Annotated in this window: 50 protein-coding genes and 1 pseudogene; 26 read left to right on the top strand and 25 right to left on the bottom strand. The window is 43.2% G+C overall.

The window, feature by feature from the left end; all coding sequences use genetic code 11:
* The first annotated feature begins 104 nt into the window (after positions 1-104).
* On the top strand, positions 105-2,336 hold the full coding sequence (locus RRG12_RS22240) for a family 2 encapsulin nanocompartment cargo protein terpene cyclase (RefSeq protein WP_420760732.1): 2,232 nt from the start codon (positions 105-107) through the stop codon (positions 2,334-2,336).
* A gap of 119 nt (positions 2,337-2,455) precedes the next feature.
* Positions 2,456-3,859 (top strand): family 2B encapsulin nanocompartment shell protein, encoded by a 1,404-nt coding sequence (locus RRG12_RS22235; protein ID WP_420760731.1) that lies wholly within the window; start codon positions 2,456-2,458, stop codon positions 3,857-3,859.
* Positions 3,860-3,884: 25 nt separating this feature from the next.
* On the opposite strand, the gene RRG12_RS22230 is transcribed toward RRG12_RS22235, so the two are convergent.
* On the bottom strand, positions 3,885-4,028 hold the full coding sequence (locus tag RRG12_RS22230) for a hypothetical protein (RefSeq protein WP_420760730.1): 144 nt from the start codon (positions 4,026-4,028) through the stop codon (positions 3,885-3,887).
* Positions 4,029-4,151: 123 nt separating this feature from the next.
* Between RRG12_RS22230 and RRG12_RS22225 the strand changes: the two genes are divergently transcribed.
* Complete coding sequence (locus RRG12_RS22225) at positions 4,152-5,558, top strand: family 2B encapsulin nanocompartment shell protein (RefSeq protein ID WP_420760729.1); 1,407 nt, start codon at positions 4,152-4,154, stop codon at positions 5,556-5,558.
* A gap of 295 nt (positions 5,559-5,853) precedes the next feature.
* Here the strand turns inward: RRG12_RS22225 and RRG12_RS22220 are convergent, their stop codons facing one another.
* Positions 5,854-6,516 (bottom strand): class I SAM-dependent methyltransferase, encoded by a 663-nt coding sequence (locus RRG12_RS22220; RefSeq protein WP_420760728.1) that lies wholly within the window; start codon positions 6,514-6,516, stop codon positions 5,854-5,856.
* Positions 6,517-6,614: 98 nt separating this feature from the next.
* On the opposite strand from RRG12_RS22220, the gene RRG12_RS22215 reads away from it, so the two are divergent.
* Complete coding sequence (locus RRG12_RS22215; protein WP_420760727.1) at positions 6,615-6,749, top strand: hypothetical protein; 135 nt, start codon at positions 6,615-6,617, stop codon at positions 6,747-6,749.
* Positions 6,750-6,768: 19 nt separating this feature from the next.
* Positions 6,769-8,613 (top strand): tetratricopeptide repeat protein, encoded by a 1,845-nt coding sequence (locus tag RRG12_RS22210; RefSeq protein WP_420760726.1) that lies wholly within the window; start codon positions 6,769-6,771, stop codon positions 8,611-8,613.
* Positions 8,614-8,801: 188 nt separating this feature from the next.
* Here RRG12_RS22210 and RRG12_RS22205 read toward each other — a convergent pair whose 3' ends face one another.
* Positions 8,802-11,384 (bottom strand): BsuBI/PstI family type II restriction endonuclease, encoded by a 2,583-nt coding sequence (locus tag RRG12_RS22205; protein WP_420760725.1) that lies wholly within the window; start codon positions 11,382-11,384, stop codon positions 8,802-8,804.
* A 99-nt stretch (positions 11,385-11,483) separates the two neighbouring features.
* The gene (locus RRG12_RS22200) at positions 11,484-12,836 is read right to left on the bottom strand and encodes an N-acetylmuramoyl-L-alanine amidase (protein ID WP_420760724.1); all 1,353 of its coding nucleotides are present in this window, start codon (positions 12,834-12,836) and stop codon (positions 11,484-11,486) included.
* A gap of 165 nt (positions 12,837-13,001) precedes the next feature.
* On the opposite strand from RRG12_RS22200, the gene dnaG reads away from it, so the two are divergent.
* Positions 13,002-14,987 (top strand): DNA primase, encoded by a 1,986-nt coding sequence (gene dnaG, locus RRG12_RS22195; protein ID WP_420760737.1) that lies wholly within the window; start codon positions 13,002-13,004, stop codon positions 14,985-14,987.
* Positions 14,988-15,044: 57 nt separating this feature from the next.
* On the opposite strand, the gene RRG12_RS22190 is transcribed toward dnaG, so the two are convergent.
* A complete protein-coding gene (locus RRG12_RS22190; protein WP_420760723.1) occupies positions 15,045-15,650 on the bottom strand; it encodes a YdcF family protein in 606 nt (201 codons plus the stop codon).
* A 215-nt stretch (positions 15,651-15,865) separates the two neighbouring features.
* Positions 15,866-17,206 (bottom strand): DEAD/DEAH box helicase, encoded by a 1,341-nt coding sequence (locus RRG12_RS22185; protein WP_069072171.1) that lies wholly within the window; start codon positions 17,204-17,206, stop codon positions 15,866-15,868.
* A 237-nt stretch (positions 17,207-17,443) separates the two neighbouring features.
* Here RRG12_RS22185 and infC point away from each other — a divergent pair, with 237 nt between their 5' ends.
* The gene (gene infC, locus RRG12_RS22180; RefSeq protein ID WP_084227231.1) at positions 17,444-17,935 is read left to right on the top strand and encodes a translation initiation factor IF-3; all 492 of its coding nucleotides are present in this window, start codon (positions 17,444-17,446) and stop codon (positions 17,933-17,935) included.
* A gap of 396 nt (positions 17,936-18,331) precedes the next feature.
* Here infC and RRG12_RS22175 read toward each other — a convergent pair whose 3' ends face one another.
* Positions 18,332-18,946 carry a TetR/AcrR family transcriptional regulator gene (locus RRG12_RS22175; protein ID WP_069072169.1) on the bottom strand — a complete coding sequence of 205 codons (615 nt, stop codon included), beginning with the start codon at positions 18,944-18,946 and terminating at the stop codon, positions 18,332-18,334.
* Between the two features lie 219 nt (positions 18,947-19,165).
* On the opposite strand from RRG12_RS22175, the gene RRG12_RS22170 reads away from it, so the two are divergent.
* The 9 genes from RRG12_RS22170 (at position 19,166) to RRG12_RS22130 (ending at position 29,962) form a co-directional block, all read left to right on the top strand.
* Positions 19,166-20,473 (top strand): HlyD family efflux transporter periplasmic adaptor subunit, encoded by a 1,308-nt coding sequence (locus RRG12_RS22170; RefSeq protein ID WP_069072168.1) that lies wholly within the window; start codon positions 19,166-19,168, stop codon positions 20,471-20,473.
* The gene (gene devC / locus RRG12_RS22165; protein WP_420760722.1) at positions 20,470-21,645 is read left to right on the top strand and encodes an ABC transporter permease DevC; all 1,176 of its coding nucleotides are present in this window, start codon (positions 20,470-20,472) and stop codon (positions 21,643-21,645) included. Before RRG12_RS22170 ends, devC (RRG12_RS22165) begins: the two co-directional genes overlap by 4 nt.
* 183 nt (positions 21,646-21,828) lie before the next feature.
* On the top strand, positions 21,829-22,533 hold the full coding sequence (locus RRG12_RS22160; protein ID WP_420760721.1) for a DevA family ABC transporter ATP-binding protein: 705 nt from the start codon (positions 21,829-21,831) through the stop codon (positions 22,531-22,533).
* Positions 22,534-23,258: 725 nt separating this feature from the next.
* Positions 23,259-24,455, top strand: coding sequence for an ABC exporter membrane fusion protein (locus RRG12_RS22155; protein ID WP_420760736.1), 1,197 nt, complete (start codon positions 23,259-23,261; stop codon positions 24,453-24,455).
* A gap of 192 nt (positions 24,456-24,647) precedes the next feature.
* Positions 24,648-25,859, top strand: coding sequence for an endonuclease (locus RRG12_RS22150; RefSeq protein ID WP_420758009.1), 1,212 nt, complete (start codon positions 24,648-24,650; stop codon positions 25,857-25,859).
* An 84-nt stretch (positions 25,860-25,943) separates the two neighbouring features.
* Positions 25,944-27,116, top strand: a complete 1,173-nt coding sequence (gene devC, locus RRG12_RS22145; protein WP_420760720.1) for an ABC transporter permease DevC — start codon at positions 25,944-25,946, stop codon at positions 27,114-27,116.
* A 75-nt stretch (positions 27,117-27,191) separates the two neighbouring features.
* A complete protein-coding gene (locus RRG12_RS22140) occupies positions 27,192-27,890 on the top strand; it encodes a DevA family ABC transporter ATP-binding protein (protein WP_069072165.1) in 699 nt (232 codons plus the stop codon).
* Positions 27,891-28,365: 475 nt separating this feature from the next.
* Entirely contained in the window at positions 28,366-29,301 is a 936-nt protein-coding gene (locus RRG12_RS22135; RefSeq protein ID WP_420760719.1) for a M23 family metallopeptidase, read from the top strand.
* Positions 29,302-29,422: 121 nt separating this feature from the next.
* On the top strand, positions 29,423-29,962 hold the full coding sequence (locus RRG12_RS22130; RefSeq protein ID WP_069072163.1) for a late competence development ComFB family protein: 540 nt from the start codon (positions 29,423-29,425) through the stop codon (positions 29,960-29,962).
* A gap of 143 nt (positions 29,963-30,105) precedes the next feature.
* Here RRG12_RS22130 and RRG12_RS22125 read toward each other — a convergent pair whose 3' ends face one another.
* Positions 30,106-30,738: a L,D-transpeptidase gene (locus RRG12_RS22125; protein WP_420760735.1), complete on the bottom strand. Its 633-nt coding sequence runs from the start codon at positions 30,736-30,738 to the stop codon at positions 30,106-30,108.
* 696 nt (positions 30,739-31,434) lie between these two features.
* Here RRG12_RS22125 and RRG12_RS22120 point away from each other — a divergent pair.
* The 3 genes from RRG12_RS22120 (at position 31,435) to RRG12_RS22110 (ending at position 33,383) form a co-directional block, all read left to right on the top strand.
* Complete coding sequence (locus tag RRG12_RS22120) at positions 31,435-31,587, top strand: hypothetical protein (protein WP_176727076.1); 153 nt, start codon at positions 31,435-31,437, stop codon at positions 31,585-31,587.
* 367 nt (positions 31,588-31,954) lie between these two features.
* Complete coding sequence (locus RRG12_RS22115) at positions 31,955-32,611, top strand: sigma-70 family RNA polymerase sigma factor (protein WP_069072160.1); 657 nt, start codon at positions 31,955-31,957, stop codon at positions 32,609-32,611.
* 157 nt (positions 32,612-32,768) lie between these two features.
* Positions 32,769-33,383: an anti-sigma factor family protein gene (locus RRG12_RS22110; RefSeq protein ID WP_069072159.1), complete on the top strand. Its 615-nt coding sequence runs from the start codon at positions 32,769-32,771 to the stop codon at positions 33,381-33,383.
* Positions 33,384-33,399: 16 nt separating this feature from the next.
* Here the strand turns inward: RRG12_RS22110 and RRG12_RS22105 are convergent, their stop codons facing one another.
* A complete protein-coding gene (locus RRG12_RS22105) occupies positions 33,400-33,855 on the bottom strand; it encodes a gamma-glutamylcyclotransferase family protein (protein ID WP_420760718.1) in 456 nt (151 codons plus the stop codon).
* Positions 33,856-34,011: 156 nt separating this feature from the next.
* Here RRG12_RS22105 and leuS point away from each other — a divergent pair, with 156 nt between their 5' ends.
* A complete protein-coding gene (gene leuS / locus RRG12_RS22100; protein ID WP_420760734.1) occupies positions 34,012-36,633 on the top strand; it encodes a leucine--tRNA ligase in 2,622 nt (873 codons plus the stop codon).
* A gap of 749 nt (positions 36,634-37,382) precedes the next feature.
* Here leuS and RRG12_RS22095 read toward each other — a convergent pair.
* On the bottom strand, positions 37,383-37,526 hold the full coding sequence (locus tag RRG12_RS22095) for a hypothetical protein (protein WP_176727075.1): 144 nt from the start codon (positions 37,524-37,526) through the stop codon (positions 37,383-37,385).
* Between the two features lie 593 nt (positions 37,527-38,119).
* Here RRG12_RS22095 and RRG12_RS22090 point away from each other — a divergent pair.
* A complete protein-coding gene (locus RRG12_RS22090; RefSeq protein WP_420760717.1) occupies positions 38,120-39,271 on the top strand; it encodes a pyridoxal-phosphate-dependent aminotransferase family protein in 1,152 nt (383 codons plus the stop codon).
* A gap of 360 nt (positions 39,272-39,631) precedes the next feature.
* On the opposite strand, the gene RRG12_RS22085 is transcribed toward RRG12_RS22090, so the two are convergent.
* The 6 genes from RRG12_RS22085 to RRG12_RS22060 form a co-directional block, all read right to left on the bottom strand.
* Entirely contained in the window at positions 39,632-39,859 is a 228-nt protein-coding gene (locus RRG12_RS22085) for a DUF2949 domain-containing protein (RefSeq protein WP_069072155.1), read from the bottom strand.
* 514 nt (positions 39,860-40,373) lie between these two features.
* Positions 40,374-40,880 (bottom strand): DUF192 domain-containing protein, encoded by a 507-nt coding sequence (locus tag RRG12_RS22080; RefSeq protein WP_069072154.1) that lies wholly within the window; start codon positions 40,878-40,880, stop codon positions 40,374-40,376.
* Between the two features lie 159 nt (positions 40,881-41,039).
* Positions 41,040-41,726, bottom strand: a complete 687-nt coding sequence (gene nblR, locus RRG12_RS22075; RefSeq protein ID WP_069072197.1) for a response regulator transcription factor NblR — start codon at positions 41,724-41,726, stop codon at positions 41,040-41,042.
* Between the two features lie 371 nt (positions 41,727-42,097).
* A complete protein-coding gene (locus RRG12_RS22070) occupies positions 42,098-43,015 on the bottom strand; it encodes an NAD(+) kinase (protein WP_069072153.1) in 918 nt (305 codons plus the stop codon).
* 567 nt (positions 43,016-43,582) lie between these two features.
* Positions 43,583-44,581, bottom strand: a complete 999-nt coding sequence (locus RRG12_RS22065) for an SDR family oxidoreductase (RefSeq protein ID WP_420760716.1) — start codon at positions 44,579-44,581, stop codon at positions 43,583-43,585.
* A 226-nt stretch (positions 44,582-44,807) separates the two neighbouring features.
* The gene (locus tag RRG12_RS22060) at positions 44,808-44,912 is read right to left on the bottom strand and encodes a PetM family cytochrome b6-f complex subunit 7 (protein WP_069072151.1); all 105 of its coding nucleotides are present in this window, start codon (positions 44,910-44,912) and stop codon (positions 44,808-44,810) included.
* Positions 44,913-45,118: 206 nt separating this feature from the next.
* Here RRG12_RS22060 and pdxA point away from each other — a divergent pair, with 206 nt between their 5' ends.
* From pdxA to RRG12_RS22045, 3 genes are read left to right on the top strand one after another with little or no spacing between them, the layout of a single operon-like run.
* The gene (gene pdxA, locus RRG12_RS22055) at positions 45,119-46,210 is read left to right on the top strand and encodes a 4-hydroxythreonine-4-phosphate dehydrogenase PdxA (RefSeq protein ID WP_420760715.1); all 1,092 of its coding nucleotides are present in this window, start codon (positions 45,119-45,121) and stop codon (positions 46,208-46,210) included.
* A gap of 39 nt (positions 46,211-46,249) precedes the next feature.
* The gene (locus tag RRG12_RS22050; protein WP_069072149.1) at positions 46,250-46,480 is read left to right on the top strand and encodes a hypothetical protein; all 231 of its coding nucleotides are present in this window, start codon (positions 46,250-46,252) and stop codon (positions 46,478-46,480) included.
* 8 nt (positions 46,481-46,488) lie between these two features.
* Positions 46,489-46,722 carry a hypothetical protein gene (locus RRG12_RS22045; RefSeq protein ID WP_069072148.1) on the top strand — a complete coding sequence of 78 codons (234 nt, stop codon included), beginning with the start codon at positions 46,489-46,491 and terminating at the stop codon, positions 46,720-46,722.
* Here RRG12_RS22045 and RRG12_RS22040 read toward each other — a convergent pair.
* The 3 genes from RRG12_RS22040 to RRG12_RS22030 all read right to left on the bottom strand — a co-directional run bounded on the left by RRG12_RS22040 (position 46,719) and on the right by RRG12_RS22030 (position 48,096).
* Complete coding sequence (locus RRG12_RS22040) at positions 46,719-46,880, bottom strand: hypothetical protein (protein ID WP_420760714.1); 162 nt, start codon at positions 46,878-46,880, stop codon at positions 46,719-46,721. The two genes, RRG12_RS22045 and RRG12_RS22040, sit on opposite strands and share 4 nt — an antisense overlap.
* A gap of 69 nt (positions 46,881-46,949) precedes the next feature.
* Entirely contained in the window at positions 46,950-47,228 is a 279-nt protein-coding gene (locus RRG12_RS22035; RefSeq protein WP_069072147.1) for a protein rep, read from the bottom strand.
* A gap of 148 nt (positions 47,229-47,376) precedes the next feature.
* Complete coding sequence (locus RRG12_RS22030; protein WP_069072196.1) at positions 47,377-48,096, bottom strand: response regulator transcription factor; 720 nt, start codon at positions 48,094-48,096, stop codon at positions 47,377-47,379.
* Positions 48,097-48,793: 697 nt separating this feature from the next.
* Between RRG12_RS22030 and RRG12_RS22025 the strand changes: the two genes are divergently transcribed.
* Both RRG12_RS22025 and RRG12_RS22020 read left to right on the top strand, forming a co-directional pair.
* Positions 48,794-51,151, top strand: a complete 2,358-nt coding sequence (locus tag RRG12_RS22025; protein WP_420760713.1) for an NACHT domain-containing protein — start codon at positions 48,794-48,796, stop codon at positions 51,149-51,151.
* Positions 51,152-51,484: 333 nt separating this feature from the next.
* Positions 51,485-51,931, top strand: a pseudogene (locus RRG12_RS22020) (rhodanese-like domain-containing protein); the annotation flags it as partial.
* Between the two features lie 403 nt (positions 51,932-52,334).
* On the opposite strand, the gene RRG12_RS22015 reads toward RRG12_RS22020, so the two are convergent.
* From RRG12_RS22015 to trpB, 6 genes are all read right to left on the bottom strand, one after another.
* Complete coding sequence (locus RRG12_RS22015; RefSeq protein ID WP_420760712.1) at positions 52,335-52,964, bottom strand: ribonuclease H-like domain-containing protein; 630 nt, start codon at positions 52,962-52,964, stop codon at positions 52,335-52,337.
* An 89-nt stretch (positions 52,965-53,053) separates the two neighbouring features.
* Positions 53,054-53,602 carry a CAP domain-containing protein gene (locus RRG12_RS22010; protein ID WP_069072144.1) on the bottom strand — a complete coding sequence of 183 codons (549 nt, stop codon included), beginning with the start codon at positions 53,600-53,602 and terminating at the stop codon, positions 53,054-53,056.
* A gap of 333 nt (positions 53,603-53,935) precedes the next feature.
* Positions 53,936-54,472, bottom strand: coding sequence for a CAP domain-containing protein (locus RRG12_RS22005; RefSeq protein WP_069072195.1), 537 nt, complete (start codon positions 54,470-54,472; stop codon positions 53,936-53,938).
* Between the two features lie 232 nt (positions 54,473-54,704).
* On the bottom strand, positions 54,705-54,992 hold the full coding sequence (locus RRG12_RS22000) for a hypothetical protein (protein WP_069072143.1): 288 nt from the start codon (positions 54,990-54,992) through the stop codon (positions 54,705-54,707).
* Positions 54,993-55,090: 98 nt separating this feature from the next.
* Positions 55,091-56,230, bottom strand: a complete 1,140-nt coding sequence (locus RRG12_RS21995) for a class I SAM-dependent methyltransferase (protein WP_420760711.1) — start codon at positions 56,228-56,230, stop codon at positions 55,091-55,093.
* Positions 56,231-56,258: 28 nt separating this feature from the next.
* Entirely contained in the window at positions 56,259-57,494 is a 1,236-nt protein-coding gene (gene trpB, locus RRG12_RS21990; RefSeq protein WP_069072141.1) for a tryptophan synthase subunit beta, read from the bottom strand.
* Between the last annotated feature and the right edge of the window lie 177 nt (positions 57,495-57,671).

Raw genomic sequence — 57,671 nt, 5'->3', positions numbered from 1 at the left:
AGACTTAATCCGATTGGCGAGGATATTCATGAACTGCAACGGTACTCAAATCAGCCACGAAATAAAGACAGCAAGAAGACCCAAGAGGAGATTACGCGCAGATCATGCAACCCTTTGAACTGCCAGAATTTTACACGCCTTGGCCCGCACGGCTAAACCCAAATCTGGAAGCGGCACGAGTGCATTCCAAAGCGTGGGCCTACGAGATGGGGATACTTGGCTCAGAAGAGGAAGCGCAAAGCTCGGTTATCTGGGATGAACATACATTTGACTCCCACGACTACGCCTTGCTTTGCTCCTATACCCATCCAGATGCGCCGGGAGCGGAGCTTGATCTAGTAACCGACTGGTATGTTTGGGTGTTCTTCTTCGACGATCACTTTCTGGAAATCTATAAGCGCACTCAAGACATGGCTGGGGCAAAGCAGTATCTTGACCGATTGCCAGCGTTTATGCCAGTGCATCCCACTGATACCCCTTCGGTTCCGACCAACCCTGTAGAGCGCGGCTTGGCTGATCTGTGGTCTCGCACTGCCTTTACTAAATCTGTAGACTGGCGACTTCGGTTCTTCGAGAGTACCAAGAACCTCTTAGAAGAGTCTCTGTGGGAACTCGCCAATATCAACCAAGATCGAGTCGCCAACCCCATCGAATACATTGAGATGCGCCGCAAAGTTGGTGGCGCTCCGTGGTCAGCGGATCTCGTCGAACACGCCGTGTTTATAGAGATTCCGGCCCAAATCGCCTCGACTCGGCCAATGCGTATCCTCAAAGACACATTTGCCGATGGAGTGCATCTTCGCAACGACCTATTCTCCTACCAAAGAGAAGTAGAGGATGAAGGTGAGAACGCCAACTGCGTGTTGGTCTTGGAGCGCTTTTTAAATGTGAGTACTCAGGAAGCGGCTAACCTTACCAACGAACTGCTAACCTCGCGGTTATACCAGTTTGATAACACTGCCGTCACCGAGTTGCCCCCCCTCTTTGAAGAGTACGGACTAGACCCAGTGGCTCGTGTGAACGTTCTCCTTTACATCAAAGGACTCCAGGACTGGCAATCGGGCGGTCACGAGTGGCACATGCGATCGAGCCGTTATATGAACAAGGGAGGAGACAATTCTTCGACATCCACACTTCTGGGAGGCCCTACAGGGCTAGGCACATCGGCTGCGCGGATTGAATCGCTATACGCCGCCTTGGGTTTGGGAAGGTTCAAGAGCTTTACTCACGTTCCATACCAGGCTGTCGGGCCAGTAACACTGCCGAAGTTTTACATGCCCTTCACTACAAGCTTGAATCCTCATCTGGATTCTGCGCGGAAGCATTCCAAGGAATGGGCGCGTGAGATGGGGATGCTGGAATCATTACCTGGGATTCCTGATGCCGTCATCTGGGATGACCACAAGTTTGATGTTGCTGATGTAGCCCTATGCGGTGCCTTGATCCATCCAAATGGATCTGGCCCTGAACTGAATCTGACAGCGTGCTGGCTTGTTTGGGGAACATACGCCGACGATTACTTCCCGGCACTCTACGGGAATAACCGCAACATGGCTGGTGCAAAAGTGTTCAATGCCCGACTGTCGGCGTTTATGCCTCTGGATGACTCCACCCCCAACGAGGTTCCAACTAATCCAGTGGAAGCCGGCTTGGCAGATATTTGGTCTCGCACAGCTGGGCCAATGTCTGCCAACGCGCGGACTCAGTTCCGTCGCGCAATCCAGGATATGACTGACAGCTGGGTGTGGGAACTCGCCAACCAGATCCAAAATCGAATTCCCGACCCGATAGATTATATTGAGATGCGCCGTAAGACTTTTGGCTCGGATCTGACCATGAGCCTGTCCCGACTGGCTCAGGGCAACGAGATCCCGCAGGAGATTTACCGTACCCGAACGATGCGATCGCTCGATAATTCCGCCGCCGACTTCGCCTGTTTTACCAACGATATCTTCTCCTATCAGAAAGAAATCGAATTCGAGGGTGAAATCCATAACTGCGTGCTGGTCGTTCAGAATTTCCTCAACTGCGGTAAATCACAGGCTGTTGAGGTTGTCAATAATCTGATGACCGCTAGGGCGCTCCAGTTTCAACACATCGTTGCCACCGAACTACCAGCCCTTTTTGATGATTTCGACCTGGATGCAAGTACTCGCGAGAAACTGCTTGGATACGTCAAGAAACTAGAGCAGTGGATGTGCGGCGTTCTCAAGTGGCATATAACGGTAGACCGCTATAAGGAATTTGAATTGCGTAATTCGTTAGCAGGGCGGCTACTTAGTGGGCCTAGAGGGCTGGGTACTTCAGCTAGGCGTATTGGATCAGTGAGGGTTTAAGGTCATTACTCGGTCAATGAAGTCAGGTTTTTTTGTCGGTGAATAGAGTTTTCAAGGTCAGTATGCGATCGCATCAGATCGGTTTTTTTTAGTAACTAATTAAAGTGGAGGATTAAGTTGTGACGTATTCTAACGATCCCAATTTGGAAGATCAGCAGCCTCAGTTAACCTTGAGTACAGCAGCGGCGCGTAATTTGGCGACAACGACCAAATCTGCACCGCAGACTCAGGAAATTACATCGAGGTGGTTGTTGAAGTTGTTACCGTGGGTGCAGACAAAAGGTGGCGCTTATCGAGTCAACCGTCGGTTGAGTTATTCCGTGGGTGATGGACGGGTGAGTTTCACCAACACCGGAGCAACGGTGCAGGTGATTCCCCTGGAACTTACTGAGTTGCCCTTGCTGCGAGGGTTTAACAACGTCGAGGTATTGACCGGGTTGGCAAACCAGTTTGTTCAGCAGGAGTATGCCCCAGATGATGTAATCGTTGAACTTGGCCAGCCTGCCGATCGCGTCATTCTGATTGCTCGTGGCAAGGTAAACAAGATTGGTGTTGGCAAGTATGGCGAGCAGATTGTGTTCGATGTGCTAGCTGACGGCGACCACTTCGGCGATGAAACCGTGGTGCAGTCCGAAGATACTTGGCAGTACACCCTCAAAGCGATTACCAGAACCATCGTTTTGTCGCTACCCCAAGCGGCGTTTGAAAGGGCGATCGCTCAGTCTGAGGAATTGGGAACCCATGTTGAACAGTTCCGCACCCGCCTGAACCAGCCACAAACTGCCCAAGGTGAAGCGGCCATTGAACTGGCAGCCGATCATCCCCAAGAGGCTGAGTTGCCGGGAACCTTCGCCGATTACGAACTCACACCCAGAGAATATGAGTTGAGCATTGCTCAAACGGTGTTGCGAGTAAGTACGCGGGTAGCCGATCTGTACAATGAACCGTACAACCAGACAGAAGAACAACTGCGGCTGACTATCGAGGCATTGCGGGAACGTCAAGAACACGAGTTGCTCAACAACCGCGAATTCGGGTTGCTGCACAACGCCGACCTCAAACAGCGTATTTACAGTAGTAGCGGCGCACCGACCCCCGATGACTTGGACGAACTGTTAGCGACAGTATGGAAGGAGCCGGGATTCTTCCTGGCTCACCCCCGGACGATCGCTGCCTTCGGTCGTGAGGCCAACCGCCTTGGTCTTTATCCACAAAGCGTAGATGTCAACGGTGTTCAGGTCACATCTTGGCGCGGCGTACCTATCTTTCCTTCCAACAAGATCCCCATCACCAATAACCGCACCAGTTCTATCCTTTTGCTCCGCACTGGTGTAGAAAAACAAGGAGTAATCGGCTTACATCAAACTGGTATCCCCGATGAATACCAACCCAGCTTGTCTGTTCGATTCATGGGCATCAGCGAAAAGGCGATCATCTCCTACCTCGTCACCGCCTACTACTCCGCAGCCGTCCTTACTCCTGACGCACTTGGCATTCTCGAAGATGTTGAAATTGGGCGCTGAGGGATTGAATTTTAGATTTTAGATTTTAAATTTTGGATTTTGGTGAAGCAGCGCGGTCTTCTCCCAAGGGGAGACGCCAAGGGCGATGGGGGTTTCCCCCATGAGCGACTGCTGTTAGCGCAGCGTTAGCGACGTTAGGAGCGTCACCCGAAGGGATTGAAAGATTCAAAATTCAAAATTTCAACACGTCTGTGATTTATACTCGCTCCGCAACAAGCAAGCTACGTGGAACAAATCTAAAATCTAAAATCTAAAATCTAAAATCCAAAATTGTTAACTAGAGGATCGGCTGATGACGGATTTTATTGAATCAAATTTAAATGTTGAGAGTGGACAACCTCAACTGAGTTTGAGTAAAAATGCTGCGCGTAATTTGTCCACCACCACCAAATCTGCACCACAGACGCAGGAAATTACCTCGCGGTGGTTATTAAAGATGTTGCCGTGGGTGCAGACGAAGGGTGGCACTTATCGGCTGAACCGTCGGTTGACCTATACCGTGGGTGATGGGCGGTTGAGTTTCTCCAACACTGGAGCCGAGGTGCAGGTGATTCCCCAGGAACTTGGTGAGTTGCCCTTGCTGCGAGGATTTGACGATATCGAGGTGCTGAGGGCGTTAGCAAGTCGGTTTGTTCAGCAGGAGTTCGCACCTGGTGATATCATAGTCCAGTCAGGTCAGCCAGCCAATCAGCTTTTCTTAATCGCACATGGCAAAGCAAACAAGATTGGTATTGGCAAGTATGACGAGCAGCCTTTTTTGGATACGCTAGCTGACGGTGATTATTTTGGCGATCGCGTGTTGGTGGATTCAGAAAGCAATTGGAAGTTCACAGTCAAAGCTGTGACCCGCTGCACTGTATTAGCACTACCACAACAGGCATTTCGAGAACTGCTCAACCAGTCGCAAGCGTTGCAAGCCCAAGTTGATCAGTTTAGAACTCGCGCCGAACTTCCACAAAACAAGTATGGTGAAGCTGCGATCGCGTTGTCAACTAGTCATAGTACAGAGACGACGTTACCCGGAACATTTGTTGACTACGAACTCTCACCCCGCGAATATCAGTTAAGCATTGCTCAGACTATGTTGCGAGTGAATACTCGCGTTGCGGATCTGTACAATCAACCATATAACCAGACGGAAGAACAATTGCGGCTGACGATTGAGGCATTGCGGGAACGTCAAGAATACGAGTTGATCAACAACCGCGAATTTGGATTGTTGCACAACGCCGACCTCAAACAGCGCATCTACACCCGCAGCGGCCCCCCAACTCCCGATGACCTTGATGAACTAGTCACCCGTCGGCGGAAGTCGAGGTTCTTCCTGGCTCATCCCCGCACCATTGCAGCCTTCGGTCGCCAGTGCAACCGTCGAGGTATCTATCCAGACACCATCGATATGGACGGGAGCAAAATAATCACGTGGCGCAATGTACCGATTTTTCCCTGTAACAAGATTCCGATTACCAAGAATCAGACCAGTTCTATCCTTATACTCCGCACTGGTGAGAAAGATCAGGGCGTGATTGGCTTACATCAAACTGGTATCCCGGACGAATACCAACCCAGCTTGTCTGTCCGATTTATGGGCATCAGCGAAAAGGCGATCATTTCTTACCTCGTTACAGCCTACTATTCCGCAGCCGTCCTCGTCCCCGACGCACTTGGCATCCTCGAAGATGTCGAAATCGGTCGCTGAGGGTAGGGTTAGTGCATCTGAAATATCTGTAGCGATTTGCCAAGATCGGGATATGGCTTAAGGAGGCAGGAGGATGAAGGCAGGAGGCAGGAGGCAGGAGGTAATCCCCATAAATAAATTTAGGGGATTTATGATGGACGCTGTATTTTTTGCGCTGCGCGTCTCAAAATACATTTTTAACCTTTATTCATAAATAAATTTAGTTGCTCTCAAACCCGTTTGGCAGAGGGCAAAAAATATATTTTCTGCCTCCTGCCTTCTGCCTCCTGCCCTCTGCCTTTCTTCGGTAAAGACATTACTTCTTTAGTGCCAGAGTTAAGCCATCTGCGATCGCTACTAAACTAAGACTAACTCGCTGGTCTTGATGCAGTTTTTGATTAAAGGCACGAATTCTTTTAGTTCTATTATCTTGCACTTGGGGGTCGGCAACCCTACCTGACCAAAGGACATTATCGATCGCAATCAGTCCCCCCGGCCGCACTAATTGCAGCGATCGCTCATAATAGCCATCATAATTGCTCTTATCTGCATCAATGAAGGCAAAATCAAAACTTTCCGCTTCTCCTGTTGCGAGTAGCCGATCCAAAGTCTCCAAAGCTGGGGCAATGTGCAGTTGAATTTTATCCGCCACTCCGGCTTGCTGCCAATAACGCCGAGCGATCGTTGTAAATTCCTCACTGATATCACAGGCTACCACCTTACCGTCGCTCGGTAACGCCAATGCCACCACCAGGGAACTATAACCTGTAAATACCCCAACTTCCAAAGTTTTCTTTGCTCCCAACAGTTGCACCAGTAACGCCAAAAACTGCCCCTGTTCGGGAGCAATTTGCATTTTACCTATGGGATATTGGGCTGTTTCCTGTCTCAGTTGGGTTAAAATTTCCGGTTCTCGGAGAGATATTGATAGTAAATAGTCATAGAGATTTTGTTCGAGTCCTAGTGTTTGAGTTGTCATAACGTGCGTTACTGCTGGATAAATCCTAGATAATTTAGACTTTTACAAAGAAAGGCAGGAGGAAGGGGACAGGGGACAGGGGACAGGAGGAAAGAAGTATGAATGAAAACTTTAGTTCTGGGCCAATGCCCAATTCCCAATTCCCAATGCCCAATGCCCAATGCCCAATGCCCAATCCCCAATCCCCAATTCCCCAACTTTTGCTGCCAAGATTAGAATTAGAATTGACGTGACATTCTCCTAATAGCCAAAGTGCCAGACTCTCTGCCATTAAGCGATCGCTATCTTGCCTTAATCGATGAAATTGTCGAAACCACCCTCAAGGGCAAAATAAGCTCTGTAGAACAGGTGTATCAAATGCTGCTTAAAGGAATCACTTCCGGGACAGGGGAAGTTTTTGAGCTAGCTTTGAGCGATCGCCTGAATTCTCTCCAAAGTCAAGTAGATAGCCAAAAAGACGAACTCAAGAAAGCCAAGGCTACTCGAAGTTTGAGAGCCATTAAGACTATTCAAAGTCAATGGCAACGCTGGCAAGAGCAAAATAAAGCCACAGAAGCGATCGCCTCGGCAGTTACAGAAATTACCACAGCCCCCGCTGACGAGCGTCTGGCGGTATTTATCCGGGTTACTGACCCCAATCAGAAGTATCCCCTAAATTTGCAACAGCTACAGCAGTTATCAAAATCATTACAGCAATTTGCTCAGGTAGATTCTGATTTAGAACAATTGTCTGAAGGGATCACCCGTGGTTTAGCTTCTTGGCAGCGATTGCAAGACAACTTGCTCAGTTGGATGTACGAGCAAAAAGAATCTCTGGGATTTGGCGGCGTACCGGGAGAACGTGGCCCTTGGGCAAGTTGGGCGAAACAACTCAATAGTGAGTTCCCCCAAGCACTTCTTCGCACCTTGGCTAGGGAAGAATCGGTAATAGAGTTTACCGAGCGACAACGAGGAATCACCCTCAGAGATTGGGTGGAAATGGCATTGATTTTACAGTACTTGCAACGGGGACTAATTAACTGGTTTGACCAACAAGCTTACGATGTGAAAGCGGGGCCAAAGTTGTCCATTTCCACTTTTTTGACCTTTGCAGTGATTTGGAGTCAGTTAGCAAGTGGTTTTGGCAGCATTGGGAAAGTGTACGGCGATGCCTGTTCTCAAATCATGCTCCAGATTTTACGAACCTTTGCCCAGCGTCCATATTTTCCCTTTTACGGCGGCATTTTTGCCTCTTTTACTGGCACTTATTTGCGAGATGCCCTCGATTATTTAGATGAACCGCTGCGAAAAGGCGAAGGAACCCAAGAGAAATCGCGAATTTTGACCCTTTTAGGCTATTCTCAGCGTGCTTTGGGACAATACCAGCGCTCTATTGACTTTCATCAGCAGGCGCTAGAGATCGCTAGGAATGCAGGCGATCGCGCTTGTGAAATTGCCAATCTTAACCACCTCAGCCGCACATACGTGCAACAGCAAAATTATGCTGAGGCAATTAACTACAGTCAACGAGGATTAATACTGAGTCGGCAAGCAGGCGATCGCACAGGAGAAGCAAACGCGCTGGTAAATTTAGGTTACAGCGAAGTCATGCAAGCTCAAGAATTGGAAAACTTAGAACCAGAAACTTATGAAGCCGCAATTAATTATTTAGAACAAGGTTTAAAATTATCAGAAAAATTAGGCGATCTTCAAAGTAAAGCCTTATGTGTCAGCAGTTTAGGAATTGCCTATCTAGTAATTGGACAACACCAAACCGCAATTAAATATCTCGAAGATGGCTTTAAAACAGCGCAAGTTTCCGGTGATTTGTATCTACAGGGGCGGAACTTAGCTTATTTGGCAGAAGCTTATTATCATCTGCAAAATTTGGAAAAGACTGTTTACACAGGCTGCTTGGGAATGTATCTTTTAGAGCAAATTGCTTCTAGTGAGTGGCGACAACCAGCAGGGTTACTGACAATTTTGCAAGGACAAATAGGAGCAGAAGCTTTCCAAAAGTTTTTACAGCAACATCGCCCGAAAATTATTGCGATTATCGGTGTAGATGGGTACGATCACATTCCGCAATTGTTAGAAGAATACAAGCAAGATATGTAATACCAATTTGAAAAAAGAATGCGACCAATAGACCATCTTGTAGAGACGCGATTCATCGCGTCTTTACCCAAGGATATGTTGTAATCATTAATTGAATTGGTATAAGAAAGTATTGACAAAGAGTTAAATCTTAACCCAAGCGTATTGCGCTATAAATGTTACACAGACACCTGAATTTTGCTGTAGATTTAGGAAGTTTGCTTCTTTTCTATTTGGTAAGCCTGCAATAGATATTCACCATTGAAATGAATCAGGTGAGTAGAATCTTCAGCAACCCAAACATCTGTTTCCCAAGCCATCTCTGCCAGATAAGCCACCATTGCCTTACGACTGAGAAATGTTGTTACCATCACCAGAGGTATTTCGGCAGTTCTAAATAGAACTTCAAGTTCCTTCTTTCGTTTAGGATTAATTGGCCCATGTGAGGTTACAGCTTCAATCAGCACCAACCAGTTATTTGTGGTGAAGTGAATAATCACATCTGGCATTTTGCCGTGGGAATCAATGTTAACGCCTAAATCTGCCAATGCTGCTTCATCGAAGTGGGCGAACTTTTCATCTGTATCGCCAATATAGATAAGCTTTCCACTAGGAGTAAAACGAGGGGCAAAATCATTAATAATTTTTTCAATCAGAATATTCTGACCACCTGGTGATAAAGTTTTGATTTCTCCGTTAATTACTATCGGAATACGGGACATTTCACGCTCTTGAGCATATTGCTTTTTCAGAGTTTCAACTGAAGCAAGGTAAGTGCGAATGTTCTTTTCCCATTCGTCAGTACCGTAAGTTCTTAATAGTTCTAACGCACTATTTTCAATCTGATATACAGTTTTGGGACTGTTGATAGGGCGGCTTAAATCATCTGGATTAGCAACTATCAAACCTGCATCCAGAAATTGATGCACTGTCTGGCGGCGAACTGTTTCCCGTGTGTTCGGCTTATAGGTTTTGCCATAATGTTGAGCCATAAAGCCCATCATCGGCGTAATTCCAATCAAAGGAGAAGTTGCTAATTGCCAAGAGTCTATCGGTTTTAAATCAAGCAATGCCAGGAGGGTTAAAGCTGACCGTTCATTAAGCTGTGCTCGTGGAAAGCCCAATTGTGTCAAGATTTGCAACGCTTCATCAATTCGAGATTTAGTTGCAATTGGATTATTCTCTGACAGATTTGACATACTCAATAGCTGATTTTCTATAAGTTCATCAATTTCCTGTAAAGAAGGAAATTCTTCTTTAAACCCCGTCCCTAACAACAATAGCTGTGACAAACTAGGGTACTTTAATTTTCGCAAATCTGTTGCATTGACCTGAGTATGTCCATTGAACAACCGAAAGAAAGCATCAACTAGGGTTGAATTGAGATAAACAGCAAGCCCACGAGCCAAGAAAAGGCTAACTCCACGTCCATCTTTGTGAAAGTAATTCAAGTGATTTTCAAAGCCGACATATTCATAATTAAATTGGTTTGCATCATAAACCACCGCAACAACACGCTTTTTCTCTTCTTTCGATGAGAATCTTTTGGATAGAACATAATGCTCATTTGGTATCAAAAGATTCGCTGTTTCTTCTATATGAACTATTGCTTGGGGCTTTTTAGTTATTTTTGGGTACTCTACATATCCATTCGATAAATTCACTGGATATATTAAAGGAACGGTATCGTTTTCTATATTTTCTCTTAGGTAATCTTTAGCTCTAAAATCTACTACTCGTCCAGTTGAAACTGTTAGCCCTAAATCTTTCAAGGTACAGGTAAAAAGTTCTATTCTCTGAACAATTTGCTGGCTAATGTTATCTGGAATAATATGAATAAACTGCTCTAAATCATCGAGGTGAACCAAGTCTAAATATGGTACAGAGTGTGACATAAGCAAGTCATCATTAGCACCAAAGCTGGTATTTATGATTACGCTGCTAAACTTTTGCCTTTGTTTTGTAGCTTTGATGATGATAGTTTCCTGTAAAACATCATCATCACTAAATGCTTCTTGCCGCGACTCAAAAAGATGTATTTGTTGTAAAGCCATCATTTCTAAAAACATCTTGCGGAAGTCACGAAAATAGGGCCCATTACAAAAACTGCGCGGGGTAATCGCTACAAACTCCCCACTTGGTTTTAAAAGTTGCGCTGTAGCTGCCATAAAACCAGTATAAAGATTGCTAGTCTCCAAACCGATCGAACGCAGCAATTCGCGCACCTTGGAATGAGCATTGATTTTCAAATAAGGCGGGTTGAGAATAGCATGGGTAAATTCTGTTGCGTTTGCACTATTCAATAAACCCATCTGAAGTAGCCTGACTGCATCTTCGATAAAATCAGTCTCACGAATTTCGTAATTGAAGGAAATACCCACACGTTGACATTCCCTCTCACATAGCTCTAGAGTCTGATGCAAATATCTAATTAGAAAAGGGTCAATTTCATAAGCTACAACGCGCAAACTTGAGGTTTGTTGTCGATGCTGGCATACTTTTTCCACAAAAGCGGCTAGTAATGAACCGATTCCTGCTCCAGCATCAAGCAAGGATATTTCAGGCAAATCTAGCCTATTAAACATCTCAACCATCAATTGGGCTACTGAAGCGGGAGTCAAAAATTGACCCATTGATGCTTTTTTATCTTGCCTTAGCTTTAAACTTGCTACAGCCCGGTGAAGATCCACTTCTGCAAGCAAGTTTCCACTTGATAGTTTTGCGAGGCTGGTAAACTCTAAATTACTGTTATGACTTGCTACGAAAGCTCTAATGCTTGATGGGACGATCACGGTCTGTCTTCTTAATTGCTATCAAGTTTACAACAACTTTACGGCATCTTGATGCTGAAGCAGACCAAGTTTGCGATCGCATCGTGCAGAACCTTAGACTCACAGAAGTCCTGCTGATTCATATAATCGTTTGACCATTGCTGAAATCCTTGCACCATAATCCAAATCTGCTGACCAGCGCCCTGATAGCTGATCAATTAATGGCGCAATCCCGCGTGTGACAAAGCGAAACCTAGGATCTACTACTTCCTGTACCAAAGGTTCTAAACTGGCGTAAGCTTTCAAATGTTGGATGTGCGCCCTGACTCCAATTCTGGCACTTGCAAAAGATGCAGCCTCCGAGCCACCACCAATTGCACCTAAGCCTGCAAAGTTATTTTGCTCAGGTCTAATATCGCTACCAAACCGTAAAAATCCAGTTTCTACACACATTTGGCAAAAGGCAATATCATAGTTCACTCCCTCTATTCCTGCTTCTTCCCGATAAAGTTTTGGGATATCAGGGAACTTTACTAAAGCATTTTCATTATTGTTTCTCAGAAATAATTGTAACTGTACTTCTGAAGTATTCCCGTTTGACATCACCCGCTCAAATTGACCAGAGCAAACCATCAAATTCGAGCGCAAGCTAACAGTACGCGTTGCAGCATCCCAACTAACTGCAACATTAAAATCTCGCAGTTCAATCGCTTTAACATAAACTACTTTGCGATAGGTAATTCGATTGACATTAGCTGCTTTTGAAAGGTCAATCCGCAGACGGTCTACTAAATCAATGGGGATGTAAGCATTTCCATTAACTAAAACTCCTTGCTCCGAGTAATTTTGCCCATTAATATTGATATTAATCGGCGGATAATTTGCATCGGCTGGAGTTCCAGGAGTCGGGTCAATTACACGACTCCAAGTGACTAATCCATCGGCAATTCCTAAAGCAAAATCGCGGCGACGAGTTTGCAGCAAAGCCCGATCCTCTGGATTGCTGAGAAACCCCACTTGCATCACCAAAGCTGGAAGGGTTGTCTGGCGACAGAATGCTAAACTACCCAAGCCGCTATTTGTATCTGCCTTGACTCCCCGATTCGGTAATTGCGGTACACGGCGTAATAACCCCACTAGTAACTGTTCAGCATTGCTTTTGCGATCGCTATTATTAGCAATATAAAAGACGCTAGCCCCCCGCACAGAAGGGCTGCTAGCTGCGTCAGATTCAATTTCTAGGGCGACATCACCCCGGCGACCACGGGAATTGATCCAGGTGATAGTTTGGGCGGCGCTCAAGTCATCAGGAACCGCCAAAATTTCCAAACTCCGCGCTCTCAGTTCCGTGACAATCAAATCCCGCAGCAGAATCATTTCTTTTGCTTCAGTTGTACCACCTGCGATCGCACCTGGATCGATTCCTCCCGCTTCTTTGCCTCCATGAGCCGCTGATATAAAAATACGTCCCATTTTCAGTATTTCCTCTGAGAGATTTTAGTGTAAGCAATTCTACAAATCATTTTTGGTCTAGCAACAAGAATATAATAGCTATCAGAAGTCTAAAGTCATTTGTCCTTTGGTATTTCTCCAAAGTTCATGACCAATGACCAATGACCAATGACTAATGACAAAGCCATGCAAATCCCCCGCTTGCACCCAGACACAATTGAGGAAGTGAAATTACGGGCTGATATTGTAGATGTCGTCTCGGAATACGTAGTTTTACGCAAACGTGGAAAAGATTTTGTCGGTTTGTGCCCTTTCCACGATGAGAAATCTCCCAGTTTCACTGTCAGTCAGACCAAGCAAATGTATTATTGCTTCGGCTGTCAAGCTGGGGGAAATGCCATTAAGTTTGTGATGGAGTTGGGAAAGCGTTCTTTTGCTGATGTGGTGCTGGATTTAGCACGGCGTTACCAAGTCCCTGTGCAAACTCTCGAACCCGAACAACGCCAAGAATTACAGCGTCAGCTATCTTTGCGTGAGCAGTTGTATGAAGTTCTGGCTTCGTCAGCACAGTTTTATCAACACGCACTCAGACAATCACAAGGGCAAAAGGCACTTAAATATTTACAATCTAACCGCCAACTCAAAGAAGAAACTATACAGCAATTTGGTTTAGGTTACGCCCCCGCAGGTTGGGAAACCCTTCATCGCTATCTAGTGGAAGACAAACATTACCCAGCGCAAATATTAGAAAAAGCGGGATTGATTAAGCCACGCAAGGAAGGCGGTGGTTATTATGATGTATTTCGCGATCGCCTGATGATTCCCATCCGTGATGTTCAAGGGCGCGTCATTGCCTTTGGTGGGAGAACTTTGACTGATGAACAGCCTAAATATTTGAATTCACCAGAAACCGAACTTTTTAGTAAAGGTAAAACCTTATTTGCCCTCGATCAAGCCAAAGATGGGATTTCTCGACTCGATCAAGCGGTGGTGGTAGAGGGATATTTTGATGCGATCGCTCTCCACGCTGCTGGTATTAATAACGCCGTCGCCTCCCTCGGTACAGCTTTAAGCTTAGAACAAGTCCGGTTAATATTACGCTACACCGAATCGAAACAATTAGTACTCAACTTTGATGCTGATAAAGCCGGAACTAATGCCGCAGAACGGGCGATCGGTGAAATTGCTGAATTAGCATACAAAGGCGAAGTTCAGCTAAAAATTCTCAATTTACCCGATGGTAAAGATGCTGATGAATATTTGCATAGTCACACCCCAGAAGATTATGGAGAACTGCTAACAAATGCGCCACTTTGGCTAGACTGGCAGATTCAGCAAATTATTCAAGACCGCAACTTAAAACAAGCTACTGATTTTCAGCAAGTAACTCAGCAATTAGTCAAATTACTTAAAAATATAGCTAACAGCGATACACGCAACTATTACGTTTCCTACTGTGCAGAAATACTCAGTTTGGGAGATACCAGACTTATACCCCTACGAGTCGAAAATCTGCTCACTCAAATTGCTCCGGCTGCGGCTACATACTCTAAGCCTGTGTCAGCGAAGAAAGCATGGGGAAGTAGCAAATCCCCATTCCCCACTCCCCATTACCCCTTATCCCCAGAGGGGGCCCCACCTTCCCCACTCCCCACAGAACGCAGCCTTTTAGAACACGCAGAAGCCTTGTTATTGCGAATCTACTTACATTGTCCTGAACAGCGTCAAGCGATTATTGCCGAACTAGAGGAGCGAGATTTGCAATTTAGTCTTTCCCACCACCGATTTTTATGGCAACAGATTTTAGAAATTTCATCGGGTGATGGAGAAACGAGAAATTTTGCGTCTCTACCAGATTTAATTTCCCGCCTGCAAGACCGATTCTTAGAATTTGGCAGCGAGATGGAGTTAATTTCCCATTTATTTCATGTGGATGAAAAAAACCAAAAAGAAATACTTCGGACTCCGCAAGTGGTTCAAGCTGCGATCGCTTGCATGGATTTGGTGATGCTTGAAAAACGTTATCGCCACTTTTTGGAATTATGGCAGCAAACCGATCCCGAAGCTGAACCAGAGCGCTATCAATCGTATTATCAGGCTTTCTACGCTGAAAAAATCAAGCTTCAGCAAATAGACCGACAACGGTTATTTTCGATCACAGACTTGTTGTAGTTTCGGTTTCCGCAGTCAAAAGTTCTTGCTTTAAGGCTACTGAGTAATCACTTATAGCTAGATTTTAAACACTAAGTAGACAAAGTAAAAATAAGTTTCTCGGCTTAAAAACTCTATCTGACTCTGAAAACTGCGATAGCGGGTAGTCGGTGTGGGAGACGAATGTGCATCCATTCCTAAGCCTCGTGCCATCAATATGGCTCGCTTCATATGCAATGGATCGCTAACAATAAGAAACTTGGTTAATTGGTGAGTATTCGCTACTTCCAAAGCATTTTTGAGGTTCTGGTGAGTTGTGCGAGATTCAGTTTCAGTGAAAATGTCAGCAGCTTTTACCTGTTGCGCGATTGCATAATTTTTTCCAACTATAGCTTCAGCTAGTTCATTACTTTCGCCCACTCCACCAGTAAAAATGATCGTTTTAACAGATCCATTTTTATATAAGTTAATGGCGTGCTTGATTCGCTCTCTGAAAACAGGAGATGGTTCTTGTCCCCAAACTGCCGCTCCTAAAACAATTGCTGCATCTGCCTTGATATTATTAGTACTGTTGCCATATAAGTAAATACTTGAGGCAGAAGATGCGATCGCCAGCAACAAGGCAGATATCAAAGTCACTGTAACCCAAATTAACCATTTTTTGGGAATTTTGTAATTGAGCATGGGGCGTTGTTGAAAGAGTAATCCTTAACCCTGTTTTGTCACTCTCGAAAAACAATAATCTCAGCGAGATTCTGAAATTTTGATTTAATCAAGCTTTGAGCTTTTATTTTCTAACACTAACTAAAATTTCTAGCTTTAAAGTGGAAAATAAAGCCCCGAAAGGCTTTCAGCGATTGGGTTATCCCAAACTGACAAAAGAGGGTTAAGAACGAAGATCAGCGATCGCGTTTCGCAGAACGGCGCGATGCGGAGGAACGAGCACCAGGCTTATCACCATTTGTCGCGGGCGGCGCTGCCTTACGTTTAGCTGATGTCTGTGGTAACGGTTTAGGAGTACGAGCCGGACGCTTATCACCTCCAGGCTTGCCTCTGTGTTGGCGTACATTTGGGATTGGTTCGGGGTTAGCATCGGGGTTGGGCGCAAAACCAGCAACTACTTCCTTTGGCAAGCGCTGTTCAATCAGTTTTTCGATATCTGTCAATAAATGCTGTTCATCAACGCACACCAGCGATACCGCTTCACCTGATGCGCCAGCGCGACCGGTGCGCCCAATGCGATGAACATAATCTTCTGGTACATTGGGCAAATCGAAGTTAACTACATGGGGCAGTTCGCTGATATCAAGACCCCTAGCAGCAATGTCCGTCGCCACCAATACTTGTAATGTGCCATTCTTGAACTTTGCCAGAGCATTGGTACGCACAGGCTGACTCTTGTTACCGTGGATTGCCAATGCTTGAATCCGGTCTTCACCCAACTGCTTCACTAAACGGTCAGCACCATATTTAGTACGAGTGAACACTAGCACTTGATACCAATTATCTCTCCGAATCAAGTGAGCAAGTAATTGACGTTTCTTGTCACGGTCTACCTGATAAACTTTTTGGGCGATCGTTTCGGCGGTAACGTTGCGGCGTGCTACCTCAATCATCTTCGGGTTATTGAGCAGTCCGGCGGCTAATGCCTTAATTTTGTCTGAGAAAGTAGCGAAAAATAGCAAATTTTGTCGCTGTTTGGGCAGAAGTGAAAGGATGCGGCGGATATCATGAATAAAGCCCATGTCCAGCATCCGATCTGCTTCATCCAGAACCAAAACCTCAATATGCGATAGGTTCAGCGTCCCCTGCTGTACGTGGTCTAGTAGTCGCCCTGGAGTAGCGACCAGAATATCCACTCGACCCCTCAAACGCTGTTTTTGCAGATTAATACCGACTCCGCCAAACATCACCATCGAGTTGAGATTTAAGTACTTGCCGTACTCGCGCACGCTTTCTTCCACTTGTGCCGCGAGTTCGCGAGTCGGGGTGAGAATCAGCGCCCGAATTGGTGGGTATCCATTAGACGTACCTTTGCTCTTGTTGGACGACAAACGATGCAAAAGCGGTAGGGTAAAACTAGCGGTCTTGCCAGTGCCAGTTTGTGCCCCAGCTAACAAATCGCTACCCGACAATACAGCGGGAATCGCCTGCATCTGAATTGGGGTGGGTTCCGTGTATCCTCGTTCGGTAACGGCACGGATAATTTCATTGGACAAGCCGAGATGAGAAAAAGACATAAGACTCCAAAAATAGCATCGGCCTGTCGCCAATGATGGCGTCAGTCTTAGGCGGACGAATAAAAAATTATTGAAAGGCTGGATGGGCAGTAGCGCCAAGACTGAGAGCGAGTGCCGCAGTAGTTAATCTTAACAGATTGCCGTCTATTGTGTTGTTAAAGTTGCTCTGATTCAGTGTTGTGTTAAATTGGCATTACCTGCTTGTAAAGCAAAGTATTGAACAAATAGGAGAAATTCATTATCGCAATCCAAAAGCAACTGATTAATTCACAAATCAAGTCACCTAGTGTCTTCTTGATTGACCATGAGAATAACAATCGTGGTCTGATTGACACCAATGAGGCGCTACAGCTAGCCGAAAGCTTAGAGCTTGACTTAGTTGTAGTCTCCCAAGGTAAAGACGCTCCGATCGCGAAGATTCTCAACTATGGGAAGCTTCAGTATCAAAAGAAAAAACGTCAGAGCCAGAGTGCTAGACCCACGGTAAAGGAAGTTAGATTCGGTCTAAACGTGGGTGTCGCTGATTACAATTTACGTATTGAGAAAGCAGTTCAGTGGTTGAGTAAAGGCGATTCAGTCAAGTTTGCCATCCGTTTACGAGGCCGAGAACATCAATATCGTGACCAAGCAGGAGAACTGCTAGACCGAATTGCCAATGATCTCAGTCAAGTAGGTAAAATTCAGTCCTTGGATAAACGCGCACTAATTGTTCAAGTCATTCCTGCCTAGTTATCTTGCGATCGCTGGAGGATGTATTTGTGGCAGCTTGGAAGAAACCAAAAAAGCCGGAGACAGTACTGTAACTTCTATAGAAAAAATAATGAAGATTGCTCAGTGCTAAGTTAAAGACCGTCCATAATAGTCGGGGTATTTACCAAACAATTCGCAATTCGCAATTTGCAATTCGCAATTTGATTAGGGCGAAAAAACGAATTGATTAATTGCCTAAAAGTGGGTACAAGCCCCCACCATACGTAGGTTAGTGGTCTTAAATCAGTGGTGGGTACAAGCTCCCACTGATTTAGTTGCGTTAGCAAAGCGGGGCGTTAGCCCATTGCGAATTTACAATTGCGAATTGGGTTGACCTTCTGACCAAACAAGCGCCACGCGCCGGGATCTAACCAATCAATCGGCGCGTTTAGTGATTAAGTGTGTCAAGGCATCAATCAAGCGATCACTTTCCATTGGTATAATGTCTCTCCCATGCATCACATCCTGAGTAATATGAAAATGCACTAACGCTCCTAAGAGAATTCTTGCTGTTGCCTCTGGGTCAGGTATATTTAGCTCAGGAGCAGCCAAGTATTGAGTGAGAGTTTCCGCCACTGGCTTAATCATCGCCCGAACACATATTTGAGCTAACTCAGGAAAACGACCAGATTCCCCTATTAATACTCGCATAAATGCAGTATGTTCTTGGTCGCTATTCATCAAATCTAATGCTTTGGTTCCTATGTGATGCAGTACGGCTGCTGGTTCTCCGGCAATCGGTTCTGTGCCAAAAATGGAGTTATTCTTTTTGCTCGCCAGTTGCTCTAACAGTACTTTAAAAAGTCCTTCTTTGTCTTGAAAGTGGCTGTAGACTGTCGCTTTAGAAACACCTGCTGCTACTGCTACTCGATCCATACTTGTACCAGCATAACCATTTTGGAGAAACTCTTGCATTGCCCCTTGCAGAATTTGCTCCACTTTATCAACGGAATTATCGCGATCAACTTCGTCAGATTTAATGCGTACCATTTATTAATCTTCCTCTCTTATAAACAATTTTAATAGATGCGGCAATTTACCCTACGTCATTAATCCCAGTCCTGACAAGCATTCTGGTTTATAACTCAAGGCAAGCTGATTAAATTGAGAATTCTACCTTTGTGCTATTGACTAAACTAATCCGTTTAGTTTAGCATGAATTGAACTGAACAGTTTAGTACAAGTTGCTAATGGGGAAAAGTGAACACTATGGTGCAGAACTGGAAACGAGAGGATTTAAAGTCTCCCCAAAATCTTTTGCGATCGCCAACTACATTAGCAATAATTACATCTCTATTAATAGGTGGAGCTAGTGTTTACACGGTACTAAAGTTTCAGGCTACCGCTAATGAGAAGCAAATAGCGCCAGTAGCTATTCAGCCAGTGGTAAAAACAGTCACAGCATTGGGACGTTTAGAACCAAATGGAGAAGTTATAAAACTGTCTGCAACTTCTTCTACTGAGGGGAGTCTGGTTCAGAAGTTATTAGTAAAAGAAGGCGCTCGCGTCCAGGCTGGACAGGTAATTGCCATTATGGATAGTCGCGATCGCTTGCAAGCAAGTTTAGTTGAAGCCCAAAAACAAGTTCAAGTTGCCAAATCTAACCTTGACCAGGTAAAAGCGGGAGCAAAACAGGGAGAAATTGGTGCAAAACAAGCTGCTGTCAGCCGTCTGCAAGTCGAATTAGAGGGAAATGTCAAAACTCAGCAAGCCACAATTGATCGCCTAGAAGCAGACTTGCAAGGACAACGAGAGAGTTTACAAGCAACGGTGGATCGTGTTGCAGCTGAAAAGCGGAACGCTCAAGTAGATGTGCAACGCTACGAAGCTTTATACAAAGCAGGGGCAATTTCTAGTCAGCAAGCCGATCAAAAACGCTTGAGTGCAGAAACTTCTACTCAGCAGGTAATTGAAAACCAAGCCAATAAGACAAGAACTGTCGCTACTTTAGAACAGCAAATTAAAGAAGCCAAAGCGAACCGCAACCAAACCCTCGCTAGCTTGCAACAGCAGATTAACGAAGCCAAAGCCACCCTTAACCAAACAGCTGAAATCCGTCCGACAGATATTGCTAACGCCCAAGCAGAGGTAGACAGCGCTCAAGCGACTGTGGCAAAAATTAGAGCGCAACTCGATCAGGCTTATGTCCGCGCACCGGAAGCGGGACAAATTTTGAAGATTAATACAAGGGCTGGAGAAACCGTTTCTAATGACGGGATTGTAGAATTAGGTCGAACCGACCAGATGTATGCAGTTGCAGAAGTTTACCAAAGTGATATTAACAAAGTGCGATCGGGGCAACGGGTCAAGGTAATCAGCGATTCCCTCCCCGGAGAATTACAGGGAACCGTCGATTGGATGGGGATGCAGGTACAGCGGCAAAATCTCGTCAACAGTGACCCCTCTAGCAATATTGACGCCAGAGTAGTGGAAGTACATGTGCGACTAGATGAAGTATCTAGCGTCAAAGCTGCAAAGTTTACCAACCTACAAGTAAAGGCGGTAATTGAACTGTGATTGGATTTATTCAACAACTGCGGCAGCGAACCCCCCTGGGATGGTTGCAACTGAGTCATGAAAAAAGCCGTCTATTGGTGGCATTGGGAGGCATTGCTTTCGCTGATGTTCTTATGTTCATGCAGCTAGGGTTTCAGACCGCCTTATTTGAAAGTAATACTAAACTGCACAATAGTATCCAGGCTGATATTTTTCTAGTTAGTCCTCAAGCCCGTAACGTGTTAAATGCCTCCACCTTTACGCGGCGGCGACTGTATCAGGCAATGGATATACAAGGGGTGAAATCCGCAGAACCAATGTATGTCAACATTGTCGATTGGAAGAATCCTAAAACACGCCAAAAGACATCTGTGCTAGTTATCGGGATCAATCCTGAAAAGCCAGCCTTTGACTTAGCGGATGTGAACAGCCAGATAGATCGGGTGAAGCTACCAGACACCCTGCTGTTCGATCGCGCCTCTAGAGGAGATTATCAAGAAGCGATCGCTCAAGTTGATCAAGGGAAACCTGTGACAACTGAAATTGACCGCCGAACAATTACCATTAGCGGCTTATTTTCAATCGGCGCTTCCTTTGCGGCTGATGGCAACCTGATTACCAGCGACCAGAATTTCTTGCGACTATTTCCTAAACGAGAAGCAAGTAGCGTCAGTATAGGTTTGGTTCAACTAGAACCAGGTTATGACGCAAAACAGGTGAAAGCAGCTTTAGAATCTCATTTAGATGATGATGTTAAAGTTTTAACCAAAGCAGAATTTATCGAATTTGAAACAGATTATTGGAAAAAAAATACAGCCATTGGGTTTATCTTCAGCCTGGGTGTAGCAATGGGATTTATGGTAGGCGTGATTATCGTCTATCAAGTACTTTCTACAGATGTGAATTCCCATATCAAAGAATACGCCACTTTCAAAGCAATGGGCTATAACAATCTCTATTTATTAGGCGTGGTGTTTGAAGAGGCGATAATTTTGGCAATCTTGGGCTTTATTCCGGGAGCGATCGCACCTTTAGGACTTTATGCTTTAACTCGCAATGCCACCAATTTACCACTTTACATGACCGTAGCACGAGCCACCACAGTGCTAATGTTAACAATGATTATGTGTATTATTTCTGGTGCGATCGCTACTCGGAAATTACAATCTGCTGACCCCGCAGATATGTTTTAAAAACTGTCATTAGTCATTAGTCAGTAGTCATTAGTCCTTTGTAATTAGGACTTACGGAGACTCTAGTAATTATTCTCTACGACAGCGAAATTAGCAATTTTGGCCTAAGTCTTGGTAATAACAAATGACTAAAGACAAATGACAAATGACAAATGACAATCATCAGGAATAATCGAGCTATTTATGACTAGTCAATCCGTTATCTCTGTTAAAAATCTCGACCACTATTTTGGTAATGGTCAACTCCGTAAGCAAGTTCTTTTTGATATCAATCTGGATATTAACGCCGGTGAAATTATTATTATGACTGGGCCTTCTGGTTCTGGTAAAACGACACTTCTCACCTTAGCAGGCGGCTTGCGTTCTGCCCAATCTGGTAGTTTGCAGATATTGGGACAAGAACTTTGTGGCGCTAGTACAGGACAACTTACCCAAGTGCGACGCAATAACGGTTATATATTCCAAGCGCACAACTTGCACGGTAGCCTGACAGTACTCCAGAACGTCAGAATGGGCTTGGAAGTGCATAATAATATTTCACCGGACGAAATGAAAACCCGGTCAGCCCAAATGTTAGAGGAGGTAGGATTAGGGCATCGCCTCAATTATTATCCTGATGATTTATCTGGGGGACAAAAACAAAGAGTTGCGATCGCTCGTGCGTTGGTTGGTCGTCCTAAAATTGTCTTAGCGGATGAACCCACAGCCGCCCTTGACAGTAAATCGGGACGAGATGTGGTCAACCTCATGCAAAAACTAGCTAAAGAACAAGACTGTACCATTCTCTTGGTTACTCATGACAACCGCATTCTAGATATTGCCGATCGCATCGTCTACATGGAAGATGGCAAATTAGTAAATGACCGTGCTGTTGTTGCAGCCAGTTAGGCTACTAGTACCGCAAGGCGGAATTCGTAATTCGTAATGACGCTCCTGCGTCGCTAACGCTGCGCTAACGTAATTCGTAATTAATTGTTTGCAAAGGTTTCAGACGTTTAAGATGGGTGGCTTATTTGTGCCGTGCGGTACTAGGTCTTAGAATAAATTTCTAACGGACGATTTTAGATTAAGTTTACTACTCCGTATTGCATCTAAATAATAGATTTTAAATATCCCTTAACTTTTCAAAGTATCGGATAAAAATATCATAATTTTTGAGTGGAAATAACTCTAAGTTTTAAGTAGACATAATTTAGTGTCTACTTATGTTTTGTAGATTAATTATTATACCTGCATTTTGGTGTTTATATACAATTAATCATCCAAAGTTGGCATGATTCATAATTTTGACAAAAAATACTTATTTTATTGGCTTAATTTGATTCTGATTGTTGGCGCTGTTACAACTCGTAATTTTGAAACCGTTTACTATACCTGAATACTTTCATAAACCAAAGGTAGTTTCACAGTAAAACAAATTTATCAATCAGTAGATTTTCCTATCCAGATAAATACCTGATCTAACTAAAATGTCAACAATTTACAATTTTGTTATGGACTGTTAAGTGATAAATCAACAATAACTGACTAAAAAAGTAGTAATTAGCAAACAATTACGGATAAAAGCCTAATTTGTTCTTTTTTCTGCGCCACTAGTTAAGAGGTAATCTATGGTGCGAAACTCAAAGCTAGGGTACAGAACGTTCCCTAAGTCTATTCTGCGTCCATCTATTGTTATAAGCATAATTGCATCTTTATTGGTTGGCGGAATAAGTTTTTATATAGTAAAACGTGGGCAAAATTATGCAAATCCAGAGGCACAAGTACCAGCAACACAATTACCACAGTTAAAAACAGTAACAGCTTTAGGGCGACTCGAACCACAGGGAAAGGTAATTAAACTCTCTGCTGCGGTGTCTGCGGAGGGAAGTCGAGTAGAAAAGTTGTTGGTGAAAGAAGGGGATAGGGTAAAAGCAGGACAAGCGATCGCAATTTTGAACAGCCGCGATCGCCTCCAAGCAGCATTAAAAGAAGCGCAGGAACAGGTAAAAGTAGCCCAGGCAAACCTAAACCGCACCCAAGCAGGTGCTAAACGTGGTGAAATTGCTGCCCAAAAAGCTGCGATCGCTCGTTTAGAAGCCGAACGCCAAGGTGATCTTAATGCCCAAGCCGCGACAATTGAGCGATTCCAAGCCGAAGTGCGTAACGCCCAAGCCGAAGACGAGCGCTATCAGCGACTATATCAACAAGGCGCAATTTCCGCTTCTCAACGGGATAGCAAGCGTTTAAACTTGGAAACCGCCCAAAAAAGCCTACAAGAAGCCCAGGCACTATTAAATCGTACCCAATCAACTAGTCAGCAACAAGTTAAACAAGCCACAGCAACACTTGATGAAATCGCTGAAGTACGCGGAGTGGATGTAGAAGCAGCCAAAGCAGAAGTCAATCGTGCCATAGCAGCTATGAATCTGGCAAAAGTCAATCTTGAACAGGCTGTAGTGCGATCGCCCCAAAATGGGCAGGTATTTGAGATCCATACCCATCCTGGGGAATTAGTATCAAATGATGGCATTGCAGATATCGGCCAAACCAGCCAGATGTATGTCATAGCCGAAGTCTACGAAAGCGATATCAGCAAAGTGCATTCAGGGCAGCAAGTGCGAGTATTTGGTGATTACCTCCCGATCGAATTACAGGGAATCGTAGATCGCAAAGGCTTGCAAGTGCGACGACAGAATGTCATCAACACAGATCCCGTCAGCAATATCGACAACAGAGTAGTAGAAGTTCATATCCGACTAGATGAAGCTTCCAGCCGAAAAGCTGCCACCTTAACCAATATGCAAGTTAAGGCAGTAATTGAATTGTGAAAAGGGGATTGGGGACTGGGTAGTGGGTACTGGGGACTGGGAGATTCTGAAGTAGATGAGTGGAGTTCTGAAGTCCCCCCAATCCCCAGTCCCTAATCCTTTCAAGGGTAGGTATTTAATAAAGGCGTATTTTTGCAGGTAAAATACTATCTAGCTTTTATCAGCAGAATTACTACGGGTGCAGGAGGGTGAATGCAAGTAGGAAAAAGCGAGGAATTAAGAGAATGGACTAGAAAAGTAATTGAAAAAATGCCAAATCTCACAAAACCTCAAGCTGTTGTACTGGCAATGTGGACTTTTGGGATAGTAATGACCCAATCAAGTGGACTGACAACGGTTTCAGTATTTTTAGCAGAACTACTGGGTAAAAAGGAGAATACTATACGTCAGCAACTGCGGGAATGGTATCGAGACGCAGAAGATAAAACAAAAACTGGTCGAACTTCATTGGATGTGACATCTTGTTTTAGTCCACTACTATCTTGGATTCTAAGTCTTTGGCCTAAAGGTGAAAAACGTCTAGCATTGGCAGCAGATGCTTCAACTTTAAGCGATCGCTTTACTGTATTAGCAATTAGCATTGTTTACCGTGGCTGTGGAATTCCAATTGCCTGGAAAATAGTTGAAGCTACCATTCCTGGAAGTTGGAAACCTCACTGGGAAGAATTATTTCGCCATATAGACAAAACTGTACCACCAGATTGGTTTGTAATTGTCACCACAGATAGAGGGCTTTATGCTGAGTGGTTGTATCAACAAATCTTGAACTGTGGTTGGCATCCTTTTATGCGGATTAACCTTCAGGGGCAGTTTCAAATTAAAGGTACTGTTTCTTGGCTACCTCTAAATACTCTTGTTCGAGAAGTTGGTCAGTCATTTGAGTCATTGGTAACTTGTTTCAAAAGTAACCCGATTGAATGTACATTGTTAGCCCGTCATGACGAGGGCTATGCCGAACCTTGGTTAATTCTCACCGATTTACAACCCGAAGTTGCGGATGCTTGTTGGTATTCGATGCGCTCTTGGATTGAATGTCTATTTAAAGACGGTAAAAGAGGTGGTTTTGCTTGGCATCAAACTAAAATGACAGATACCAAACGAGCCGAGAGACATTGGTTAGCGATCGCAATCGCTACTTTATGGCAGGTTAGTGTTGGAGGTGCTATTGATGCCAATTTGCCTATTAGTAGTTTAGACGAATTACCACAAACCCACGTTGCACGACGCAATTTGAAAAATAGTGTCTTCCATCGTTGTCTCTCATGTTTCCGTCGTGGATTTTTAGTGATTAAGGCTGCCGTTCTTAATCGTCTTCCCCTACCTCAAGGTAGCTTTTTCCCTGAACCTTGGCCTTCCTTGACTCCACAACTCCATGTCTCTCAAATCACCCTCTCTACTGCCTGATTTTTAAATACCTACCCTTGAAAGAGTCCCTAATCCCCCGTCCCTAATCCCAAGTCCCTAATCCCCAATCCCCAGTCCCTAATTATGAGATTGCTCAAACAACTGCTACGGCGAACTCCTCTAGGATGGCTGCAACTGAATCATGAAAAAAGCCGTCTCTTCGTGGCATTGTCAGGTATTGCCTTTGCGGATCTTCTGATGTTTATGCAGTTAGGCTTTCAAACTGCATTGTATGACAGTAACACCAGATTACATCGCAGTTTGCAAGCAGACATTGTTTTAACAAGTCCCCAAGCCCGTAACTTGCCAAGCTTGTCTACATTTTCTCGTCGGCGACTTTACCAAGCAATGGATATACCAGGGGTGAAGTCAGCCGAACCAATGTATTTCAATAATGCGATCTGGAAAAATCCCCAAACACATCGTGAGACAGGGGTGTTAGTTATCGGCTTTAACCCAGACAAGCCAGCTTTTGACTTACCAGATGTTAACCAGCAATTGCAAACGATCAAAATGCCAGATACCGTTTTGTTTGATCGTGGTGCAAGAGGAGATTATCAAAAAGCGATCGCTCAAATTGACCAAGGTAAAACCCTGACTACAGAAATAGAACGGCGCACAATTACCATTAGTGGCTTATTCCAAGTCGGGGCTTCCTTTGGTTCTGATGGCAACCTGATTACCAGTGATCAGAATTTTTTGCGGCTATTTTCTGGGCGACAGTCCAGCAGTGTCAGTCTAGGTTTGATTGTTCTTAAACCAGGCCATGAACCGAAAAAAGTAGCAGCAATGCTCAAAGCCTACCTGAGAGATGATGTCAGAGTCTTAACCCACGCCGAATTTATTGAATTTGAAAATAACTTCTGGAGAACAAATTCACCCATTGGGTTTATTTTCAGCCTGGGTGTATCGATGGGCTTTGTCGTGGGCGTGATCATCGTCTATCAAGTCCTTTCCACCGATGTTAATGCTCATGTCCGGGAGTACGCCACCTTCAAAGCTATGGGATATCGCAATTACTACCTCCTAGGTGTGGTACTTGAAGAATCGTTGATCTTGGCAGCACTCGGCTTCTTCCCTGGATTGGGAGTATCTTTAGCACTTTACCAACTGACTCGCAGTGCCACAAATTTACCCATGTACATGACTGGAATTCGGGCATTGCAGGTATTAGTGTTGACTATCATTATGTGTACAATTTCTGGTGCGATCGCCACCCGCAAACTCCAAGCCGCCGATCCTGCTGATATGTTCTAAAAATTGTCATTTGTCATTGGTCACTGGTCATTTGCAAAGGACAAATGACGGTCATCACGAGTAATCAAGCTATTTATGACTAGTCAACCCGTCATCTCTATTAAAAATCTCGACCACTATTTTGGTCATGGTTCACTCCGCAAGCAAATTCTATTTAACATCAACTTAGAGATTAATGCTGGTGAAATTATTATCATGACTGGGCCCTCTGGTTCTGGCAAGACTACTTTGCTGACCTTAGTGGGTGGGTTGCGTTCTGCCCAATCTGGTAGTTTGCAGGTGTTAGGACGAGAACTTTATGGTGCGAGTGCTGAACAACTAGTGCAAGCGCGACGCCGTAATGGTTATATTTTCCAAGCACATAACTTGCATGGTAGTTTAACGGCACTCCAAAACGTCAAAATGGCTTTGGAATTGCACAAACATCTTGGGTTAAAAAAGATGCGAGCTAGGTCAGCCCAGATGTTAGAACAGGTAGGATTAGGAAATCATTTGCATTACTATCCTGATAAACTGTCTGGGGGACAAAAACAAAGAGTAGCGATCGCTCGTGCCCTAGTCAGTCATCCTCAAATAATCCTCGCGGATGAACCCACCGCCGCCCTTGACAGTCAATCAGGACGAGATGTAGTCAATCTCATGCAAAAACTGGCAAAAGAACAAGGCTGCACCATCTTGATGGTTACTCATGACAACCGCATCCTAGACATTGCCGATCGCATCGTTGACCTGGAAGATGGTAAACTCAAGTCAAAAGTAATACTATCAGCCTAAAATTGATCAGCGTATTCCATCATGCAAATTTTATACTCGCGGACTTACTTACCTAGTTTAAGTAATTTCCCCATACCGATTTCAATCTAACAGTGTGATATTAGTGTCCAGTTGAAAAAGTGTCCAGTTGATTCCAAGATTTCCTTCAAGTATATTATGTAATGAGTATGATCACAACGAGTTTCCTTTATTGCCTAACAAGTGAAACATATAGCAAGCCACAAGAGCGTTTTGCCATCAACCATAGTTAAATTTTATGCTCATTATCAATGCCATACACATTAATTATTAGAGTTAATACCGATTCACTAATAATTACAGATAAAATCATTCACCCTTGCAATCCATAAGTACTTAGAGAATTTCCTAACTCCTAACATTTATGGTTTATAACAACATCGGCTTCACACAGGAAACACTAGTAATAATAAGCTAGTCTATTTTCCAACACAAGCAAGGGGTTTTTTGTAGTTCTATGATTATTGAGAATAGCGCTAGTAGTTCAAACAAAAAGTTGCTTGGCTTTGATGTCAAAACTTTGACAGCCAATCGTCATCCAATAAATGTGTTAAAGGGAATATTTGCTGTTCTCCCAATCGCTTTGGCATTGCCTGTAGATGCTTTAGAAGTAAAAGTGACTCCAACTAATCCTAAATTAGGGGATACACTCTCGGTGGAGATCAATCTAGATAATCCAGAAAATGGTACAAATCCAACAGTAGCTAGTGGTAATAATACATACCCAGCTTTTGAGATTGCACCTAATCAGTATCGGGCTTTTATTCCCACAACTCCACTAGAAAAAGCTGGAACTAGAACATTTCGGATTGCAGGGGACGGTCAAGTGCAAAACTTGGCAGTGAATGTGCTTAATCGCAAGTTCCCCGTACAACGCATTACTTTGCCACCTGGCAAAGCTGGAGTGAAGGCTACAGAGCATGAACTTCAGCGTGTGGCAGCTTTTAAGGCACTACAAACACCAGAAAAGTATTGGAATGGAGTATTCTTAAGGCCAAATGCAGGGCGAATGAGTACAACCTATGGTGTACGTCGCTACTATAATGGTACATTTGCAAATGACTACTATCATCGTGGTCTTGACTACGCTGGTGCTGCCGGTTCATCCGTAATTGCCCCAGCCGCTGGGCGAGTTGCTTTGGTAGGTAGGGTATCCCAAGGGTTTCGGGTTCATGGTAACGTAGTTGGCATTGACCACGGTCAAGGAATAACCAGTATTTTCATGCACCTTAGTCGTATTAACGTTAAAGAAGGTGATTTTGTCAAAGCTGGTCAATTAATTGGCGCAGTAGGTTCAACAGGTGCTTCTACGGGGCCACATTTACACTGGGGTTTGTATGTCAACGGACAATCTGTTGATCCAACACCTTGGCGAACTAAGGTCTTTAACTAGTAGAGGCGGAGTTGATCACGTCTGTGAATAATTTGTGTATTTTTTGCTGAGAATTAGGCAAAACAAATTGGATTGATACCGTCCCTACCTTGCTTGGCTAACATAAATGATGATAAGCGTTATGAGTATCGAAAAAATTGTAGAACAAGCTCTCCAGGATGGTTATTTGACGCCAGCAATGGAAGCAGAAGTCGGTAGAATCTGTGACAACGCCTCGGAACTCTCAATTGAAGAGTATATGGCGCTGGATCGGCTGATGGGTGCGCTATTGACTGGTGAGGTAGTGGCGGTACCTCGCAAACAATTCATTAACGTTATGGAAGAATTGGTACTGACGGAAGCGATCGCACGAGTCGCAGAAATTGAAGCTACCAGCGAAAGTTCTCTGGATGTTGGGGATATTGCCGCTTACGCTCTCAATCGCCTACCACCTCTGTATGCTACTACAGAAGAGGGTGCTAACTTCCAGCGCCAAACGGCTCAGGCACAACTGCAAGACTTCATTTCTCAGCAAGTAAGTGAGGCGATCAACCGTTACCTAGATCGACCCAATTTCTTCCCAGAACGGCAAGCCTTGGGCAAAAACACTGGCAATGAGGTTGTACGCCAAGTTAGTGCTTTACTCCAAACATACGCACCTAATTTTGAGCAAAAATTATAATTTTAAGAGTCATTAGTCATTAGTCATTGGTCATTGGTCATTGCCACTAAGATAAGTACAAAGTTTTGCGTTGCCTAGTTCCCAGCCTCCAGGCTGGGAAACCATTCAGGGAGGCTCCGCCTCCTCTTTTTTGAACAAATAAATTAATCGCGTACTACCACTGCTGTACCTAAACTCACTTGGTCATACAACAATCGGACATCAGAATTACGCATCCTTAAGCAGCCGTGGGATACAGCCGTTCCTACCAGGTCAATTTCCGGCGTGCCATGAAAGCCAATTTCATTCCGTCCATCTGTCCAAAAACCAATCCATCTGTCTCCCAAAGGACTATCCGTACCAGCTTCAAAGACTTTGCCCGTAATTGGGTGACGCCAAATTGGATAGTGTCGCATGTGGATTATCTGGAAAGAACCTGTGGGCGTTTCCCAACCTTTCTTACCTATAGCAATTGGGTAGCTGGCTATCACCTCATCTCCTGCATATACATAAGTGCGGCGATCGCTTAAATCAACCACCACTTGCTTCTTCGCATCTGCCAGACTACTAGATGCTACTTGTTGGGCTGAAGCCTTAGACCATAGAGCTTTTGGCCAGCTATCCGCAACTGGATTTTGTCTTGCTGTTTGTGCTACCACCTGCGTCTTAGTTGGTAGATCGGTTGCTTTCGCGATATTTTTCTTAATGGTTTGGGGCTGATTTTGAGGCTTAATAGTAGAAGGCTTAAATGTAGATGCCTTTTGATTAGTTGCTTTCGCTACAGGTTTCTTAATTATTTTCGATTTAGTTTGAGACTTACCAGCAGAAGACCTGAGTGTAGAAGCCCTCCGAGTCGTTGCTTTCGCTACATTCTTCTTAATTGTTTTTGACTTAGTTTGAGGCTTAAGAGCAGAGGGCTTTGGTGTAAATTCCCTCTTCTGGGCAGTTGAGCCTTGGGTCACTTCACCAGGTGGCATAGAAGATGCGCCCATAGCAATTTCTCCTAAACTCACTTGAGAAAGATTCTTGTAGACTCCCTCTGGGCGGCTTCCCTTGGGATTGCTTAGGGTAGAATCTCGCCGCATCGAAGTAGATGCAGTCTTCTCAAACTGCTGTCCCGCCGTAGTAATGCGCCAATGGACACCTAAAGATAGAAATGCTGTGCCAAAACAGAGCAACATTACCATCCGCCCTACAGATTCATTTCTTAGCATTGCCATCGCCTATTGTTTATCCCTGACATATTTAGCCGAGCAATTGAATGTGTTCATCATCCTATTATCAAAAATTTATCAATACTTATCATTTCTGCTATAAATCTGCCAACACCTCTGGGCAAACTAAGACTATGCGAATTGTCCCAGCGGCAAAACTTCAAGTGAGAAACCTGATTACTCAAAAGTTCTGGGGATTGTAAGCCAATACTTGGACTTTTTGGTGGAACTCTTGAAATGTAGCAATCAATCATCAATGGTGTAGGTGGAAGAAAAACCATGTTTGAAAAACTATTGCTAGCAGTCACAATTACATTTTCCCTCAATTTCTTTTTTCAAGTTCGCGTACCAGAGCAAGATAACTCTAGTGCTGCCTACGGCCCACAACCAGAACAATCAGCAACTATTCTGGTAACAAAATCAAAAAAATAAATCACTATCTTAACAACCACAGCAACCTAACTTCCAGAAATTATTACCTGAATTTTAAAGGTATCAAGAAGTTAGAATTACAAAATTTTTATCTTCATCCTTATAACCAGATTTAATTATTTTAATCAAGCGTATATACCCAGTTGCGAAAAGTACTAAAATGTGCATATATAGTGCCTTTGTTAGTTGATGGGTGAAAAGGCAACCATGTGAGCAGTATAAGGAAAAAGTGGCCTTCCTTATTGCTATAAATGTATCCAAAATTGTATGCTTCAGTGTTCCAGTAATAAATCCGTCACCTTGGGATGGAACTTATGTCTCATTAGCAGGTCTAATAGATAGGGATGATTTAGAGCCAGTACGATCTATGAGTCAGTCGATTACTGTATCCTGGTCAACGGTTGATGCAAAGTATCCAGAAGCATCAGTGCAAGTTGACAAACTCCCTAACCACGATTTAATTTTGCGCTGTCAAGCGGGACTGCGACCAGATCGTGTTGCGTTTGCAGAATTATTACGCCGCTATCAAAGTCAAGTTGATCGAGTTCTCTACCATCTGGCTCCAGATTGGGCTGACAGAGCCGATTTGGCTCAAGAAGTTTGGATTCGAGTGTATCGGAATATTAACCGATTACAAGAACCTGCTAAATTTCGGGGCTGGTTAAGCCGCATTGCCACCAACTTGTTTTACGACGAGTTACGGAAACGCAAGCGGGTTATGAGTCCTTTGTCGCTCGATGCTCCCCGCTCCTTAGAGGACGGCGAGATGGATTGGGAAATCGCTGGTGATACTCCCGGCCCTGAAGAAGAACTGACAACTAGAGAATTTTACGAGCAACTGCGGGAAGCGATCGCGGATTTACCAGAAGTTTTTCGTACTACCATCGTCCTGAGAGAAATCGAAGGCATGGCTTATGAAGAAATTGCCGAAATCACTGGAGTTTCCTTAGGAACTGTAAAGTCAAGAATAGCCAGAGCTAGAACGAGGCTGCAAGCTCACTTGCAGAATTATCTAGACTCCTAATTTACAGTATTTTGCCTCTGCCCAATGGCAGAATTTAAGCATAGATTAAGAATTACCAGAAAGACGTAGATTGCCTCTGCCCTAAGGAGGAAAATTGGCTAATTTTCCCGAATTTCCCGCCCAGTTTACCCGTGTATGAATTGGTAATAATGTTAAGATGACTACTGATTCTCAGTTTTACGACCGTTCACCTTTGCAACTTCCTCAAGATTTGCCAGATGGAATGGACAAGCATACCAATGAATCAACGGGTCTTATGGATATGGTGAAGCGCGATCGCTTCGAGTTATTGAGTGCTTACCTCGATGGTGAAGTCACAGCTACCGAACGCAAGCAAGTAGAAGAATGGCTGGCAAATGATGCCTCGGTTCAATGCTTGTATGCCCGACTGTTAAAGCTGCGCCAAGGCTTGCGGACGCTCCCAGTACCAGCAGCCCAAGAGTCCCCAGAAGCAACAGTTCAGAAAGTTTTGACACGTTTGCACCGCCGCTCTCGTCTCAACTGGATGCTGGGGGGTGCAGCCGTTGCTGCTTGTGTGATCGGCGCAGTATCTAGCTTAGTACCTGGCGCTTCGAGAGTACCACAACTGGCACAACGACCACAAACAGAACCGATACAAACATCCTCAGCGTCTATAGTTCCCCCTTCGCCGCTGATGGTGGGATTAAATAACCCGGTAATTGAAATTCCTAAAGCAGCAGTAGCTTCTCCAGAAAATCCGGTTTATCGGGTACAACCGCAACGCCAGGACTCTAGACAGGATATAAACTAATCACAAACTTAACAGTTCACAGTTCATGACTGTATTTTGCAGTTAAACCTGAGCCACTCCACCAACCGTCAGGTTGGAGGCAGCCTCTTAATTGCTCAACTCGGTCTAGAGTCATTAAATAAACCCAAGCCCAACCCAGAGAGAGCGACTGTGAATCGTAAACCTCAATCATTTGTCGATTATAGAGGTTTGCTGATGGTTGTCTAGTTGGCTGGTAACTTTCCAGTACATCTAATTCATTTAAAATCTTTAGGTTGGGAAAAAAAAGTAAATATCCGTGAACTTGGCTATCTCCTAGCGTCATCGCCGGGTATCCCATTGGTAGAGCAAACAATTTACCTTGTGCAAAAGCTAATTTGACATCAACCACTTTACCAGCACAATATCTTTTATAGTTAGCTTCACCTGGTTTGAGCGTGCCATAGACAAAAACCCGCACCAAATCAGAAAATTCTATATTTGATTCAACCATTTAAACTTTCATTAAATGACTTTTTCCATACCCGAAAAGCTAACAGTTTGGGCATAATCAGGCTGATGCTCAATTATATAAATCTTTGAGTACTTGACCTACAATATAGGTTAACCTAGCAGGTTAACCTAGACAGACCCAGTAGGAGCATTTTTGGTGGATTCTCGATATAACCCAGCAGCAATTGAGGAAAAATGGCAAAAGACATGGGTAGAACTTGGCTTAGATCAGACACCCACAGCTAGCAACAAGCCAAAATTTTACGCTTTATCCATGTTCCCTTATCCATCGGGCAGCCTACACATGGGTCACGTCCGTAATTATACGATTACCGACGTGATTGCCCGCCTCAAGCGAATGCAAGGGTATAGGGTAATACACCCAATGGGTTGGGATGCTTTTGGCTTGCCAGCAGAAAACGCCGCCATTGACCGTGGTGTACCGCCAGCAAAGTGGACTTATCAGAATATGGCCCAGATGCGGCAGCAATTGCAGCGTCTTGGTTTATCCATTGATTGGGAATGTGAACTTGCTACCTGTTCACCAGACTATTACAAGTGGACACAATGGATTTTTTTGCAGTTTTTGCAAGCAGGGTTAGCTTACCAAAAAGAAGCAGCAGTAAACTGGGACCCTATTGATCAAACTGTACTGGCAAACGAGCAAGTTGATAACGAAGGACGTTCCTGGCGCAGTGGGGCAATAGTTGAGCGCAAATTATTACGCCAGTGGTTTTTCAAAATTACTGACTACGCCGAAGAATTGCTCAATGATTTGCATAAATTGACAGGTTGGCCGGAACGCGTCAAGTCGATGCAGGCAAACTGGATTGGTAAATCTACAGGCGCTTATTTAGAATTTCCTATCGTTGGGATAGATGAAAAAATCGGTGTTTACACCACACGCCCAGATACCGTTTATGGTGTCAGTTATTTGGTGTTAGCACCAGAACATCCTTTAACAAAAGGTGTCACTACAAAAGAACAACAAGCGGCGGTAGAAGTTTTTATTAAAGAAGTTTCCAATCAAAGTGAGTTGGAACGTACCGCTGAAGACAAACCTAAGCGAGGTATCCCCACAGGTGGTAAGGCAATTAATCCATTTACAGGCGAGGAAGTGCCTATTTGGATTGCTGACTATGTACTGTATGAGTATGGTACTGGGGCAGTGATGGGTGTACCGGCACATGATGTTCGGGATTTTAAGTTTGCCAAAAATTATGATTTGCCGATTGATTTTGTCATTGTTTCCCCAGATGATGTGGCAGGTTTTGATTTAACTCCAACATCAGAAAATGATGAAGTCACGCAACTCATCCAAATTGAATATAACCAGGCATACACTGAACCAGGAATTTTAATTAATTCTGGGGCTTTTACTGGTATGGCTTCTATAGAGGCTAAACAAGCAATAATTGAATACGCCGAACAACAAGGTTTTGGTAAAGTGCGGGTGCAATATCGCTTGCGGGATTGGTTAATTTCGCGGCAGCGTTATTGGGGCGCACCCATACCTGTAATTCACTGTCCCAACTGTGGGATAGTGCCAGTTCCCGATAAAGATTTGCCAGTAGAGTTGCCAGAAGAGGTGGAATTTACTGGACGTGGCGGTTCACCTTTGACTCAGTTGGAAAGCTGGGTAAATGTGCCTTGTCCGACTTGTGGCACTCCGGCGAAGCGGGAAACTGACACGATGGATACCTTTATTGATTCCTCGTGGTATTTCTTACGGTTTCCGGACGCGAAGAATGAAGAACAGGTTTTTGATTCCAGTAAAATTAACGACTGGATGCCAGTTGACCAGTATGTGGGTGGAATTGAACACGCGATTTTACATTTGTTGTATTCGCGGTTCTTTACTAAGGTGTTACGAGACAGAGGTTTATTAAATTTTGACGAACCCTTCCAACGGCTGTTAACTCAAGGTATGGTGCAGGGTTTAACTTACCTAAATCCCAAAAAGGGTGGTAAAGATAAATGGATTCCTTCTAATCTAGTAAATTCAGCCGACCCCCGTGACCCCCAGACTGGTGAACCGTTACAACGTCTCTATGCCACCATGTCTAAATCAAAGGGCAATGGTGTAGCGCCAGAAGATGTAATTTCCAAATATGGTGTAGACACAGCGCGGATGTTCATCTTATTCAAAGCGCCGCCAGAAAAAGACCTGGAATGGGATGAAGCCGATGTGGAAGGACAATCCCGCTTTTTAAATCGAGTTTGGCGTTTGGTGACAGATTATGTTGCGGCTGGGGTATCCCGTAAAAAAGCTGAACTCTCTGATTTAACTAAGGCAGAAAAGGAATTGCGGCGGGCAATTCATACGGCTATTCAAGCAGTAACGGAAGATGTGGAAGATGAATATCAATTCAACACAGCGATTTCAGAATTGATGAAGCTGAGTAACGCCTTAACTGATGCTGACGGCAAAAAGTCACCAATTTATGCAGAAGGTATTCGGACTTTGGTGGTTTTACTAGCACCATTTGCACCACACATTGCTGATGAATTGTGGCATTTATTGGGTGAAAGTGATTCAGTTCACACTCAAACTTGGCCATTATTTGACCCTGCGGCTTTGGTAGCTGATGAAATCACTTTAGTAATTCAAGTTATGGGTAAAACTCGTGGCTCGATTCAAGTACCAGCACAAGCAGATAAAGCAGCGTTGGAGAAATACGCCCGTGAGTCAGAAATTGCCCAGCGTTATATCGAAGGCAAAGAGATTAAAAAGGTAATTGTGGTTCCGGGAAAGTTGGTGAATTTTGTAGTTGGCTAAGTAGAGTTTTGCGTAAACTCGTGGCGAATTGAGGGGTGAAATTTAAACATAGATGCGCTTCTCTACGAGACGCTACGCGTAGCTTGCTTCCCCGTAGGCTACGCTTTTCCGCAGGGTAGGGGGCAAAAAATTTGCTATGAATTAATGAAATGTTGTACTTAGCAATCGATAAAATTGTAAATGTAGCCTGAAAAACATTAGAGGATTTGCATCCGTGACACTCAAAGACTTAGAACAAAAACTTCTTGCCCTCAGACAAGCGTGAAAAATTACAGGCTATACAGTTATTTGCTCAAAGTCTCGGCAACAATTAGCAAGGAGTTGAGAAAACTCCTAGAGTCTCCTTTATGGGTAGAGTATTCTGAATTCTGAATTCTGACTCCTGTTTTATTTATACACGAAAAAGCGCTTGAGAGTTTTGCTCACTCAAGCGCTTTCCCGTAAAAGCTTATACCAACTCACTCGTTTGATGCAACATTTGAAATCTGCAACATTCCCTGAGGAGGGAGCATTACGGGGATAACTTGTGACAAACATGTGGTGAAATGGTATCACTCCTTGCACTAACTAAGAATATCTCTTTTGCAAGAATACCGGGGATCTGGTGAGTGACAGTTTATGAACTGAACACTAGTTAAAAACGACTCACCATGAATAGTAATTAAAAAGACTAGTCACGATTGTAGCAATTTTGTAAGTGTAGTATAAAAACTGATAGTTAATAACCTAGGCGTACCCCACCGTAGGCATCACTTCCCAATAAATTCAACATCATAAAGTACAGCAATTAGTAGCATGAATATCTCAACTTCTGTGGCAAATAAATCGCCATTGAGTAAGCCAGAAAAGGCTTGGATATTAGAATCTAAGTGATTTGGACTGTAGTAAATCATCGCCTCCTTTATAGATGGAGGTATTCTTTAAACAATGGCAACCCAAGAACAAATTTTCGACCCAAGTACATTAAAAAGTTTGGGTTGGGTATCTTCTATCTCTTAGCAAACGGTGACATCCAAGTTTTCCGCATAGTGTAGACGATTACTTCCTTCGTGGAAACAAAACATTGCTTTTTCACCGACGATTCCCGCGATATTCAAAACGATTTAGCGTGTTTTTATCAAAACAGCCGAAGCGAATCATGGGTAAGATTTAAGAATTGATCATACCTGTGCCTCATCTAGATAGACGTTTCATCCTTAGCGAAAATAGTCCCTCCCCTATGAGCAAACGTCTTAACCTGGCGTCTAGGTGTGTGGTAAGATTGCCTGGAACAAAGGTTTTATCTGAGTTGAAGTCTCGGTATAAATTGCAAAGTTCAAGCTGACCGATCAGTAACTCTCATGATACTTTTCCTATAGATTTGGAAAATATACAACAAGTCTGGTAACGATCTCAGTGTAATTTTTAGATAAATATCTAGAATTTGCTGCCAGAATAAACCAAATTCCCACAATTTTGACTTTTATTTGACTTTTAGGATACACACATGAACGATAAGCTGATGCTGATGATTCCAGGCCCAACACCGGTGCCAGAAGCTGCCTTACTGGCATTAGCCAAGCATCCGATTGGGCATCGTACCAGTGAATTTAGCAACATATTGGCAGAGGTGACGGAAAACCTCAAGTGGTTGCACCAAACTCAAAGTGATGTGCTGACGCTAAATGTCAGTGGTACTGGTGCTGTAGAAGCCGGAATAATTAATTTCCTCTCTCCAGGCGATCGCATTTTAGTTGGCTCTAATGGTAAATTTGGTGAACGCTGGGTAGAAGTTGGTCAAGCCTACGGTTTGAATGTAGAAGAAGTTAAGGTGGAATGGGGAAAACCCTTAGACCCCGCAGTATTTGCTGAAAAACTCCAAGCAGATACCCAAAAGCAAATCAAAGCCGTAATCATTACCCACAGTGAAACCTCGACGGGTGTGTTAAATGACCTAGAAACTATCAATCGCCACGTCAAAGAACACGGTGAAGCTTTAATTATCGTTGATGCTGTAACCAGCTTGGGTGCGTTCAATCTACCCGTGGATGCTTGGGGTTTGGATATAGTCGCCTCCGGTTCCCAAAAAGGTTATATGATTCCGCCGGGATTGGGTTTTGTTTCTGTCAGTCCCAAGGCTTGGGAAGCTTACAAAACTGCGAAGCTACCAAAATATTATTTGGACTTAGGCAAATATCGTAAAGCCACAGCCAAAAATACAACTCCATTTACTCCGCCTGTGAACTTGATTGTAGCGTTACACACCACGTTGCGAATCATGAAAGAGGAAGGCTTGGAGTCAATATTTGCTCGACACGAACGGCTGAAAAATGCTACCCGCGCCGCCATTCAAGGGTTAAATTTACCCCTGTTTGCAGCAGATAGTTCTGCTAGTCCAGCGATTACGGCTGTAGCACCACAGGGAATTGAACCGGATAAGATTCGGTCAGTGATGAAAAAACGCTTTGATATTGCCCTAGCAGGTGGTCAAGACCATTTGAGCAATAAAATTTTCCGTATTGGTCACTTGGGTTTTGTGAGCGATCGCGATATCCTCAGTTGTATAGCATCCTTAGAAGTTACCCTCTCAGAACTTGGCTACGAAGACTTTACCCCTGGTTCTGGTGTAGCAGCAGCAGTTAGAGTGTTTACACAATAGTCATTGGTCATTAGCAAAGGACAAAGGACAAATTAAAAGAGCGAGTTAAATTATCAACTCGCTCTTTTAATTTGTATATAAATGAGTAGAAACCGCCAGAGTCAATAGATTCAGATATCAACTTTTGCACAACGTAGAGTTGATGTGACATGGCTCAATTCTCCTAAATCATACCAAGTTGTCCTAGATAGTATTATTTGCTCCCGAAACAGTAGCGCAGCGTCTTTGACACCAAAGAAACTAACTTTGTCAACTTAGTATGATACCAAATTGGTATAAATAGTGTTGGTTTGAGAATCCGTTAAGGGTCTTTTGGTAAAGACTTTAAATCCAAAACCCAAAATCCAAAATTGGTATGACCTATGCCGTTTCCAGCCAATCATAAATTTTTTCTAACTGCTCTAAAGTAATCAACCCATACTGCCAAAGAATCATTGCTAAAGGGCCTGGGTCTTGCTCACGGTGTCGAAGCACCACCGCCAGTGAGGCTGTGGAAATCGCCAAATCTTCTTGTAAAAAATGCATCAGTCGAGAATATTTCGATGGTGACATTTGTATCTCACCTCCTTGTGCAGAATGTATTGTCATATATCAGTTCACCATTGCTTGGTAGACAGTAGCCAGTATTTAATCTGTCACTGTGCCGTTATCGGCTATACACCCACCCCAGCACAGCTTTTTTGATTTGCCTTAGAGAAAGGCTTCTCATAAAAGGTCTAAGAAATAGAAATTTTCCTACAAACCATCTGCTCGATTTTCAAGCAGTATTTTTGCTTAGTTAAATTGGCTCCATCTCGTTGACTTTTGTGCTTTATTTAATCACACGTGTAGTAACAAAGATTCCATAGCCTATACTCTCTTATTGGCGACTATTTACACTTACGCCCAAGGGAATATTTTTGCAACCAAACCTCAAGACCGCAATTTCAGGTTGGAGACAGTAGAATTTTACATCATTACCACAGTTTTCAAATATTAGCGTTACAAGTGACTGTTTTACCACATAAAGTGATATTTTTTACAAAAAAAACATATACTTAGACCATGCAGGTTCTTAACAGAGTAACTACTTAAGTCTTTATGGTCGCAAAGCACTAAAGTCTCAAAATTCGATTTTGACAGTATCGCCCACTTTCAAGTTCAATTCGGCAGCTCTTCCAGAGCGAAGTTCAATTACCTTATCTATTGGTGTGTTTGGGCCATAGGTAGGACAAGGCTGATTTGCACAAGGAGGTGCAGAAGCTTGAATATATTTAACGACACCGTTCTGTAAAAATACCATATCCAAAGGCACTGGTACATTCTTCATCCAAAAACTTACTGGCTGTGCTGAAGGGAATCCAAACAGCATCCCTCGGTCATCTGGCAAAGCTGGTCGATACATCAAGCCCATCGCTTGCTGTTCTGGGGTCTGCGCCACCTCTAATTTAATTGTTGTACCATTCGGAACAATGGCTTTAGCAGAAATTGGTAGTGTTTGACCTAAATTCTCTGGTGCTGGAGTTTGAGAACCAGAGGTGAGGCTGGGAGGTTTAGCTGTTGTTGGCATAGAACAGCCCATCAGAAAAATACTCAGCAATATCGAGAGCAAACTTAGCCGACGACTCATATATTTGTTCGATTTTGTAATTTAGATTTCAATTTTACAGAATTTAAGCTGGAAAACCCACGGCTTTGATTCGTCCCCTAATACACAGCCGTTTTTAACCTCAATTAACAGACAAGAGGCTTAAACCCGTTGTTAAAAGTAGGGAAACTTCCGCCTGTACTAGGATTCTCTTAAAACGTAGCCGACACCGCGCACTGTCTGAATGAGCCGCTTTTGACCTTCATCTTCAATTTTTAGGCGCAAGTAGCGGATGTACACTTCAATTACATTCGACTCACCCAGAAAGTCGTAACCCCAAACATTTTCTAAAATTTGTTCGCGGGTTAACACCTCACGAGGATGTTCCATTAAGAATTTTAATAGTTCAAATTCCTTCATTGTTAAGTCAATTGCCCGTCCGCTATGTATAGCACGGCGAGTTGCTATGTCTAAAATCAAATCCCCAAAGCGCAATTGCTCCGTGGTATCCACATCGGGTTTTAAGTAGAGGCGAATTAACTTCAAAAAGTCTTCTGAACGGTAAGGCTTGAGGATGTAATCATCCGCTCCAGCTTCTAAACAGGCTACACGATCATCGACTGTATCCCTTGCCATTAAAATCAATACAGGCGATCGCATACCAGTGCTTCTCATATTTTTACACAATGAGAGTCCTGATTCTCCTGCTAGCATCCGGTCTAAGACAATTAAAGCAGGTTGGCGATCGCGACAGTGTTGTAAGCCACTGGTCGCATCATGAGCCAAAATTGATTCATAGCCGGCTTCTTGCAAATCGCAAGCAAGCTGATTTGCTAGGCTCTCATCGGTTTCAATCACCAAAACACAGGGACTTGAAGCAACTGTCATAACAATTTGGGATATTGGATTTGGGATTCGTAAAGATATTCCAGAGAAAATCTTTACATCAGTCATAAAGTGCAATTACGAGTTTTTAGTGACGGAGCAATCCTGATTTGACACGCTGCTAAGAATTTTTTAGCACGTTCAGGTGTCAGCTATCTAATTCTCCGATGCAATCTTAATAACTAACTTCAAGGGTATTGGGCATGGGGCATGGGTAATAAGAAGAAAGTAACAATCACCAATTCCCAATAGACATATCCGCGAATTAACCTTAAAGCCTTATAAATCAGAGGGTTAAAACGTAATTTACGGATAAGTTTAATCCACAATGCCCGATACCCAATACCCAATGCCCAATGCCCAATCCCCAATAACTACGGCAATTCTACCGAAGTTGGTTTAGCGATATGTGGCAGACCCCAACCTAATTTTTCTCGCAAAATTCGGAAAAACTCAGGTGGTTGCAGGCGAATAAATCTGGCACTATATTGCGATCGCTCCATATATACTCGATCTTCTGGTAGGATATAACACCCCCCATTGCCATCTACTACCATCACCAGTCGAGGAATATTGACTGGGTAGATGTTGACCGAATCGGTATCCGGAAATACCAATGCTCTCGAAGCTAGAGAATGGGGACAAATGGGTACCAGCTGTAAAACAGGTACGCCAGGAGTCACGACTGGCCCACCAGCACTCAATGAGTAAGCTGTAGAACCAGTAGGTGTAGAAACAATCACACCATCCGCCGCAATATCTACTGGCGCATGACGCCCTATGGCAATTTCAAAATGGCACATAGAGGTCAAGGGTTCCCGATGCAGTACCATTTCATTTAAGCAGAGAGCTTCCCATAGCACTGAATCTCCCCGAAACACTTTGACGGTGAGCATAGCTCGTTCTTCAATTTCATACTCACCCGCCATCGCCTGTTCTAATGCTTGGGGCAATTGATTCAGGAAAGTTTCTGTCAAAAATCCCATGTGGCCGGTATTCACTGTTAGCAGTGGAATACCACAGGGGGCTACTTGACGAGACGCTGCTAAAACAGTGCCGTCTCCCCCTAACACCACTGCAAACTCCATATCTGAGTCAAAACCAGGGGGTGTCAGACCGTCAATGGGGGTGTGGCATACAGAACTCTCAGGTGTAGAGTAGCCCAGTATTCCACCGATACTCGATGTGATACATACATTCCAACCGGCTGCGGTTAGCTTGTCTTTCAACTCGATAGCGACACGGCCCGCTATCGGTTTAACGTCATTGTAGATAATGCCTGCTTTCGGCACACTCAAATATCCAAGTTTAGGCGATGCTCTGTATTATTTGACACTCCCCAGACTAAAAGCATAGGGATTCTTGGTTAATTGATACACCTTTAAACTGCCTAGCCTTTCGGCATTACTTAAACCAAAAACCCATTCAATTGAACCAAGTTTCGAGCCTAACTTAGACAGCCCCAGAGGGCTTATCTCCCCAAGCTTTAGAGGATTTCTCCCCCTGTTCCCGTGTGCCCCACGGTACGCTTAATTAACAAGTTTTTGACTTTTCTGGTATGGGTGCGCCTTGGCTACCCCAGCTATGTTTATCGTGGTTTTCGCCGCCCACTAACCATTATTATTTTCTAGCCAGTCGTATTGGGGTTGGTTATCCATTTGTGCTAGCGGTTATTCTACCTGTGATATTGTTTTAGTATACCAATCACCGGAAACTTTCAAGACAAATTTAGAGAATTAAAGCCGTCCTAGAAGGACGGGGCTTTTACCTAAATTTTCGGTAATCCTTACACATTTTTGGTCATTTAGTCATTAATCTAGAGTTTAGAGTTTTACGACTAAATGTCTATTTTGCAATGATTATTGGCTATTGGCTTTTGAAGACTGTTTAAAAGGAGTTTTTTTAGGTTTCTGCTTTTTATTTTTATTTTTCTGGTAGTCTACCTCTTTGAGCTTCTTCATTATTCGGCTGAAGTACTCTTGTAGATAGCTTTCTAGGGTTGTGGTTTGTTGTGGATCTAAACCAAAGACTGTATATACTTCATCCATTGAAGCATTTAACTGTTTACCACTAGCTAATACTTCTGTAAACGCTAGCCTGTCTGCTACGTTCCATCCCCACTGAAAGAACCGCATTAAGCCCCGCACAGCACGCAACAAGTTTATTGGCATCCGCGTTACTCTGGCATCTTTTCCAGATAAGCGTTCGCACAAGTTGATGATTTCTTCTGCACTCCATGCACGAGTACCGACTACAGGAAAAGCCTGGTTTTCTGTTTCTGGTACACTCAATGCTCGGATAGCAAACTTAGCAATGTCCTGAGTGTCCATATAGGCGATGGGAGAAGAATTACCTGTTACCCAAACTGGCTGTCCTTCTAAAATGGGAATCCCATACTGGCCAATTAACCCTTGCATAAACCCAGCTAGCCGCAAGATAGTGTAATTTAAACCTGACTCAGCGAGGAAGAGTTCTGTACACCGCTTAATTTCCATTAGCGGCACTTCTGGGTATTTATCAGCATCTAAAATCGAAAAGAAGACAAAACGCTCTACACCCGCTGCTTTTGCTGCTTGAATCAATGCTACTTTGCCGTCCCAATCCACTTGTTTAATACTCAGTGAATCTGTAGGACGGGATGTTGACGCATCAATAACTTGGGTTACGCCAACTAAAGCTTCCGCTAGGGTATCGGGGTAACGCAAATTTCCGGGTACGAGTTCTGCACCCCATTCTTTGAGAAAAGCTGCTTTTTTACTGCTGCGAACAAGACAGCGTACTTTATATCCCTCATCGATTGCCCGACGAGCCACTTGTCTTCCTAAGGTGCCAGTGGCACCGACGATTAATAATGTCATGAGGGTTGTAATAAATTTTAATGTTTTATGAAAAGAATGTTATCAGAATAACCTATGCAAACAAAACTTTACATCTTTTCTCAGAAAATCAATTGATTTGGATAGACTCATGAGAAAATAGCTGTCCGGTTAATGGACAAGCTTTTTTCTCATTTTGATGAAAAAGGGAATGGGGAGTGGGGAGAATAAAATAACTCCTAACTCCTAACTCCTAACTCAGCACTAATTATTCTTCTCCGCCCTGAATTTTCAGTAACAATGCGCCTAGTGCCCAGCCTACGAAGATTAAACTGAAAGACAATAGAGCTGCATTTAAAATTTCGCCGCCCATTGGTGTGATTCTCCTTATGCAAAGTGGTGTGTAAACTAGGTCTAACAGAAGCTCTTGAATTGTTACTCTAGGATTAGACCTGTGTAAATAATTTTAAACTAGTTTAGCAAGTAATCCCTACTGGTTTGGGGGGCAATCCCTACTGTGGAGTGGTGAAAATAGGGAAATGTGAGAAAACTTGATGATAATTATTATGAATAAATTTTATGTATCAAAATAATCAAGGTAATTTAATAAATTTTGCTAAAGAGAATCGTCCGCGCTTGGCGTTGACGTTGGGAGATCCTGCGGGAATTGGGCCAGAAGTGATTTTGAAAGCTTTAGCAGATACGGAAATTAGTAAAAAATATGACGTTACAGTGGTTGGTAACGGGGATTTGCTGGTACAGACTTATCGCAAACTGAATTTAACAGAGAATTTAACACCTTTGGCAAATCCAGATGAGTTGTCAATCAGCGATGTCCAGTTGGATGGGGAAATAAAAGGTGAAATTATCTCAGGAATAGGTAATGCGGCGAGTGGTGCGGCTAGTTTTGCCTATATGGAATACGCGATCGCTCAAACACTAGCTGGTAAATTTGATGGTATTGTCACGGGGCCGATCGCTAAATCTGCTTGGAAAGCCGCAGGATATAATTATCCAGGGCAAACGGAACTTTTGGCGCAAAAATCAGGTGTTGACCGCTTTGGGATGTTATTTGTGGCGCGATCGCCCCATACTGGTTGGATACTCCGCACTTTATTAGCTACCACACATATTCCCTTACGTCAAGTAGCCGATACATTGACACCAAAGTTGCTGACACAGAAATTGGATTTGCTGGTGGAGTGTTTAGAGAAAGATTTTGGGATAGAAAATGGGAGAATTGCGATCGCAGGTTTAAATCCCCACAGTGGCGAACAGGGACAACTTGGGCATGAAGAACAGGATTGGCTAATTCCCTGGTTGGAGCAAGAGCAGCAAAATCGTCCACAATTGCAGCTAGATGGGCCGATACCGCCAGATACGATGTGGGTTAAACCTGGTCAAGCTTGGTATGGAAATTCTTTAGTACAAAATCCGGCTGATGCCTACCTGGCACTTTACCACGATCAAGGCTTAATTCCTGTGAAGCTGATGGCATTTGATCGGGCAGTTAATACTTCGATAGGTCTTCCTTTCGTTCGGACTTCACCGGATCATGGAACAGCGTTTGATATTGCGGGTAAGGGAATTGCTGATGCTACGAGTATGAAAGCAGCGATACATTTAGCGACTGAGTTGGTTAGTCAAAGATTTGCGGTAAGTTGTGGTTAAAAGTTATTTGTTGCAATATTTACTGGGAGTAATGCTTACTTGAATTTTCAAATTATCGGAGACATCACCAATATTGAAATAATTGCTGTTGGTAACTCCATTCGTGAACTCGAACGCTTGCGTAAAACTTATGCTTCAGGACGGTGGCGGAAACTTAAAGGCTTTGCAACCATTAGCTTAGACGACGGAAGTATTTATGAAGCTGAGTTACACTGGTATGAAGCCCACGGAATTGGTAAGAAAGAAATCAAAATAAAACGCTTTCTATAGGAGTCGTTATGCAGTCAGCGAACACACAAACTCAATATGTTGTTTGCATTAGCAACAAAGATTATCCTGCTTCTTTAGAAATTCGGAAAATTTACCAGACTGTTCCTGATTCTGATGCTGTTAAGCACCGAATGATTAGAGTTATTGATGAATCAGGTGAAGACTATTTATATCCTAGCAATTATTTTGTATTGATTGAATTACCAAAAGCGCTTGCAGAAGCTTTGTCTCTGGCTAGTTAAATATTGATTAACTCTGGTTTAACTTGGTCAAAAATAACTTTACCGCGTTGGGAAAATTCCTCTTGTTGAGCTTTCCATTGAGATTTTATTCTGACCACTGAAATATCAGCGAATATTCTTCCCCGATCAACTGTGCGAATAGGCTTTGGATCAGTCATTGTTATTTTTCCCCTTTTATTTTTAGATTTTATAACTCGATCATCGAAGCTATTCTTACATCGCTGATGTCACTCTATATTAAATCTTTGCAACTTGCGCTCCCATCGGAAAAACAAACTTTCCCCATCCACCTCATCCATCTCTTCACTTTCATCTAGAAGGTCTTGGTTTTTCTCCTCTAATTCGCGCATATATTGCCTGAGTATACCCCCAACAGCGATCGCTCTAGTTTTATGCAGTTGACGGGTTAACTCTAAAAACCATTCTCTATCACCCACCAAATCTGACTCTTTCACCTGATAATTAGGAATTTCTGGAAAGTTAGCATCTGAGGCTTGAGCAGACACGAAATTACCAAATCAGTTTGTATCAACGTTCCAACTTAACGCAATTGATAGGGTCAAGCCTCAGTAAAAGTATTTAGGTCAACACTAAAACTAATACTGACTCAGATGAGTCATTCCTTGTTAGTAAGTCCTCCTGAAATCGGGAAATTTAGGAATCAGTAATCTCATCGGGCGCTTCAAACTTATAACCATAACCCCGCACAGTTTTAATAAACTCCGGTACGCTGGTATCGACTTCCATCTTCTTACGCAACTGACCAATATGCACATCAACTACCCGTCCATCTCCTATGTAGTCGCAACCCCAAATTTTTTGGATTAGCTGTGGGCGACTCCAAGCTTGATTAGGATGACTTGCTAAAAAATGTAAGATATTAAATTCCAGGGCTGTTAAGGCGAGAGGTTTATCGTTAAGTGTTACCTCTCGACCCTCTGGATTAATTGCTAGCTGCTTGAAAACAATCCGTTGTGTTGGGGAGGGGTTGATGTAGCGTATCCGTCTTAAAAGAGCTTCTACTCTCACTTCAACTTCTGCAAGACTAAATGGTTTAGTCATAAAATCATCAGCACCGGCGCTTAAGATTCTAATTTTATCAGCCTCGTCAGTTCTACTAGTCAGTATCAGCACTAAAACATTAGTACGACTCTGCATTTCTTGGCAGAGGTTATAACCAGTAACATCCGGCAAATTCCAATCCAGAATTACTAAAGCTGGATTAAATTGCTCAAACAACGATAAGGCAGTCTTACCATCTGCTGCGGACTCTATTTGATATTTTCGACTTAAAAAACGATAGACGAGATTTCGCACACCGAAATCGTCATCGACGATCAGAATTTTAGGAGTAGTAGTGGGAACTGTAACCATAATGCTGCCTATTATTGATTGGGCGATTCGCTGTTGCGTCAGTTTTGCTTTACGTGTTTCTGTTGAGAGTGTATTCACGCGCGTCTCTGCTGAGTACGATCGCTACTGTAGTACTTGTGTACAATTAATTTTCCATGAAGTTTATGAAAACTTCAGCCATCGTAATGCTTATAAAATGTATAAGTCTTGTATGATTTTTGTATAATTTTGAATTTGTATTGTATATTTTTAAACTTTCATACTTAAAATAAGTGTCCTTGAAGACAATCTTTATAACCGCAAATAGTCCAAAGAAACACTAAACACCACTGCAATTGCTATAACTTTGGAAGAGCAACCGCATTCTCTGATGAATTAGATATCTATAAAAGGCTCACAAACGAAGCCATAAGCCAATCTAGATTCTAAACTCCTATTTAACCCAACCGTATTTTAGCCAACGACTATGTCTTCTTGAAGCTGACTTTTCACGTTATGTGGAAAAGGTAACGATTAACCTGACCCCCTAACCCCCTTCCCGATGCGGGAAGGGGGAAATTCAAAGTCTCTCTCCTTTTAGGAGAGAAATAGAAGTGAGGTTTTCCAGATACCGTGAAAAGTCAGTTCTTGAAGAAGGTCTACGAAAATCTACCCTGGTGCATTTACATGTAGTTACCCTCTTAAGCATATACTATACTACAAGTTTCAGCCTGAGACTATGATAAGCCAAGGACTGAGAGCATCACCAGAAGGTATAAGGGCAGCAAAAACAGCTTTAACGGACAAAACTTGGAGTCAGCATAAATTAGCAACAGCTTTAGGAATTACACGTCAACCAGTTTCCAAATTTTTTGCAGGTGAGTCGGTTTCTCGCTCTTGTTTTGTCCAAATTTGCCAACAGCTAGGATTATCTTGGCAAAAAGTAGCTGGCTTACCTGAAGATGTAGCATTTGATGCAACTCCTAAAGCGCAATTCCAAGGTGCTGACCTCGATACATTGGTGCGGGAAGTGCGCCAAAAGCGCCAAGACAAAATTGAAGACCAGTGCAATACCATACAAATGTTGGATATTTCCCAGACAGTCCAACTGATGGATATTTACACCAATATTAATGTCTTAGAGAAGATAACTAGCCTGGAATGGCGAGAAGTTTCTGACCTGTTGAAAGACTTCAAATCTGAATCGAACTTTAATCAACTTGGAGGATATAAGCGTCAGAGACGATTACCAGGCTTAGAGGCGGTATTACAACACTCAAAACTAATAGTGCTGGGTAAACCAGGATCAGGTAAAACCACATTTTTACAATATCTCGCAATTGAGTGTAACAAAGGCAAATTTCAGCCAAACCGCATCGCAACTTTTATTAGGGTGAAAGAATTTGCTGAAGATGCTAAAAGTGACAGCCAATTCAATATATTGAACTACATCAGTGAAGAATTTCTGAGTTGCGGTATTGAAAAAGAATCAACTAAAATTCTGCTGAGTGAGGGCAAACTACTGATTTTGCTAGATGGATTAGATGAAGTACCAGCAGAAAAGGCAGATAAAGTCACAGTAGAAATTCGTAGATTTACCCAGAGTTTTTACAAAAATAAGTTTGTTATTAGCAGTCGGATTGCTGCTCATAAATATAGATTTCAGGGATTTACTGAAGTTGAGGTAGCAGACTTTGACCAAGAGCAAGTAGAAGTTTTTGTCAAAAATTGGTTTGTTGCAGTTGCTCTTAATTCTAGGGAAGATGGGGAAGCCATAGGAAATTTATTTATTAATCAGCTACATCTACCAGAAAATCAGCATATCCGAGAATTAGCGGTCACTCCAATACTGTTGCATTGGATTTGCCTAGTTTTTCAAGTAAGAGATGGATTTTCCTTAAACCCAGCCAAGTTATATGAGCAAGCGCTGAACATTTTGCTGGTCAGATGGGATGAAATTAGAGGTATTAAACGCGATCGCATTGGTTGTAATTTGACTCCATTAAGTAAAAAAAAGCTCCTTTGTAAACTTGCATCTATAACTTTTGAGCAAGAAAATTACTTTTTTGAAAAGGAAAAAATTCTCCAACTTATTGCTAACTGTCTTGATACATTAGAAGGAACTCAATTGCAGTTAGATCGAGAAGCAGTTTTGAAGGCAATTGAAGTACAAAATGGGTTATTAGTGCAAAGGGCACAAGAAATTTACTCTTTTTCTCATTTGACGCTCCAAAAATATTTTACAGCTAGAAAAGTTGTTGAGATTTCCCAAGTCGAAGCTTGGAACAATCTGGTTAGTCACATGACCGAAAAACGCTGGCAAGAAGTATTTTTACTAGCTGTTAGTATGTTGTCGAATTCTGATGAAATACTACAGATAATGAAACAAAAAATTGATTTATTAATGGCTAGCGACGAGAGATTACAATATTTTTTAACCTGGCTGCGTCAAAAATCTAGTTCAATCTCTACTAACTACAAAGCAGCAGCCGTTCGTGCTTTTTACCTCGTTTGCGTTGAACAAAGCTCTTGCAATAGACCTCGCACCTTTGTTTATACTTCTGGTTATGATCTTGAGTACGCACTTGTTGGTAACATAGCTTTTGACCCTGAGCTTGCTCTTGATGAATTTCTGTTTAGTACTGTTGCCTGTGTTGACGAACTTAATTTTGCTTTTGAGCATAGTCTTAACGATGTCCTTGATCATGTTCATGCCTTTGCCATTGCCTTTGATGAAGCTATTAATCTTGTTGTTGATATTAAATTGAAGCAAGTGCTGCAAAAACTTAAAAAACAACTGCCACCTATAGACAGCAATCTAGATAAATTTAGGGATTGGTGGCAAGCTAAGGGTAAAATCTGGGGTGAACAATTAAGAAATATACTGATTAAATATCGCAATATTGGTTATTACTGGCAGTTTAACGAACAACAAAAAGAATTACTTCAGCAATATTACGATGTCAATAAGTTGCTGGTAGATTGTCTCAATAACGCTGCTTATGTAAGTCCAAGAGTCCGACAGGAGATTGAGGAGACATTATTATTAGCGATCGCTGATATTGAAAAGGTACGAAATTCCTATATTAATAGCTGATTTTTTACTTTTTAATCGAACAGAATTCTGACTTCTGAATTCTTCTTCAATAATATTTTTTATGATTTTTTTAAGAACTTAGTAAAATTAAAATTGTCTCAATTACTACAACATGAGAAACAGAAAATTTAACTCTATTTAATTATATTAATAGAAAATCTGGTATTCCTATAGTCTTAAATGGTTGTATTTGCAATTGATTAATTGGCAGAAATTATTGAAATTACCCAGTCTGTCTGAGGAGAGATTTCGAGGATATTCATACCAGCGAAAGAGCAATTAAATACATTGAGTTCGTTAAATTGCTATTAACATCGTCAGCAAGGAGCAGTTATGGTTAATAATTTAGTAGGTGGCATTATTCCCCCACAGCAGCCAATAGAAGCACAATCTGATGCTCATGTCTTGAAGTCTCGCTTGGAATGGGGCGAACCAGCTTTTACAATCCTGGATGTGCGCGATCGCAACACCTTCAACCAAGGTCATATTATGGGAGCGATGCCCATGCCAGTAGATGAATTGGTAGAACGTGCAATACCTTCTTTGGATAAAAGCCGTGACATTTACGTTTACGGTGCGAATGAAGAAGAAACTGCTCAAGCCGCACAACAACTGCGTTCTAATGGATTTGAGCATGTCTCCCAACTCAGAGGTGGTCTTGGCGGATGGAAGGCGATCGGTGGCCCAACAGAAGGCATTATTGAATCAAAAACTCCCCCAGGGGCAGATGACTACAATGTTGTAGCTCGGCTACAAAATCACCAAGAAAATCTGCAAAAGGGAGGTACTAGCGCCACGGAAGCCATTAAGAAGGGAGCTAGTAACTTGAAGGAAGGCATTCAAGAAGGAGCTAGTAACTTGAAGGAAGGCATTCAAGAGGGAGCTAGTAACTTGAAGGAAGGTATTCAAGAGGGAACCAGTAACCTCAAAGAAGGTGTTAGTGAATCTAAAACTCCTAGAGACACTAATGATTCCAACGTTGGATCTTAGGTAAAAAGCACCTGAGTAAGTAGGTGTGAATAATTAAAGTTTTGTAGTAAGGACTTTAGTGCTTAGAAAATAAAATAAGGACTAAAGTCCTTACTACGAGCTTACTTACCTATCAATTGAAACTTGACAGTTCAGTAGTCTATAGCGACGAGCAGTCACAATTTCTTGTCCCTACTCCTCATTACCTATTTCATCAGTGTTCAAACAAATCCTTAAATTGCAACAAATCTAAGGAAACTATAGTTGGTAGAAATTGAAAACATTCTTGAGCAATTTCCCAACGTTCTTCTCGTTTGAGCATTTCTATTAGCTTCTGCTGCACACTAAGTAAGTAGCGCACATCATTGGCAGCATAACTTAGTTGAGCTTCAGATAAACTAGCGGCGTTACCCCAATCAGAACTTTGAGAGCTTTTATCCAGTTCCACTTGTTCTAATTCTTGCACCACATCTTTAAGTCCGTGGCGATTTGTATAAGTACGGGCTAACTTACTGGCAATTTTGGTGCAAAAAACAGGCCCAACCTGAATCCGCAGATTGGCTCGCAAAGTGGCAAGGTCAAAACGAGCAAAGTGAAATACTTTTACGACATTCGCCGCTTCTAAGAGTTTTTTTAAGTTTGGAGCGTCTGCTTGTCCTTTGGCTATGCGGATTGCAGTCACTTTCCCCTCAAGGTTGCACAGTTGGACGAGACACAAGCGATCGCGCAACGGCAATAATCCCATCGTTTCTGTATCAACTGCGATCGCCGTCGATTCTAAATACTGTTCAAGGGCTGCGTCGCTAAGGTCGCGATCGCTCACCTGAAAATCTGATAATGTCATGTATTGTCCAAAAATAATAGCAGTGTCCAACAGACAAAAGTATTGTCAGACAATACATTATTATTGTGCAAACAAATTAAAAATTAAATCTACTTAGCCCGAAAGAAAAGTTGTGTAAGGTAGACTTCGCCTTGATTATTAGTAGCAACGCCAATTCCAGTAAGGTTGTAATTTCCTTTCAGATTTTTTAGGTGTCCGGGGCTATTGATCCAGCCAGTAACAGCTTCCTCTACGGGGTTGCTATATCCCCGATTGAAAGCAACATTTTCCGCTGCACTGTTGTAGCGAAGAGTGATAGCTTTGACTCGTCCTTCAAAGCCTTGATGGCTAAATGGGGTTTTACCTTTAGCCATATTTTGACTATGAATTCTTGCCTGTCGAGTGATACTAGCATTTAGGGTCAACTTTGGCAGTCCTTTAGAAGCCCGATATCGATTAATTTGGTCAAATACTGATTTTTCTAGCTCCGTAGTTTTAAAAGTAGGAGTCGATATTGCAGCCTGACTGGAAAAAAGTGACAACAGCTTATTACGGGTGGATGTATTCGTAGAAGTGTGATTTGGTATCGGAACAGTCGTTAATCCACTAGCAAGGACAAGCGCACTTAAAGCGATGCCAAAAGCAGTTTGTCGGAACATGGAGAATTGCGTAATGTGTAGAGATATAAGACTTATACTCTACCTCATTGTTCCGATGATATATACCACGATACTATTAAGGATTGATGAATTTCGGCAATTTGGCTATATCCTTTACAAGGAACACAAATAATCATTTCTAATTGTCAATACTTCAATAGGTCAACTTCATGAAAACCATGCTGACTTTTGCTGACAATTTCAGATTTTCATGCATTACTAAAAAAATAATGTAGTATTCAAAAGACAAATGTCATTGAAGCTACATTACTCAATATTTGACAAAAGATTAGCTAACAAGGAAAAACCGAAATTTTGCTACACTTTTGGGATCTATCTTGGTGTCATAAATATTTGTGTGAAGTAAACTTTGCCGGAACTGGTGACAGCAACACCAATCCCCGTCAAGCTATAATTCTGGTTTCTGATATTGGCAAGATGCCCTGAACTTTTGAGCCAACCTTGTACAGCTTTCGTAGCAGGATCAGCATATCCCTGGTTGTAAGCGACATTTTCACCAGCTGCTCTGTAAGGAATACCGGTTGCTACAACACGTTGTGAAAATCCTGTATGTCCAAAGCCAACTTTACCATTAGCCATGTTCTGACTGTGAATCCTGGCTTGATTATCGATGGAAGAATTCCGAGTCAGCGCTAGTCGCCCTTGGGAAACTCTGTAGCTATTAATTTGGTTGAAAACTGACTGTTCTATCGCGGCAGTGTCATAGCTCAATGCTGCAATTTTAACAGTATTATTTGATAGTTGCGAAGATAGCGGCGTAAAAGTTTGATTTGTTACAGGAGTAGCGATCGCTCCACTACTAAGAGCAATAGTGCCTAAAGCAACGGCGTAGATTGTTGTTTTAATCATTTGCTGAAAGTAAAGTTCCAGACAATCTAACCAAACTACTGCCAATGTGACAAATTGCTTATAGGTCTATATACTCCTGTTTCTGGCGTTTTTCGTTCAAAAGCTACCAAAAAACGGTTACATTCACGACTTTACGAAAACTTTGTAATGTTCATGAAAAATTCACATCTACCACTAGTAGGATTTTTTCTGTACCAATGGCATAACTTTCTTCACTAAAACCTCTGAGTGCCTAGCTTTGGTTGAGGGTTTCTAACTCTTCCTGTACCACACGCAACACCCGCGCAATATATTCTGCACGCCACTGTTCCCGTTCCTTAGTTACTTTGGCATCCGGCTCGTAAGCTTCAATCTCAGTAGCCGATAAAATACCTTTAACCTCTAGCAACCGTTCAATGGTGTCTAGCCGCTCATGCAGCACCGACACCTCGCCAGTTAAAGCCATGACGATCGCTAACAATTTATCAGTTTGCGGATTTTCTAAGTAAACAGGCCGTTTACCCTTGGCTATTTTTGTCATCCTAATACCAATTCTCCAAAAATCAGACCACACATAGAAAAGAAGGAAACTCAGAGAAAATCTGACTTCCTCAATTACGAATTACGAATTACGAATTCTTACTTAGTTGCAGCAACTACAAACCAAGTGCCTTGGCTGCCTGAGTTACTTACTTTTGCCTTCCATGCCCCATTAGGGACAAATTTCTCAAATACCTTATCTGCTGCAAAACCAGCCTCAGTAGCTAGCGGCACTAAATCTAAATCGCGTACAGCACTCCAGAAGGGTTCGTTGTTGTTAGCGGTTTCCCAATCATAAATAAACTGTGTATAAATATCCATGTGACGATATAGGGGTGCTTCCACATGGATCATCATGCCGCCAGGAGCCAGTAGACGATAAGATTCTTGCATAACTTTACGCACAGATGGCGGGGGAATTTCATGCAGCAAAATGTGAGAAACCACTAAGTCAAATGATTCATCCGGAAAATTAGTATGTTCGGCATTTTGTTGAGAGAAGTGTACCCGTTTTCCCAAGGCTTCGGCTCTTGCATGAGCGTAACGCAACATAGATGCGCCTACATCTATGGCATGGACTTCTGCATCTGGGAAACCATCTACGTAGGGTAATGTGCTATTGCCCACAGAACATCCCATGTCGAGAATTTTTCGGGGTCGAAAGTCAGGATACTCTGGTAGCAGGTAGTTTTGGACTATAGATAGCCCCATATCATCGTTGAGCGGCCCCAACCAACCTAGACCATAAACGTAAGCGCCGCGATCGTAGGTTGCGCCGGCTGCGACATCATCATCAGTGAATTCACTGTGATATCCTCCGGGCATACAGTGAATGTCTACAGCTTTTTGATGAGTAGGTATTTGAAAATTTGGGTCGAGGGTTAAAGTTCCCAGTTCATTACCCTTGTCCTTAGAACGCTCGATTAACTCTGGTAGCTGTCTGTCAACATTGGCATTTACAGCATCCCATAACATTTCCTGGTTGATGCGCTTAAGGGCACTAGTCCAGCGATAGTAGGGTTCGTGCTGCATTACTTCCCGAATTTCATAACGATTCTGGGGAGGACGCTGATGTTCTTGTTCAAACTTCGGTTTGCCTAGTTTTTCATAAACTACCTTATTACCAGGAGATATATTCCTGAAAATATGCATTTTCATACTTTGGACAAAGTTTTGGCGTGCCAACTCGTCGTGAGTAGGTTGCGGTAGCATCGCGTGTTGGAATTGTTGATCCATCATTGCTTCCTCCCAAGAATTGTAAGTATATTTATGCAGGATTTAATAACTTGGCTACTGTTTGTACATCCTTATCACCACGTCCAGAGCAGTTAATTACAATCCGAGGACTGTCAGTTAATTGGGGACAGAGGGTTTCGAGGTAGGCGATCGCATGGGCTGTTTCCAATGCTGGGATAATTCCTTCTAATTTCGATAATCGCTGGAATGCTGCCAAAGCCTCTGCATCCGTCACACTATAGTATTCAGCGCGACCAGTATCCTTTAAATAGCTATGTTCTGGGCCCACACCGGGATAATCTAAACCTGCACTAATTGAGTGTGCCTCAATGATTTGCCCATCTTCATCTTGCAGCAGGTAGCTCATTGCTCCATGCAACACACCAACTCGTCCTTTTGTCAAGGTTGCGGCGTGTTTTTCGGTATTCACACCTTCCCCGGCTGCCTCAACCCCAATGAACCGTATAGAAGACTCATTCATAAACTCGTAGAATAGTCCCATAGCATTGGAACCACCACCCACACAAGCCAAGAGAATATCAGGCAATACACCCCATTTTTCCATTGCTTGGGCGCGAGTTTCTTGGCCGATTACTGCATGGAAATCACGTACCATCATCGGGTAAGGATGGGGCCCTGCTACCGAACCGAGGATGTAGTGAGTGGTTTCCACATTTGTCACCCAATCGCGGATTGCTTCAGAAGTGGCATCTTTCAGGGTTCCAGTTCCCGCTTCCACTGGGCGCACTTCTGCTCCCATCAGCCGCATTCTGAACACATTTAAAGATTGGCGTTCCATATCATGAACGCCCATATAAATTACGCATTCCAGCCCAAAACGAGCGCAAACTGTAGCTGTGGCAACTCCGTGTTGTCCAGCGCCCGTTTCGGCAATAATCCTTTGCTTACCCATGCGTTTCGCCAACAATACCTGACCAAGGGCATTATTGATTTTGTGAGCGCCAGTATGATTTAAATCTTCGCGCTTTAAGTAAATTTGCGGCCCAGTGCGATCAGGTCGGGCATAATGAGCAGTCAAACGTTCAGCAAAATACAATGGTGTTGCACGTCCCACATAGTCTCGTAATAACTGCTGTAGTTCTGCTTGAAAACCAGGGTCATTGCGGTATTGCTCATAAGCTGTTTCTAATTCAGCAAGGGCAGGCATGAGCGTTTCAGGTACATACTTACCGCCAAAGCGCCCAAAGCGACCTAGCATATCGGGAACTTGAGCAGTTGAACTTGGAGATAGGGGAGTGGTAGTCACAGGCTGTTTTTGATGACGGGAATGACTTAATTATTATAGAAAGTCTGAGGTATATCTGGGGATTGGGGATTGGGGACTGGGGACTGGGGATTGGGGACTGGGGAGGCTACGGTGTACACACAACTCGCAAAAAGATCAATTTCTCATTGTTCTCTCGTTTATCTCGTTCCTGTTCCC

Source organism: Nostoc sp. CALU 546, from assembly GCF_048836525.1.
Note: the sequence above shows the minus strand (reverse complement) of the source record. Positions and strands in the feature narration are given on the sequence as shown.

What these genes read in the sequence shown, in the direction of transcription:
- RRG12_RS22185 (WP_069072171.1), bottom strand. Translation starts at nt 17,206, where the DNA reads ATGTCTTTTTCTCATCTCGGCTTGTCCAATGAAATTATCCGTGCCGTT.
- RRG12_RS22110 (WP_069072159.1), top strand. Translation starts at nt 32,769, where the DNA reads ATGACTACTGATTCTCAGTTTTACGACCGTTCACCTTTGCAACTTCCT.
- devC (WP_420760720.1), top strand. Translation starts at nt 25,944, where the DNA reads ATGAGATTGCTCAAACAACTGCTACGGCGAACTCCTCTAGGATGGCTG.
- RRG12_RS22095 (WP_176727075.1), bottom strand. Translation starts at nt 37,526, where the DNA reads ATGATTTACTACAGTCCAAATCACTTAGATTCTAATATCCAAGCCTTT.
- dnaG (WP_420760737.1), top strand. Translation starts at nt 13,002, where the DNA reads ATGCAAATCCCCCGCTTGCACCCAGACACAATTGAGGAAGTGAAATTA.
- RRG12_RS22190 (WP_420760723.1), bottom strand. Translation starts at nt 15,650, where the DNA reads ATGCTCAATTACAAAATTCCCAAAAAATGGTTAATTTGGGTTACAGTG.
- RRG12_RS22030 (WP_069072196.1), bottom strand. Translation starts at nt 48,096, where the DNA reads ATGGTTACAGTTCCCACTACTACTCCTAAAATTCTGATCGTCGATGAC.
- RRG12_RS21995 (WP_420760711.1), bottom strand. Translation starts at nt 56,230, where the DNA reads ATGATGGATCAACAATTCCAACACGCGATGCTACCGCAACCTACTCAC.
- RRG12_RS22005 (WP_069072195.1), bottom strand. Translation starts at nt 54,472, where the DNA reads ATGATTAAAACAACAATCTACGCCGTTGCTTTAGGCACTATTGCTCTT.
- RRG12_RS22215 (WP_420760727.1), top strand. Translation starts at nt 6,615, where the DNA reads ATGAATGAAAACTTTAGTTCTGGGCCAATGCCCAATTCCCAATTCCCA.
- RRG12_RS22135 (WP_420760719.1), top strand. Translation starts at nt 28,366, where the DNA reads ATGATTATTGAGAATAGCGCTAGTAGTTCAAACAAAAAGTTGCTTGGC.
- pdxA (WP_420760715.1), top strand. Translation starts at nt 45,119, where the DNA reads ATGTATCAAAATAATCAAGGTAATTTAATAAATTTTGCTAAAGAGAAT.
- RRG12_RS22045 (WP_069072148.1), top strand. Translation starts at nt 46,489, where the DNA reads ATGCAGTCAGCGAACACACAAACTCAATATGTTGTTTGCATTAGCAAC.
- RRG12_RS22115 (WP_069072160.1), top strand. Translation starts at nt 31,955, where the DNA reads ATGAGTCAGTCGATTACTGTATCCTGGTCAACGGTTGATGCAAAGTAT.
- RRG12_RS22000 (WP_069072143.1), bottom strand. Translation starts at nt 54,992, where the DNA reads ATGACAAAAATAGCCAAGGGTAAACGGCCTGTTTACTTAGAAAATCCG.
- RRG12_RS22175 (WP_069072169.1), bottom strand. Translation starts at nt 18,946, where the DNA reads ATGGTACGCATTAAATCTGACGAAGTTGATCGCGATAATTCCGTTGAT.
- RRG12_RS22200 (WP_420760724.1), bottom strand. Translation starts at nt 12,836, where the DNA reads ATGGGACGTATTTTTATATCAGCGGCTCATGGAGGCAAAGAAGCGGGA.
- RRG12_RS22225 (WP_420760729.1), top strand. Translation starts at nt 4,152, where the DNA reads ATGACGGATTTTATTGAATCAAATTTAAATGTTGAGAGTGGACAACCT.
- RRG12_RS22240 (WP_420760732.1), top strand. Translation starts at nt 105, where the DNA reads ATGCAACCCTTTGAACTGCCAGAATTTTACACGCCTTGGCCCGCACGG.
- RRG12_RS22085 (WP_069072155.1), bottom strand. Translation starts at nt 39,859, where the DNA reads ATGACAATACATTCTGCACAAGGAGGTGAGATACAAATGTCACCATCG.
- RRG12_RS22220 (WP_420760728.1), bottom strand. Translation starts at nt 6,516, where the DNA reads ATGACAACTCAAACACTAGGACTCGAACAAAATCTCTATGACTATTTA.
- RRG12_RS22160 (WP_420760721.1), top strand. Translation starts at nt 21,829, where the DNA reads ATGACTAGTCAATCCGTTATCTCTGTTAAAAATCTCGACCACTATTTT.
- RRG12_RS22060 (WP_069072151.1), bottom strand. Translation starts at nt 44,912, where the DNA reads ATGGGCGGCGAAATTTTAAATGCAGCTCTATTGTCTTTCAGTTTAATC.
- RRG12_RS22010 (WP_069072144.1), bottom strand. Translation starts at nt 53,602, where the DNA reads ATGTTCCGACAAACTGCTTTTGGCATCGCTTTAAGTGCGCTTGTCCTT.
- RRG12_RS22170 (WP_069072168.1), top strand. Translation starts at nt 19,166, where the DNA reads ATGGTGCAGAACTGGAAACGAGAGGATTTAAAGTCTCCCCAAAATCTT.
- RRG12_RS22140 (WP_069072165.1), top strand. Translation starts at nt 27,192, where the DNA reads ATGACTAGTCAACCCGTCATCTCTATTAAAAATCTCGACCACTATTTT.
- RRG12_RS22025 (WP_420760713.1), top strand. Translation starts at nt 48,794, where the DNA reads ATGATAAGCCAAGGACTGAGAGCATCACCAGAAGGTATAAGGGCAGCA.
- RRG12_RS22120 (WP_176727076.1), top strand. Translation starts at nt 31,435, where the DNA reads ATGTTTGAAAAACTATTGCTAGCAGTCACAATTACATTTTCCCTCAAT.
- RRG12_RS22105 (WP_420760718.1), bottom strand. Translation starts at nt 33,855, where the DNA reads ATGGTTGAATCAAATATAGAATTTTCTGATTTGGTGCGGGTTTTTGTC.
- nblR (WP_069072197.1), bottom strand. Translation starts at nt 41,726, where the DNA reads ATGACAGTTGCTTCAAGTCCCTGTGTTTTGGTGATTGAAACCGATGAG.
- RRG12_RS22130 (WP_069072163.1), top strand. Translation starts at nt 29,423, where the DNA reads ATGAGTATCGAAAAAATTGTAGAACAAGCTCTCCAGGATGGTTATTTG.
- RRG12_RS22015 (WP_420760712.1), bottom strand. Translation starts at nt 52,964, where the DNA reads ATGACATTATCAGATTTTCAGGTGAGCGATCGCGACCTTAGCGACGCA.
- RRG12_RS22040 (WP_420760714.1), bottom strand. Translation starts at nt 46,880, where the DNA reads ATGACTGATCCAAAGCCTATTCGCACAGTTGATCGGGGAAGAATATTC.
- RRG12_RS22090 (WP_420760717.1), top strand. Translation starts at nt 38,120, where the DNA reads ATGAACGATAAGCTGATGCTGATGATTCCAGGCCCAACACCGGTGCCA.
- RRG12_RS22080 (WP_069072154.1), bottom strand. Translation starts at nt 40,880, where the DNA reads ATGAGTCGTCGGCTAAGTTTGCTCTCGATATTGCTGAGTATTTTTCTG.
- RRG12_RS22065 (WP_420760716.1), bottom strand. Translation starts at nt 44,581, where the DNA reads ATGACATTATTAATCGTCGGTGCCACTGGCACCTTAGGAAGACAAGTG.
- RRG12_RS22150 (WP_420758009.1), top strand. Translation starts at nt 24,648, where the DNA reads ATGCAAGTAGGAAAAAGCGAGGAATTAAGAGAATGGACTAGAAAAGTA.